This is a genomic window from Allobosea sp. (genome assembly GCF_017308075.1).
GTDB lineage: Bacteria > Pseudomonadota > Alphaproteobacteria > Rhizobiales > Beijerinckiaceae > Allobosea.
On the sequence record NZ_JAFKFX010000033.1, the window covers coordinates 1 to 54,443 of the forward strand.

General features: G+C 65.7%; 59 protein-coding genes, 3 tRNA genes and 2 pseudogenes (1 of these 64 running past the window's edge). 26 read left to right on the plus strand and 38 right to left on the minus strand.

The genetic code is table 11. The features are described 5' to 3' along the window. Both J0J10_RS15620 and J0J10_RS15625 read left to right on the plus strand, forming a co-directional pair. Window positions 1-145, plus strand: a pseudogene (locus J0J10_RS15620) (IS3 family transposase); the annotation flags it as partial. A gap of 60 nt (window positions 146-205) precedes the next feature. After that, window positions 206-799, plus strand: a complete 594-nt coding sequence (locus J0J10_RS15625) for an ATP-dependent metallopeptidase FtsH/Yme1/Tma family protein (RefSeq protein WP_291647506.1) — start codon at window positions 206-208, stop codon at window positions 797-799. A gap of 77 nt (window positions 800-876) precedes the next feature. Here J0J10_RS15625 and J0J10_RS15630 read toward each other — a convergent pair. The 4 genes from J0J10_RS15630 to J0J10_RS15645 form a co-directional block, all read right to left on the minus strand. Then, window positions 877-950, minus strand: a tRNA-Gly gene (locus J0J10_RS15630). A gap of 286 nt (window positions 951-1,236) precedes the next feature. Beyond that, window positions 1,237-1,321: transfer RNA gene (locus J0J10_RS15635), tRNA-Tyr, on the minus strand. A gap of 139 nt (window positions 1,322-1,460) precedes the next feature. Further along, window positions 1,461-2,039: a hypothetical protein gene (locus J0J10_RS15640; protein WP_291647348.1), complete on the minus strand. Its 579-nt coding sequence runs from the start codon at window positions 2,037-2,039 to the stop codon at window positions 1,461-1,463. A gap of 71 nt (window positions 2,040-2,110) precedes the next feature. Beyond that, window positions 2,111-2,665 (minus strand): AAA family ATPase, encoded by a 555-nt coding sequence (locus J0J10_RS15645; RefSeq protein ID WP_291647349.1) that lies wholly within the window; start codon window positions 2,663-2,665, stop codon window positions 2,111-2,113. A gap of 114 nt (window positions 2,666-2,779) precedes the next feature. Between J0J10_RS15645 and rlmB the strand changes: the two genes are divergently transcribed. After that, window positions 2,780-3,580, plus strand: coding sequence for a 23S rRNA (guanosine(2251)-2'-O)-methyltransferase RlmB (gene rlmB / locus J0J10_RS15650; RefSeq protein ID WP_291647350.1), 801 nt, complete (start codon window positions 2,780-2,782; stop codon window positions 3,578-3,580). A gap of 6 nt (window positions 3,581-3,586) precedes the next feature. Here the strand turns inward: rlmB and J0J10_RS15655 are convergent, their stop codons facing one another. Beyond that, window positions 3,587-4,081, minus strand: a complete 495-nt coding sequence (locus J0J10_RS15655; RefSeq protein ID WP_291647351.1) for a hypothetical protein — start codon at window positions 4,079-4,081, stop codon at window positions 3,587-3,589. A gap of 321 nt (window positions 4,082-4,402) precedes the next feature. Here J0J10_RS15655 and J0J10_RS15660 point away from each other — a divergent pair, with 321 nt between their 5' ends. Both J0J10_RS15660 and J0J10_RS15665 read left to right on the plus strand, forming a co-directional pair. Continuing rightward, window positions 4,403-6,070 carry an MFS transporter gene (locus J0J10_RS15660; RefSeq protein WP_291647352.1) on the plus strand — a complete coding sequence of 556 codons (1,668 nt, stop codon included), beginning with the start codon at window positions 4,403-4,405 and terminating at the stop codon, window positions 6,068-6,070. A 585-nt stretch (window positions 6,071-6,655) separates the two neighbouring features. After that, window positions 6,656-6,730, plus strand: a tRNA-Thr gene (locus tag J0J10_RS15665). A 244-nt stretch (window positions 6,731-6,974) separates the two neighbouring features. On the opposite strand, the gene J0J10_RS15670 is transcribed toward J0J10_RS15665, so the two are convergent. Further along, the gene (locus J0J10_RS15670; RefSeq protein ID WP_291647353.1) at window positions 6,975-7,433 is read right to left on the minus strand and encodes a hypothetical protein; all 459 of its coding nucleotides are present in this window, start codon (window positions 7,431-7,433) and stop codon (window positions 6,975-6,977) included. A 332-nt stretch (window positions 7,434-7,765) separates the two neighbouring features. Here J0J10_RS15670 and J0J10_RS15680 point away from each other — a divergent pair, with 332 nt between their 5' ends. The 3 genes from J0J10_RS15680 (at window position 7,766) to J0J10_RS15690 (ending at window position 9,005) form a co-directional block, all read left to right on the plus strand. Next, the gene (locus J0J10_RS15680) at window positions 7,766-8,047 is read left to right on the plus strand and encodes a hypothetical protein (RefSeq protein ID WP_291647355.1); all 282 of its coding nucleotides are present in this window, start codon (window positions 7,766-7,768) and stop codon (window positions 8,045-8,047) included. Between the two features lie 332 nt (window positions 8,048-8,379). Beyond that, a complete protein-coding gene (locus J0J10_RS15685) occupies window positions 8,380-8,670 on the plus strand; it encodes a hypothetical protein (protein ID WP_291647356.1) in 291 nt (96 codons plus the stop codon). 137 nt (window positions 8,671-8,807) lie between these two features. Next, a complete protein-coding gene (locus tag J0J10_RS15690; RefSeq protein ID WP_291647357.1) occupies window positions 8,808-9,005 on the plus strand; it encodes a hypothetical protein in 198 nt (65 codons plus the stop codon). Between the two features lie 216 nt (window positions 9,006-9,221). On the opposite strand, the gene J0J10_RS15695 is transcribed toward J0J10_RS15690, so the two are convergent. The 15 genes from J0J10_RS15695 to J0J10_RS15765 form a co-directional block, all read right to left on the minus strand. Beyond that, window positions 9,222-11,447 carry a phage tail tape measure protein gene (locus J0J10_RS15695; protein ID WP_291647358.1) on the minus strand — a complete coding sequence of 742 codons (2,226 nt, stop codon included), beginning with the start codon at window positions 11,445-11,447 and terminating at the stop codon, window positions 9,222-9,224. Then, complete coding sequence (locus J0J10_RS15700) at window positions 11,444-11,851, minus strand: HK97-gp10 family putative phage morphogenesis protein (protein WP_291647359.1); 408 nt, start codon at window positions 11,849-11,851, stop codon at window positions 11,444-11,446. The genes J0J10_RS15695 and J0J10_RS15700 overlap by 4 nt, the downstream gene beginning before the upstream one ends. Then, window positions 11,848-12,201 (minus strand): GTA-gp10 family protein, encoded by a 354-nt coding sequence (locus J0J10_RS15705; protein ID WP_291647360.1) that lies wholly within the window; start codon window positions 12,199-12,201, stop codon window positions 11,848-11,850. Before J0J10_RS15705 ends, J0J10_RS15700 begins: the two co-directional genes overlap by 4 nt. 43 nt (window positions 12,202-12,244) lie before the next feature. Beyond that, window positions 12,245-13,900 (minus strand): terminase large subunit, encoded by a 1,656-nt coding sequence (locus J0J10_RS15710; RefSeq protein WP_291647361.1) that lies wholly within the window; start codon window positions 13,898-13,900, stop codon window positions 12,245-12,247. Further along, window positions 13,875-14,285, minus strand: a complete 411-nt coding sequence (locus J0J10_RS15715) for a phage terminase small subunit P27 family (protein ID WP_291647362.1) — start codon at window positions 14,283-14,285, stop codon at window positions 13,875-13,877. The genes J0J10_RS15710 and J0J10_RS15715 overlap by 26 nt, the downstream gene beginning before the upstream one ends. Continuing rightward, complete coding sequence (locus J0J10_RS15720; protein WP_291647363.1) at window positions 14,282-14,566, minus strand: head-tail connector protein; 285 nt, start codon at window positions 14,564-14,566, stop codon at window positions 14,282-14,284. Before J0J10_RS15720 ends, J0J10_RS15715 begins: the two co-directional genes overlap by 4 nt. Before the next feature lie 738 nt (window positions 14,567-15,304). Further along, the gene (locus tag J0J10_RS15725) at window positions 15,305-15,688 is read right to left on the minus strand and encodes a hypothetical protein (protein WP_291647364.1); all 384 of its coding nucleotides are present in this window, start codon (window positions 15,686-15,688) and stop codon (window positions 15,305-15,307) included. Between the two features lie 59 nt (window positions 15,689-15,747). Beyond that, a complete protein-coding gene (locus J0J10_RS15730) occupies window positions 15,748-16,869 on the minus strand; it encodes a phage major capsid protein (protein ID WP_291647365.1) in 1,122 nt (373 codons plus the stop codon). Window positions 16,870-16,880: 11 nt separating this feature from the next. Beyond that, window positions 16,881-17,411 carry an HK97 family phage prohead protease gene (locus J0J10_RS15735; RefSeq protein WP_291647366.1) on the minus strand — a complete coding sequence of 177 codons (531 nt, stop codon included), beginning with the start codon at window positions 17,409-17,411 and terminating at the stop codon, window positions 16,881-16,883. Next, window positions 17,395-18,609: a phage portal protein gene (locus J0J10_RS15740; protein WP_291647367.1), complete on the minus strand. Its 1,215-nt coding sequence runs from the start codon at window positions 18,607-18,609 to the stop codon at window positions 17,395-17,397. The genes J0J10_RS15735 and J0J10_RS15740 overlap by 17 nt, the downstream gene beginning before the upstream one ends. Next, window positions 18,609-19,028 carry a hypothetical protein gene (locus J0J10_RS15745; RefSeq protein ID WP_291647368.1) on the minus strand — a complete coding sequence of 140 codons (420 nt, stop codon included), beginning with the start codon at window positions 19,026-19,028 and terminating at the stop codon, window positions 18,609-18,611. The genes J0J10_RS15740 and J0J10_RS15745 overlap by 1 nt, the downstream gene beginning before the upstream one ends. A 471-nt stretch (window positions 19,029-19,499) precedes the next feature. Then, window positions 19,500-20,174: a hypothetical protein gene (locus J0J10_RS15750; protein ID WP_291647369.1), complete on the minus strand. Its 675-nt coding sequence runs from the start codon at window positions 20,172-20,174 to the stop codon at window positions 19,500-19,502. Then, complete coding sequence (locus J0J10_RS15755) at window positions 20,171-21,895, minus strand: AAA family ATPase (RefSeq protein ID WP_291647370.1); 1,725 nt, start codon at window positions 21,893-21,895, stop codon at window positions 20,171-20,173. Before J0J10_RS15755 ends, J0J10_RS15750 begins: the two co-directional genes overlap by 4 nt. After that, window positions 21,879-22,133, minus strand: a complete 255-nt coding sequence (locus tag J0J10_RS15760; RefSeq protein ID WP_291647371.1) for a hypothetical protein — start codon at window positions 22,131-22,133, stop codon at window positions 21,879-21,881. The genes J0J10_RS15755 and J0J10_RS15760 overlap by 17 nt, the downstream gene beginning before the upstream one ends. 532 nt (window positions 22,134-22,665) lie before the next feature. Next, entirely contained in the window at window positions 22,666-22,884 is a 219-nt protein-coding gene (locus J0J10_RS15765; RefSeq protein ID WP_291647372.1) for a MerR family transcriptional regulator, read from the minus strand. Window positions 22,885-23,103: 219 nt separating this feature from the next. Between J0J10_RS15765 and J0J10_RS15770 the strand changes: the two genes are divergently transcribed. The 6 genes from J0J10_RS15770 (at window position 23,104) to J0J10_RS15795 (ending at window position 28,242) form a co-directional block, all read left to right on the plus strand. Continuing rightward, window positions 23,104-24,237, plus strand: coding sequence for a tyrosine-type recombinase/integrase (locus J0J10_RS15770; RefSeq protein ID WP_291647373.1), 1,134 nt, complete (start codon window positions 23,104-23,106; stop codon window positions 24,235-24,237). 603 nt (window positions 24,238-24,840) lie between these two features. Continuing rightward, the gene (locus J0J10_RS15775; RefSeq protein WP_291642148.1) at window positions 24,841-25,125 is read left to right on the plus strand and encodes a peptidoglycan L,D-endopeptidase MepK; all 285 of its coding nucleotides are present in this window, start codon (window positions 24,841-24,843) and stop codon (window positions 25,123-25,125) included. 257 nt (window positions 25,126-25,382) lie between these two features. Next, window positions 25,383-25,595, plus strand: a complete 213-nt coding sequence (locus J0J10_RS15780; RefSeq protein WP_291647374.1) for a hypothetical protein — start codon at window positions 25,383-25,385, stop codon at window positions 25,593-25,595. Between the two features lie 149 nt (window positions 25,596-25,744). After that, entirely contained in the window at window positions 25,745-26,158 is a 414-nt protein-coding gene (locus J0J10_RS15785; protein WP_291642144.1) for a hypothetical protein, read from the plus strand. Window positions 26,159-26,300: 142 nt separating this feature from the next. Beyond that, window positions 26,301-27,287, plus strand: a complete 987-nt coding sequence (locus tag J0J10_RS15790; protein ID WP_291647375.1) for an MBL fold metallo-hydrolase — start codon at window positions 26,301-26,303, stop codon at window positions 27,285-27,287. Between the two features lie 181 nt (window positions 27,288-27,468). Then, window positions 27,469-28,242, plus strand: coding sequence for an NAD kinase (locus J0J10_RS15795; protein WP_291647376.1), 774 nt, complete (start codon window positions 27,469-27,471; stop codon window positions 28,240-28,242). A gap of 124 nt (window positions 28,243-28,366) precedes the next feature. Here the strand turns inward: J0J10_RS15795 and J0J10_RS15800 are convergent, their stop codons facing one another. Together J0J10_RS15800 and J0J10_RS15805 are read right to left on the minus strand one after the other, a co-directional pair. Continuing rightward, complete coding sequence (locus J0J10_RS15800) at window positions 28,367-29,581, minus strand: DUF2336 domain-containing protein (RefSeq protein ID WP_291647377.1); 1,215 nt, start codon at window positions 29,579-29,581, stop codon at window positions 28,367-28,369. Further along, entirely contained in the window at window positions 29,578-30,711 is a 1,134-nt protein-coding gene (locus J0J10_RS15805; RefSeq protein WP_291647378.1) for a lytic transglycosylase domain-containing protein, read from the minus strand. The genes J0J10_RS15800 and J0J10_RS15805 overlap by 4 nt, the downstream gene beginning before the upstream one ends. A 250-nt stretch (window positions 30,712-30,961) precedes the next feature. Between J0J10_RS15805 and J0J10_RS15810 the strand changes: the two genes are divergently transcribed. Both J0J10_RS15810 and J0J10_RS15815 read left to right on the plus strand, forming a co-directional pair. Next, complete coding sequence (locus J0J10_RS15810) at window positions 30,962-31,456, plus strand: MaoC family dehydratase (RefSeq protein ID WP_291642296.1); 495 nt, start codon at window positions 30,962-30,964, stop codon at window positions 31,454-31,456. Next, a complete protein-coding gene (locus J0J10_RS15815) occupies window positions 31,456-32,331 on the plus strand; it encodes an HpcH/HpaI aldolase/citrate lyase family protein (RefSeq protein WP_291647379.1) in 876 nt (291 codons plus the stop codon). Before J0J10_RS15810 ends, J0J10_RS15815 begins: the two co-directional genes overlap by 1 nt. A 57-nt stretch (window positions 32,332-32,388) precedes the next feature. On the opposite strand, the pseudogene J0J10_RS15820 reads toward J0J10_RS15815, so the two are convergent. Beyond that, window positions 32,389-33,912 (minus strand): annotated as a pseudogene (locus J0J10_RS15820) (MFS transporter); the annotation flags it as partial. A gap of 127 nt (window positions 33,913-34,039) precedes the next feature. On the opposite strand from J0J10_RS15820, the gene J0J10_RS15825 reads away from it, so the two are divergent. Then, the gene (locus J0J10_RS15825; protein ID WP_291647380.1) at window positions 34,040-34,948 is read left to right on the plus strand and encodes a LysR family transcriptional regulator; all 909 of its coding nucleotides are present in this window, start codon (window positions 34,040-34,042) and stop codon (window positions 34,946-34,948) included. An 87-nt stretch (window positions 34,949-35,035) separates the two neighbouring features. Here J0J10_RS15825 and J0J10_RS15830 read toward each other — a convergent pair whose 3' ends face one another. Genes J0J10_RS15830 through J0J10_RS15840 form a run of 3 tightly spaced genes read right to left on the minus strand, consistent with a single transcriptional unit; the run spans window position 35,036 to window position 36,408 of the window. After that, a complete protein-coding gene (locus tag J0J10_RS15830; protein ID WP_291642288.1) occupies window positions 35,036-35,221 on the minus strand; it encodes a hypothetical protein in 186 nt (61 codons plus the stop codon). A gap of 6 nt (window positions 35,222-35,227) precedes the next feature. Then, the gene (locus J0J10_RS15835; RefSeq protein WP_291647507.1) at window positions 35,228-35,830 is read right to left on the minus strand and encodes a flavin reductase family protein; all 603 of its coding nucleotides are present in this window, start codon (window positions 35,828-35,830) and stop codon (window positions 35,228-35,230) included. An 8-nt stretch (window positions 35,831-35,838) separates the two neighbouring features. Further along, complete coding sequence (locus tag J0J10_RS15840) at window positions 35,839-36,408, minus strand: nitroreductase family protein (protein ID WP_291647381.1); 570 nt, start codon at window positions 36,406-36,408, stop codon at window positions 35,839-35,841. A gap of 129 nt (window positions 36,409-36,537) precedes the next feature. Here J0J10_RS15840 and J0J10_RS15845 point away from each other — a divergent pair, with 129 nt between their 5' ends. Continuing rightward, complete coding sequence (locus J0J10_RS15845) at window positions 36,538-37,461, plus strand: hypothetical protein (RefSeq protein ID WP_291647382.1); 924 nt, start codon at window positions 36,538-36,540, stop codon at window positions 37,459-37,461. Between the two features lie 18 nt (window positions 37,462-37,479). Here the strand turns inward: J0J10_RS15845 and J0J10_RS15850 are convergent, their stop codons facing one another. The 6 genes from J0J10_RS15850 to yidD form a co-directional block, all read right to left on the minus strand. Further along, window positions 37,480-38,310 (minus strand): SGNH/GDSL hydrolase family protein, encoded by an 831-nt coding sequence (locus tag J0J10_RS15850; RefSeq protein ID WP_291642280.1) that lies wholly within the window; start codon window positions 38,308-38,310, stop codon window positions 37,480-37,482. Then, complete coding sequence (locus tag J0J10_RS15855; RefSeq protein WP_291647383.1) at window positions 38,247-39,434, minus strand: OpgC family protein; 1,188 nt, start codon at window positions 39,432-39,434, stop codon at window positions 38,247-38,249. Before J0J10_RS15855 ends, J0J10_RS15850 begins: the two co-directional genes overlap by 64 nt. Window positions 39,435-39,704: 270 nt before the next feature. Beyond that, the gene (locus tag J0J10_RS15860; protein WP_291642277.1) at window positions 39,705-40,328 is read right to left on the minus strand and encodes a GDYXXLXY domain-containing protein; all 624 of its coding nucleotides are present in this window, start codon (window positions 40,326-40,328) and stop codon (window positions 39,705-39,707) included. Next, window positions 40,325-41,611, minus strand: a complete 1,287-nt coding sequence (locus J0J10_RS15865) for a DUF2157 domain-containing protein (protein ID WP_291647384.1) — start codon at window positions 41,609-41,611, stop codon at window positions 40,325-40,327. Before J0J10_RS15865 ends, J0J10_RS15860 begins: the two co-directional genes overlap by 4 nt. Before the next feature lie 220 nt (window positions 41,612-41,831). Then, window positions 41,832-43,829: a threonine--tRNA ligase gene (gene thrS / locus J0J10_RS15870; RefSeq protein WP_291647385.1), complete on the minus strand. Its 1,998-nt coding sequence runs from the start codon at window positions 43,827-43,829 to the stop codon at window positions 41,832-41,834. 333 nt (window positions 43,830-44,162) lie between these two features. After that, window positions 44,163-44,474 carry a membrane protein insertion efficiency factor YidD gene (yidD, locus tag J0J10_RS15875; protein ID WP_291647386.1) on the minus strand — a complete coding sequence of 104 codons (312 nt, stop codon included), beginning with the start codon at window positions 44,472-44,474 and terminating at the stop codon, window positions 44,163-44,165. Window positions 44,475-44,580: 106 nt separating this feature from the next. Between yidD and J0J10_RS15880 the strand changes: the two genes are divergently transcribed. Beyond that, window positions 44,581-45,309, plus strand: a complete 729-nt coding sequence (locus J0J10_RS15880; protein WP_291647387.1) for a phosphatase PAP2 family protein — start codon at window positions 44,581-44,583, stop codon at window positions 45,307-45,309. Window positions 45,310-45,314: 5 nt separating this feature from the next. On the opposite strand, the gene J0J10_RS15885 is transcribed toward J0J10_RS15880, so the two are convergent. Then, on the minus strand, window positions 45,315-45,764 hold the full coding sequence (locus J0J10_RS15885) for an iron-sulfur cluster assembly scaffold protein (RefSeq protein WP_291633088.1): 450 nt from the start codon (window positions 45,762-45,764) through the stop codon (window positions 45,315-45,317). 162 nt (window positions 45,765-45,926) lie between these two features. Here J0J10_RS15885 and folE point away from each other — a divergent pair, with 162 nt between their 5' ends. From folE to J0J10_RS15900, 3 genes are all read left to right on the plus strand, one after another. After that, window positions 45,927-46,568, plus strand: coding sequence for a GTP cyclohydrolase I FolE (gene folE, locus J0J10_RS15890; protein ID WP_291633086.1), 642 nt, complete (start codon window positions 45,927-45,929; stop codon window positions 46,566-46,568). 191 nt (window positions 46,569-46,759) lie between these two features. Further along, window positions 46,760-47,164, plus strand: a complete 405-nt coding sequence (gene hisI, locus J0J10_RS15895; protein ID WP_291633083.1) for a phosphoribosyl-AMP cyclohydrolase — start codon at window positions 46,760-46,762, stop codon at window positions 47,162-47,164. Between the two features lie 194 nt (window positions 47,165-47,358). Continuing rightward, on the plus strand, window positions 47,359-48,321 hold the full coding sequence (locus J0J10_RS15900; RefSeq protein WP_291647388.1) for a patatin-like phospholipase family protein: 963 nt from the start codon (window positions 47,359-47,361) through the stop codon (window positions 48,319-48,321). 158 nt (window positions 48,322-48,479) lie between these two features. Here J0J10_RS15900 and J0J10_RS15905 read toward each other — a convergent pair whose 3' ends face one another. After that, window positions 48,480-48,911 (minus strand): CBS domain-containing protein, encoded by a 432-nt coding sequence (locus J0J10_RS15905; RefSeq protein ID WP_291638507.1) that lies wholly within the window; start codon window positions 48,909-48,911, stop codon window positions 48,480-48,482. 175 nt (window positions 48,912-49,086) lie between these two features. After that, window positions 49,087-49,908 (minus strand): rhomboid family intramembrane serine protease, encoded by an 822-nt coding sequence (locus tag J0J10_RS15910; protein ID WP_291647389.1) that lies wholly within the window; start codon window positions 49,906-49,908, stop codon window positions 49,087-49,089. Between the two features lie 388 nt (window positions 49,909-50,296). Here J0J10_RS15910 and J0J10_RS15915 point away from each other — a divergent pair, with 388 nt between their 5' ends. From J0J10_RS15915 to J0J10_RS15925, 3 genes are all read left to right on the plus strand, one after another. Then, window positions 50,297-50,869 (plus strand): PAS domain-containing protein, encoded by a 573-nt coding sequence (locus tag J0J10_RS15915; RefSeq protein ID WP_291638509.1) that lies wholly within the window; start codon window positions 50,297-50,299, stop codon window positions 50,867-50,869. A 65-nt stretch (window positions 50,870-50,934) separates the two neighbouring features. Next, window positions 50,935-51,549: a PilZ domain-containing protein gene (locus tag J0J10_RS15920; RefSeq protein ID WP_291647390.1), complete on the plus strand. Its 615-nt coding sequence runs from the start codon at window positions 50,935-50,937 to the stop codon at window positions 51,547-51,549. Window positions 51,550-51,939: 390 nt separating this feature from the next. Then, a complete protein-coding gene (locus J0J10_RS15925) occupies window positions 51,940-52,572 on the plus strand; it encodes a transglutaminase-like cysteine peptidase (RefSeq protein WP_291647391.1) in 633 nt (210 codons plus the stop codon). A gap of 204 nt (window positions 52,573-52,776) precedes the next feature. On the opposite strand, the gene J0J10_RS15930 is transcribed toward J0J10_RS15925, so the two are convergent. Beyond that, window positions 52,777-53,307: a gamma carbonic anhydrase family protein gene (locus tag J0J10_RS15930; RefSeq protein WP_291638512.1), complete on the minus strand. Its 531-nt coding sequence runs from the start codon at window positions 53,305-53,307 to the stop codon at window positions 52,777-52,779. Window positions 53,308-53,362: 55 nt separating this feature from the next. Beyond that, window positions 53,363-53,692 (minus strand): DUF6949 family protein, encoded by a 330-nt coding sequence (locus tag J0J10_RS15935; protein ID WP_291647392.1) that lies wholly within the window; start codon window positions 53,690-53,692, stop codon window positions 53,363-53,365. 203 nt (window positions 53,693-53,895) lie between these two features. Here J0J10_RS15935 and J0J10_RS15940 point away from each other — a divergent pair, with 203 nt between their 5' ends. Then, window positions 53,896-54,443: the 5' portion of a hypothetical protein gene (locus tag J0J10_RS15940; protein ID WP_291647393.1), read on the plus strand. It continues 178 nt past the right edge of the window; the window shows 548 of its 726 coding nt (coding positions 1-548); the start codon lies at window positions 53,896-53,898; its stop codon lies beyond the right edge, outside the window.

Here is a 54,443-nt window from a genome sequence, read left to right on the forward strand (position 1 = left end):
AGAACGAACGGCTACGGAAGGCTGTCTCGGATCTGACGCTTGAGAAGCTCATTCTCAAGGAGGCTGCCTCGGGAAACTTCTGAGCCCCGCCCGCCGTCGCCGCTGCATCGACCACGCCATGATGAAGTTCGGCGTGTCGGAGCGGTTGGTCTCCGTCTCCGATCTCAACGCAACGCTCCCGCCGACTGTCTCGGTCCCCGCCGCGATGTTGCGTCGTGCGGCTGTGCATGAGGCCGGACATGTGATTGCCGCTGTCGTGTTGGACAAGCCCTTCGAGTTTGCGGAGATCCGCGACGAGGTAGATTCCGCTGGCGGGCATCAATCATTGGGCGTTGTCCGGATCGGCAAGACGCCAATCACCGAGATCACCGTCCAGAGCCTCCTCGACGAGATTTGTTTTCTGCTGGCTGGCATAGCTGCGGAAGAAGCTATCCTGGGCAATCGTTCTATTGGCAGCGGTGGAACTCGCGGCAGCGACCTCCATCTCGCGACTCTGGTCGCGCTGCGACTCGAAGCATCCTACGGGCTAGGCGGAGGCCTAGCTTTCCTGGGAGGTGACGGGGAAGCTGAGCTGATTCGATTGCTCCATGCGTCACAAGCCATTCGCGAGCGGGTCGAAATTATTCTTGCCGAGCAAATGGCGAGGGCGCGCTCGCTGATAGAAGACCACCGGGGCGCGGCGGCCCGCGCCGCGGAGGAACTGCTCGAAGGGAAGCGCATTACCGACGCTGATGCAGAGCGGTTGTTCACAGCTACCCGGGCTTGCACACAAGGGTTGCCCGGCTACAGCGCTATGTAAGGCGCGCCGGGCAACCCATGTGCACAAGCCCTAGCCGTCGAGCAAAACAAAACTGAGCAGGAGGTACCAACGCGGAGTGGAGCGGGCGGAGGGAATCGAACCCTCATAGCTAGCTTGGAAGGCTAGTGCTTTACCACTAAGCTACGCCCGCGCGTCTCAGACGCCTTATCAAACCCCCGACAGCGCTGCTAGCCCGAATTTGGCCACCTCTTCAGCTTGAACGCTTTCGGAGGTGGCGCATTAAGGCTGCTGCTCTACCATTGAGCTACACCCGCGCAGGGCGACAAGTTCCGCATCGCGCGGCCCGGTGTCAACCCGTCATCGCCAGCTGCCGGCAAGGGCCGCGGACGTCGCGGTGAAAGCGCTGCGCTGTCACCGCCTGGTCGTTCCGCGCGTCTTTCAGGAAGGCGCGCCTGCTTCGTCCCGCAGGGCGAAGGTGGTGGGGGAAGCAGGACTCGAACCTGCGAAGGCATAGCCAGCGGATTTACAGTCCGCCCCCTTTGCCGCTCGGGACATTCCCCCGCCTTTTCGCTGGCTGGCCCGAAGGCCGGCCGCAACCGCTGTTTCACTTTTGTGAAGGGCGGCAGGCGCGGCCGGACTTATGGTGAGAGGGCGCCCGCCTGTCAACGCCTAAAACGATCGATCCGCGACAAGGCGCATTTCAATCCACCGCTCGTGCCGCCCCGTATCGCCGCAGCCAGGCCTTCGCCGCCGGCACCAGGGCCTGAAATGGCGTGGTTTCCGGCCGCTCGATCGCATCGGCGAGATCAGGCGGCGGATAGATCAGCGTGCGCACGCCATGGCGGTGCTGCCAGACCGGCAGCGTGCCCTGGCGCACGAACATCGCGATGATCTCTCTGACGAGCGGACTGCGCAAGGCCCGCGATTTGCCGACCGGACGCGCCACCACGCAGAAGCGCGCGAACGGATTCGGGTGGCTCGCCTCGCCTTCCAGGCAGAAGATCACGCCGCTTCGGTCCGGCCGGGCCTCGTCCGGCATCGCGTCGATTCGCCGCCACAGGCAGAACCAGCTCCGGCAGATCTGCGGCCGTGTCGCATGGATGCCGCAGCCTTTGCCGGTGTTGTGGCGGCACATCACCCCAGCCGGCTTGCCGACCGCCGGATCGACGATGCGCAGCACCTCGCAGCAGGCGACGCAATCGCCGCATTCGCGCCCCGGCGTCAGATGGTTCAGCGTCCGCCCGGCGCGCATCGCCCCGGCTTCCGGCATCGCGTCCATGAGCCCTCCCCCGGAGAACGGAGTGGACCGCCAGAATAGCGCCGACCGGCCCGCGACGGAATGCGAGCGCTTCAGCCTGCCGCCGCGATTCGCGCGCTGACGAAGGCGACACGCTCGGCGACGCCGGCGAGCGGCAGCTCGACCGGCTCATAGCCGAAATCGCGATAGGCGCCGGTCACCGCCGCAAAGGTGCGTTCCGCTTCCGCGAAATCCTGTTTGCGCTCTGCGTCCCCAGCGAAGATCGCGCGCCAGGGCGGCGCCGCGAAGACGAGGGGACGATAGCGGATCTGGCGCGCCGCTCGCTCCAGATGCGCGGGGATCGCGAGCCCCGACAGCGAGAGGTAGCCGGCGATATCGGGCACGCCGCGGTCGAACAGCACGATGCCGCCCCGCTTGCGCGCCTCGGCATGCGAGCGCATGTCCCAGCCCAGCATCAACTCGGCGAACAGGGCCCGGTCACGCCAGGGCAGTGCCGGCCCGTCGATCGCCATCTGATCGCGGATGATCGCCCGCCCGCCTTCCGGCGCGGTCGCAAAACCCTCCGCCGCGAGTGCGGACAGCAATGTGGTCTTGCCGGCTCCCGGTCCGCCGGTGATCATGAAGAAGGCGTGGTCGTCATTGGTCATGTCAGATCTCTTCCCTTCGGTTGGTTGCTGACAGGGCGCGCTTCCGCTGCGCTCCGCACTGGCCAAGCGCCGCGCATCGTGGCAGGGCAGTCGCTCGACAATTCGGGAGTTCCCATGCCCGCCCCTTTCCGCCCGCGTCCCACCGGCAAGCCTTCCGGCCGCGGCTTCCGCCCACGCCAGGACGGTCCGCCGCCGCATCGCCCGGGCGATATCGACGAAGCGATCCTCTACGGCGCCCATCCGGTGATCGAGGCGCTGCGCAATCCGCGCCGGCGTTTCCGCAAGCTGCTCGCCACCGAGAACGCCCTGAAGCGCCTCGGCGAGGAGATCGGCGACTTGCCGATCGCGCCCGAACTGGTCCGCCCCTCCGAGATCGACCGCCTGCTGACGCCCGACGCCGTGCATCAGGGGCTCTATCTCGTCTGCGATCCCCTGCCCTCGCCCGATCTCGACAGTCTGCCGGACGACGCGGTCGTGCTGGCGCTCGACCAGATCACCGATCCGCACAATGTCGGAGCGATCCTGCGCTCGGCAGCGGCCTTCGCTGTCGCCGCCGTGATCGTCACCATCCGGCACTCGCCGGCGGCGACCGGTGTCCTCGCCAAATCGGCCTCGGGCGCGCTCGAGCATGTGCCGCTGATCGCCGTGAAGAATCTCGGGGATGCGCTCGACAAGCTCGGAAAGCGCGGCTTCCTGCGCCTCGGCTTCGATTCGGAGGGGGATGTCTCGCTCGACGACGTCGCTCTGCGACGTCCGCTCGTCATGGTCATGGGCGCCGAAGGCAAGGGCCTGCGCCAGCGCAGCCGCGAACTTTGCGACCATCTCGCCCGGCTCGACATGCCCGGCGCGATCAAGAGCCTCAACGTCTCCAACGCCACCGCGATCGCGCTCTACGCGGCGACGCGGCAGCGCTGAAGCGGCTCAGCGCTTCCCGGCCGGGCCTCGCCGCTCGCCGGTATCGATCGGCACGATGCCGTCGGCGCCGATCCGGATGACCCGCGCCACCTGTCGCCCACCTCGGTTCTCGATCCGGTAGATCACCGGATCCGCCGCCGGCGGGCGCTGGATGCCGACCGCGACCGGAATCGACGGCGGCTCGACACGCTCGAACTGGTAGTCCGGCGCGGCAGTACCCAGCAGGACATTGAGCGAGGAATCGTAGAAGCTCGGACCATAGCCTCCGAGGCCATAGCCGTAGGCGAAGCCCGGGACATGGCGACCATGAGCGCGCAGACCCGGGCGGACTGGCCGCATCGGCCCGGCCAGCATGCGGCCCGGGGCCGCCGAGGCCAGGGCCGGCGCCCTGACACCGGCCGGTGCGGCAGGGCCGCCGGCAGGCCTGGCGGAGACATTCGAGCCGAGCGCCAGCACAGCGCCCGCAATGCAGGCCAGACGGAAAATCGGGATGCGGACCATGTCGCTCCCCCCTGTCCTTCGGAATCGCCGCTGGTCGGAAAGGCTATCTGTCTTAGGCCCGGAAGGCGAGTCGGGCGCCTGCGGGCGGCGGAAGACGAGCCTCATTTGTTAATGAGTCGTTAGTCTTACACCCTTTGGTGCAAGACCAAGTGCCTGCTTGAAGGTTTCGGGCTGTGGGCTCATTCGTTCCCCATCAAACTTGTCTTTTCTAGGGCTTCGCGGGTCGGCCACGTCCGACTCCAACGCAAAGACCGCTGCAAGGCGGCGTCGAGGCGCGGTGGGTGGTCCGCTGCGTCGGGGGAACGAACGACGGAGTGCATCATGAGCATTGCGCAAGCATCAGGGGCCGCCGGCCCACGCCCGATGACCAGGGAAGAGAAGCGGGTCATCCTCGCCTCCTCCCTGGGCACGGTCTTCGAATGGTACGATTTCTATCTATACGGTTCGCTCGCCGTGATGATCGGCGCACATTTCTTCTCGGCCTTCGACCCGAATACGCGCGCCATCTTCGCGCTGCTTGCCTTCGCCGCCGGCTTCCTCGTTCGTCCCTTCGGCGCGCTGTTCTTCGGTCGCCTGGGTGACCTGATCGGCCGCAAATACACCTTCCTCGTCACCATCGTGATCATGGGCGCCTCGACCTTCCTGGTCGGCCTGCTGCCCGGCTACAACACCATCGGCTGGATCGCGCCGGTCATCCTGATCGCGCTGCGCATGCTGCAGGGCCTCGCCCTCGGCGGAGAGTATGGCGGCGCGGCGGTCTATGTCGCCGAGCATGCCCCGGTTGGCCGTCGTGGCTTCTACACTTCCTGGATCCAGACCACGGCGACGCTCGGCCTGCTGCTTTCGCTGATCGTCATTCTCAGCATCCGCACCACCATGGGCGAGGCCGAGTTCACCGCCTGGGGCTGGCGCATTCCGTTCCTGGTCTCGATCTTCCTGCTGGCGGTCTCGGTCTGGATCCGTCTGCAGATGCAGGAATCCCCCGCCTTCAAGAAGATGAAGGAAGAGGGCACCGGCTCGAAGGCGCCGCTCTCCGAGGCCTTCGGCCAGTGGAAGAACGCCAGGATCGCCCTGCTCGCGCTGTTCGGCCTCACCGCCGGCCAGGCCGTCGTCTGGTATACCGGCCAGTTCTACGCCCTGTTCTTCATCCAGAGCATCCTGAAGGTCGATCTCTACTCGGCCAACGTGCTGATCGCCTGGTCGCTCATCCTCGGCACCGGCGGCTTCATCGTCTTCGGCGCGCTCTCCGACAAGATCGGCCGCAAGCCGATCATCCTGGCGGGCTGCCTGATCGCGGCGCTGACCTATTTCCCGCTGTTCGGCGCCCTCACCAAGGCCGCCAATCCGGGCCTCGCCGCGGCGCATGAGAACGTCAAGGTCCAGGTCGTCGCCGATCCCGCCACCTGCGGCTCGGTCTTCGATCCGGTCGGCGTGCGCACCTTCACCCAGCCTTGCGACATCGCCCGCCGCACCCTCGCGACGCAGGCGATCGTCTACACCCAGGTCGCCGCGCCCGCAGGCACCCCGGCCAAGGTGACGGTCAACGGCAAGGACGTCGCGATCGATGCCAACTTCGCCAAGAACATCGCGACCGAGGCCGTCGCCGCCGGCTATCCGGCCGCCGGCGATGCCCGCATCGTCAAGACCGGCTTCCTGAGCGCGCTGTTCAACGGCCAGTCGCTGACCATCATCGCGATCCTGACCATCCTCGTCATCTATGTGACGATGGTCTACGGCCCGATCGCCGCGGCCCTGGTCGAGCTCTTCCCGACCCGCATCCGCTACACCGGCATGTCGCTGCCCTACCATATCGGCAATGGCTGGTTCGGCGGCCTGCTCCCGGCGACCTCGTTCGCCATGGTGGCCGGCACCGGCGACATCTATTACGGCCTCTGGTACCCGATCGTGATCGCGATGATGACCTTCGTCGTCGGCATGCTCTTCGTGCCCGAGACCAAGGATCGCGACATCATGACCTACGACCACTGATCGACCTTGCGATCGGCCGGCCCCGCCGGCTGCCGAGCCCCGCCCTCGTGGCGGGGCTTTTTTGTTGGCGGGAGAGGCATGCCGGCGAATGCTTGAGATTGATCTGGATTGCTCCACCGATCTGAAGTCTATACGCCCCATGGCGCCCGCACTGCTTAACACCCGCGCCTTATACAGCTTTCGCCGCGAGCAGGTGCTGGCCACGCGCCTGCAGGAGGCCGCCCGTGAAGAGCCTGATTGCTTGACCGTGCTCGCTGCCCGGTCTGAAAGACAAGGCTTTGATCGATCTCATGCCCGCCATCGTGGCAGCCGGCACGCCACTCTGGGCGATCTCGACCGTACTGTCTTTGGTCGTTGGCCTTGTCTTCAGATGGGCTATCTGGAGCTAAGGCCGAGAGCAGGGATCGTCAGAATCACCATCTCAGCAGCGTGTCAGGGGTGCAGCCAGAACGTCGGCGAGCGGCAGAGCCCCTTCAGGCAGGCTACGCTCCGCTGCAGCACCGACCTTGCGTAACGACGACATCTCTTGCGACTTTGCACGGCACGCTTGCCCTGGCGGCGCCGGGCTGATACCGCAGCGCCGGAGCCGGCGTAGCACAGCGGTAGTGCAGCGGTTTTGTAAACCGAAGGTCGGGAGTTCGATCCTCTCCGCCGGCACCATAAATTCAGTAGAAAAATCAACGGATTAGGGCACCTCCCGAAATGGGAGACGCCCTTTCTTGTGTTGCATGGTTACGGCATATTCCGCGCATTTCGCCGTGTTTTCAGGTGTTGCGTCGGAGTCCATGCAACACGGATGCAACACGGGTCGGGGTTATGCCCTTCTAGAATCAGGAAGCCCGCCACCTTGCGATGACGGGCATTCGCGGCGCTGCGGCAATGGGTTGCTGCCGGCAGCGATTCTTTAGGCAGGGACCCCAGCCATTTCCAGCAGCGCCTTGACCCGCGCCACACGCTCGTTGCGCTTGCGCACGTTACGGGCGCGGCGCTCAGGCTTCTTGTGTTCGAACAGGTACTGCCGGACCACGTTCTGCGGCTGGCCGGTCTTTTTGTTCACGCAGGTCCAAATTTGGACGTCGAAGGGCTTCCAGTGCAGGTCCGTGCTGAAATTCGGGCTGAGCACGCCGGTGGCCCGACGAAGCCCAGCGAAAGCGCGCTGACCTGCCTCCATGCGCTCGTCGCTCTGATGCTCAAGGCAGTAGTTCAGCCAATAGGGCCGGCCTTCATACGGGCCGCCGACGACCTGTGCCTTGCACTTCAGCACCATGCCCAGCCCGTCGCAGGTGGGCACATACTCCGACTCGACGATCTCAAGGGTGTAGGTCTCGGAGGGAAGTAGGTTGTTAACTGCGTTGCGGGTCATGGGCTGGCTCCTTGTTGCGTCTCAGCGGCGAAATCGCTACTGTGTCAACAATACGAAGCATAATCGTCACGTCAAGTCGAAATCGCCACGGAGTAGCGAATTTGTTGCCTGCGCAGTGTAGGATGGCGCGAGCCGCGCTTCAGATCGGCGTGCGAGAGCTGGCAGAGTCCGCCATGGTCTCAACCAATACGATCACACGATTTGAGAAAGGCGAGGAACTCAAAGAGCGGACAGTCGTGGCCATCCGCACTGCCCTTGAGCAAGCCGGCGTTCAGTTCCTAGCCGACGGCGAGGTAGCCACCGGCCCGGGTGTGTCGTTGAGGGGGTAAGAAATGACTGACGAAGACGACTGGCTGGCTCATGAAACGCTCACCGCCCCCGAATGGAAGGCGGTCGAGGAACTTGCGTACAAGGCTCCAAACCATTTCGAAGTATCCGCCAACCTCAATATCGGTGAGACGCTGATCGCTCGCCTAATCGGGTACCGGATAGCAGAGACCGGGCCGCCACTGTCGGCCTATCAGGCAAGAGGCTACGACGTCGGCTACGGCCTGTCGAAATTCGGTTGGAGAGTGAAGGAAAGAGGGCGCTACCCTGCACGCAAGAAGTCCTAGTCACCGCCCCTTGACCGCGCCGCCACCTCAATGAAAGCCAGCGCGCTATGGTGGCAGCGCGGTTGGCCACGATGCGGCAGGGTGAAAGGACGGACATTCCATCAATTGAGGGAAGGTCTGTATCGCAAGGTCAGGCAGCAACTATGCTGAACGTTTCGGTTCCTTCTGTAGAGAGAGCCGTAGCCGTGCAGCGCAACGCCACCCCCGAACTCGTCAAAGCCGTCGAGTCCGGCAAGGTCGCCGTGTCTGCGGCTGCGCCCCCTACCTTCGCACCCCTTGACCGCCGCCGCCCTGCCGGGTGACGCTGCGTCGTTTGGGGAGGGGTGGGGATCATGTTGCGCATGACGTTGACCGCGGTTGGCATAGTCATCGCCCAGCCGGCCATCTCGCAATCCGGCTCTCGATGTATCCTTACCCACGAGAAGGTTGAAAACGTTTATCAAGGCTCCGCACCATCGAGCATCGAATATGCTCTGGGCTGCAGCCTTCGGAAAGTCAGCACTTCCGGATTCGGGGAAAGTGCTTCGTCCGTTTATGAAGTCACCGACGCGCGAGGTTCAACCTTCACCGCAATCATGAACAGCGCCGGCCGCTTGCGGACCTATAACTTCTACATGAGGTAGGGCCTTGACTTCCCGCGCCGATCGATCAATCTTTCCAGCGCTGCATCTTCGGATGCGCCGCCCCGGCTTTGAACACCGGCCCGGTCAACGCAACGCAACGTCTCGCTTCGGAAACTCTAACCGAAAGACGTTGTGCTATGACCGAATCCCAAATCCGCCGTGCCCTTGCCGCCAAGGGCCTTCGCCTGAAGAAGGCGCCGTCCCGCCACTGGACCCGTGCCGAGTATGGGCCTGGGTACATGGTCACTGACGAGCGCAACATCGTTGTGCTCGGCTGCGGCCAGCGCGAGTTCGACGCCACGCTCGCCGATGTTGCGGCGCTGCTACGCGCCTGAGAAAAGCACCGGCCCGTCCGTTTACATCCGACGTAACGGGCCGGTTCACCGCCTACGCAGCCTCCCGCAAGCAATCGCCGACCCGATCCGGCCAGCGGTGCACAACGGCCTCGTGAATCGCGATCGGCGTCACGCTCGACATGAGCAGGAATCCGCCGACGCCCGCCATAGTGGCGCCGTGGCCGGCGACGGCCGGGGCATCTGAACCGAGGAAGCTCACGCCCCGCCCCTTTGCTGAAACTTACCAAGGTATCCGGGCATCTCGGCCTTCAAGCGTGCATTGTTCTCAGCCAAAATCGCGCGGAACTGGCCTTCACTCATTTGCGAGCCTCGCGCGTCGATCGAATAGGTCGGAGATACAGTGATGGATCCTCCGCCGCTTCGCGAAAGTCCGGACGGGACGCTTGGCATGCCCACCGGCCCGCCTGTCGCAAAGCCGCGATGAAGGGCGTTAAGATTGCCCAATCCGAGCTTCTGCACCGCCTTCTTGCTGAAGACGTACTCGCCCTTATGGACGACACCGGCGGGCTCGTTCTTGCCGCCTTGGCCGGTGAAGCCGCCGCTCGACATGGAAAGGAAAGGCCCGGCGCCATTGTAACCGCCGGCGCCGAAACTGAAGGCTCCGGAGCCGTTGAAATTGTAGCCCCCACCGAGGCCGAGCATCGAGAAGATGTTGAAGCCGCCGCCACCGCCGCCGAACGCAGCGTTGAGACCAGCGTCGATCAGCTTGTCCAGAACCTTCGTCGAGATGCGGTCCAGGGCGTTGCGAAGTGCGTCCGCTGCCGACTCGCCGGAGCGCAGATCTGCAACGAAGCCCTTCAAAGCATCGCCCATCAGGCCCTTGGCGAAATCCATCGATTCGCGAAGGTCGTCCGCCTGCTGCTTCCACCGGCCCGTCGCTTCCGCCGCCGCATTGATCTTGGCGACCTCGGCGTCCGTCAGGGTTGCGGTATCGCGAAGGCCCGCTGCGACGTCCTGTTGCGCCGCAGCTTGAGCGCGCGCCATCGCGACCGCCTTCTCGCGGGCGACAACACCCAAACCGACCGTCTCGTACTCAGCCTTGGCGACGTCCCTGGCGCGTTCCAGTGATTGGACGTAGCGCTCCAAGCTCGTCGTCCGATCCGTGTCCGCCGATCCACCCGACGAAGGCTTGGCCGTGATGATCGGCTTCGTCTTGTCGGCGAAAAAACCGTCCGTCATCGATCGGGACTGTGCCTGCGCAGCGGCCGTGTTCGTCGGGTTCATCTGGCCGGCAAGCTTAGCCAGGGCGGCCTCTGCCTCGGCGCCGCCCCCGAGCTTCGCGGCCAGCGAGGCCAGCGACGCCTTGTTATTCGCGGCATCGCGGAGCTGCTGCGCGATGGCAGTTTGATTGCCCTCGCCATAGCTGTCCGGGAAGAGCGACTTCAGCTTGTCGTTCAGCGCGACCGAGAACCCCGAGTTGCCAATATTCTTCGCGATGCGGTCTGCCTCGCTACCGGAATCCTTCAGGAATTTGTAGGCTTGGCCCAGCAAGCGCACACCACCGGCCAGCGCTTCCACCCATGAGACGGTCGATCCGTAGAAGTCACGGCCCGCGCTGGCGAAGTCGTCGTAAATCGGCTTGAGATCGTTATTGATGATACGATAGGCCTCGTCCAGCCTGCGCTTCATCTCGGCGGCGTTGCGGATATCCTCGTCTTCGAAAATCTTGACGTCAGTGCTCTTGACGTCTGACAGGCTCTTGCGAAGCTTGTCCATTTCGACGGTGCCGTTGCGGATACCCTCGACGATCTTGGGAGGAAAGAACTGGCTCGCGAGGTCGAGGGCGGCGAGCTGCTTTCCCTGCGCCTGCAACTGCGCGATCAGGTCGAGCATCACCCGCAGCCGGGCCTCATTGCCGCTCGCGCCGAGGAAGCTAGTCAAGTTGGACTGGCTCAGGTTGCCGGCACCGACCTGCTGGCGGAGCCTGGCTTCAAGAGCGGATTCGTTGCGGGCGTTCTCGCCGCCTTCGCCCTGCTTGACGGTGGAGACCGCTTTGAGCTTTTCCAGCGCCTTCTGCAGGTCTTCGGCCTCGACTTTGAGGCTCCGGGCCTGCCCGGTCCACTGCTGAAAGAATGTGCTGCTAACGCCCGCGCTCTTGGCGGACTCGCCGATCTTAACCAGCCGCTCGACCTGCTCGGCAGCGGCCTCGGTGGCTGCGCCAAGCAGCTTCACCAGCCCGACGCCGACCGCGATCGTGCCGGCAGCAACCGCGACGCCGCGAAGGGCCGTCGTCAGGGCGGTACTGTTCTGCGCCGCGTATTTCAAAGACTTGAGCGCCAGGCTCTTGTCCATCGCCGTGCCAACAGAGGCCATCGTCGACACCATTTGCTTGCCTTGGTGAGCAACGATGTCCTGAGCGCGCTGCATCGCCTTGTCGAGGGCTTTGGTGTCGCCTCCAATCCTGAGGGCTAGACCTGTCATTCCATTTCCTCCAGCGCGCCTTCAACAGCGGCCTCGCCCATTTCGGCGATGATCTTCTTTCGGTATTCGTTAGCCGTATTGTTGAAGAACGGCTGGGCAGGCGCATGTGCGACTCCAAATTCCGTCATCAACGCGACGTCGAACTCGTGCCCGCTGGGAGACGTGCGGGTCGTCTCCGGCGTCCCCCCGGCACGAACAATGACGCCGTTGCCTTCCTCGTCGTCCTCAACCCGAATGCTGTCCCGGAGCCCGCCCGTGGCAACCGGAGCACGGCTCTTCATCTCGGCAGCGATCTCGTCGCCAAGGGCACGGGCACGTTTCCGCACCCGCTCCTCGGCCCGCTTACCGGCCTGCGCGATCTTTTTCGCCAGCGCAGCCTCGCCTATGAATTCGCCGGAGATCACGCCGCAGCGTCCGTGAAGGTCGCCTCTTCCTCCGGCAAGCCGAACAGATGCGCTTCCAGAACCTTCGCCACCAGCGGCGCGTAGACGCCGGGCGGCTGGCCCTCGAGCGTCCTACGGACCAGTACGGACTCGGAGCCCATTAGCCGGTGCGGCGCGCCAACATGTGCCGCCGACAGCACCGGCAGAAACGCCCGCGTCGACCAGGTTCCGTCCGCGATATCGCGGAAGAGCGCGAACAGCGACTTGCCGACTTTGTGCTCGATCTGCTGGATCAGGAACGGCTGGTTACGCTCAAGGCGAAAGCGGGCCTGCTCCCCGCCGATGACGGCGTCGATGATGTCAGTCTTCATTGTCTTTCCTCGGAAAATGCCGCCCGCTGGCGGCTGGTTATGACTACGCGAACGCGCTCAAGGCGCTCTCCCAGTCATCGTTGTCGTAAAAGCTGCCGCTGCCTGCGGACTGCCCCAAGCTCGCCCGGTATGTGCTCATCGCCGCCGCGACCGTGCCGTCGATGGACAGCCACTTCTTCGATTTATGCAGGCGGGTTTTGTGGCCGTGGCTGTTCGTCTCGACCTCGGTATTGGCGAAGCACATTCGCAGGATGGGGTGCCCACCATGCTTGAAGCGTCCGGCTATGACGCTGCGCTCCAGCTCGGCGATTGCCGGCATCATCGAGAGCGCGCCCTGGCGGAACTCGATCGCTCGATATCCGTCATCGAGCAGATTGTTCAGGATCGACCTAGCGAGCGCGGGGTCGAAGGCGATTTCCTTGACGTCGTATTCGTCGCATAGCTCGCGAATGCGCTGCTCCACGGCCCTGAAATCCACGACGTTGCCAGGCGTGGCTGTGATCAGCCCGTCTTTCGCCCATTTCACGTAAGGCGCCTGGGTCGCGGCCTCGCGCTCCCGGAGATTGTTCTGAGGGCAGAAGAAGAACGGCAAGATGATAGTGTTATCGCCATCGCGGAAGCTGGCCGTGACGACGGTCAAGTCACCGGACGACGACAAATCTGCAGCGAGCCAGCACTCACGGCCGCGCAATGCCTCGACGTCGATCAGCTCGGCGCCCTTGTCGTAAGTCGCCATGTCCACGAATGCGGACTGGGCGTGGTCGGCCCACATGTTGAGGTTGAACTGCTTGAAGTTATCAAGCTCTGAGGGCGAATGCTTCGCCTTCGTCACCTTGTCCATGAACCCGGGCAAATCCGGGTAGCCGTGGCGCATTCCCGGGTTTACGAGCTTCCACAGGTCCGGGTCGTCCCACTGGTCACCTTCCTCCGCCGCGAAAATGACAGGCAGCGTCGCAGGGTCGTCGATCTCGCCCTTCTGAATTTTGATGGCGGTCGAGACTGTGTTCCAGGCCAGATTCTCCTGGCCGCGGCCTGCCGTGGTCGCCACGATCATCAGCGTGTCGGGGGTCTTCACCAAGGCGGAGTCGAGAGCGCCCCACAGGTTGGCGCCGGACTGGCCTTTCCAGACATGAAGCTCGTCCGCGATGACGACGCGCGGCGTCTTTCCGTGCTGCACCCCGCCGTCAGCCGCGAGCGCCTTGTAAGATGATTTCTTAGGCTTGCACCGGATGGTGCTCTTGTAGCCAACCACGCTCATATTGTCGCGCAACCGCTTGTCGTGACCGACGAGCAGGTTCACCTCGTCGAAAAGCTCCATGGCCTGCTCGTGAGCGGACGCTGCCGACACGACCAAGTCCCCCGGCAAGGTTTCCGGGCCGATGGTGTGCAGCAAGGTGATCGCCGCACACAGGCTGGTCTTGCGGGATCCTCTGGGGAGTAGGAGCACGACACGGCGGACGATGCGGTCGCCCTTGCGAGCGATGCGCAGGCCGTCCTTGTCGAAGACGTCCTCGGTATGCCGCGGGCCATATATGCGCTTCACAACCCGAGCCTGCCAATCATCAAGCTGGAACGGGTTGCCTGGGGCGGGATTCTTCGGATGCTTCAGGCGACGAAGCCACTGAACGGCACGCTCGCCGTAGCCAAACGGATCAGGAATCTCTGAGCCATCGTCAATCCATGAGGGTGTCAGCGGCATCGGTATCCTCATGCGCGCCGGCTCGGCTTCGGGAGGCAGGGGTAAGGCCAAGCTCAGCGGCCCATCGACGCGCTTCGGCGGCGGACTCACGAACGGTCACGAAGGCGGGGTGGCGCTTTAGTTCGCCCCGGGAGTTTTCCATGTAGTCGCCGTCGAGCCGGATGCGGGCTCGGGCGATGGCAATGTCACCAGTAGCCTCGCAGTACCTTTCGCATGCTGCGATATCGGCCTTGGAAAGCACGCGACGCTCAACCAGAACCGGCATCACGCGGCGCCATTCTGCTTTGGCTTCTGTCGACATGTCCTTGGGTGGAGCCGGGACCTTGCGGATCGGATCAGCAACTGGCTTGGGTTCGGCTTTTGCGCCTCGGGTGTGATGGCTCATCCAAACGCCCACTTGCGATGATTGATCAGGATCGCGCCGGCATTGAAGGGGATGTCGGAGAGAATGTCCGCCATCGCCGTTTCGCGATGTTCGAACCAGTGCGCCGCGATCATCAACGTAGCCTGCTTCACCTCGGGAGGCGGGGCGTAGTCCTCGTCGGGGTCAACCAGGCCGTAGACATAAGAATTCGCAGCATCGACCATCGCCTGCGCAGGAACGTCCTCGTCGTCGTGTCCGATACGAACAAACGCCTTGAATTCGTCAAGCGTAATCATGTCCATTGTGAATGGATTTTCCTTTTTCTATCAATTTTGAGAATGCTCCAAATCGGCTGTGTCTCGAAGGAACCTACCCACATGGTCTTGAGGGCGATCTGTTTCCTTCGAACCCAGCCCCCCGGTCTATGAGCGTGGGTTGCCGAAACCGCCTTCGGAGCGCGCGGCCTTGCGGGAGTTGCAGGCGACGTTGAACGGCCGCCAGTTGCTGCGGTCCCAGAACAGACGCTGATCCCCTTTATGGGCGATGTGGTGGTCCACCATGTTGGCGACGCGACCGCATCCGCAGGCGCAGCGGTCATTGCCTGGCAGGGCAAGGAATGCCTTCGAGGCCTTGCGCCAAGAGGATGAATATCCGCGTGCTGATGCCGATGGCCTAGCAGCCTGTGTGGCCTCGGCTCTGGCCTTAGAGCATGGGCATGTCTGACGGGCGGGCACGACGTGTCTACCGCACGTACAATACCTCGGCGCTGCTGTTGGCATGATGGTCCTTGAATGAAGAGGCCGACCGCAGCGTCCTGCATGCGGTCGGCCCTGCGCCTATCGCGGCGCTATCTGCGTGACGCTGCAGTGCGGATCTGGCTGTTGACGTCAATCTCGGGCTATGCCCGACGCGCCCCGTCGAAGCCTCACGGGTGATCAATCCGTTCACATGGGCGCACCACCCTGCTAGCGCGTGTGAACGAGGGGGCGGCACACGCTAGCTCAACGGCCGGGCCAGCCGTAGGAAACCGCCCCTATCCCTTATGAGATCGGGCGCTCAGCGGCGTGCCCAAGGATGGCAACGGCACCGGCCGCGATGCTGGTGCCGCCGGCCTTCGTCAGCACCAGCCGCACATACCGCTTGTGGCCGATGTAACTGACCTTGTCGGTGGCATCGGCGACCGCAGTGGCCTCGAAGCTGCCCGTGAGGTCGCCGGGCGCCACGTCCGTATATCCGGAACCCGATACATCAGACTCCTGAAGTTTGGCGCCGAAGTCACCCGCGCCGGCAATGGCGCCGGTGTTGAGCACGAAGGCGGCCGAGCCGAAGCCCTTGGTGTCTACGGCCACGCCGTTGACGGTGGCAGCCTGGACGGCGGGCGAGAGGGCCGTGATGAATTTCAGATTGGACGCGAGATCGCGCATTGATATCTCCGATAAAGGGGGGTGGGCGGCTCAGCAGCCGCCCATGGAATTCGGACGCGTCAGGCGCTCGTCGCCATTTTCAGCTTGCGCAGCGCAAAGGGCCGGATCACAGCGCCACCGGTACGACGCGTCGCGTGAAAGCGCGTGACGCTGTTGGTCGCCAGAAGGTACGGATTCACGAACACAGACATGTCGAGCCTGTCGACGATGCGATACCCGGCCTCAAAATCACCGACTGCAATCGGGAACTCGCCGCTGGTTGCCTCGGGCATGTCCGCCGCGTCCGCGACAGGCCTGCCGAGAATAGTCTCCGGCAAGCCAGCCTGGAGTCCCGGCTGCCACAGATAGTTGCCCTGCGAGTCCTTTAGCTTGCGGATTGTGGCGATCGTCGCGCCGTTCATCACCCACGTCGCATTCCGACGATACGCGGCTGGCAGGGCATACAGGATCGAGATCAGTGCATCTGCGCTGAGGTTGGTAGCGTGGCCGTTCGGGATTTGCGGAACGCGGGCGTCCTGCATGAAGCCGTCCGGCTGGGGTCCACCAGTCCCGTTTACGAAGGCGGTGCCTTCCTTAAGGGCGAAGTCTTCGGCAAGGGATTCGCGCACCTCGCGTTCGGCAGCGCCGCCGCTGTCCGCCAGGAGCTGATTGGAGATGTCGACGAAGGTGTTCAGTTCCTTCGTCGCGATCTCGACCTCACCGAAAGACGGCTCGCTGCCCTCCTGCGGCTGGTTCTCGCCCTTCCACTTCGCGTTCGCCCGGCCGATGCGGGCCGGGTAGATAACACTTGGGTTGCCGGTCTGGCGCACGCTGGAAATGGCACGGATCGGGGAATACTCGACAAGCTCCTTCAGGAATTCGGAAGAGAATTCCGCCGGAGCCATGTAGCCACCGCGCGTATCGTCCGACACACGGAGCGTCTTGTGATCGATGTCGGGGTGGTTCTTGCCGTGGCGCAGATAGAGCCCGAAGGCCTTCTGTTCCGCAGTCGGCTCGGCCTTAGTTTCGGCACCGAGGTTCGGGCGGTTGGCCTTTGCCTCAAGCTCGTCGATGCGGGCCTTCAGCGGGTCAGTCGCGGCCTTCACGTCGGCAGCGACTGCGGCAACTGCAGCCTTAACCTCGTCAACGCCAATGTCGTCACTCTTGGTTTCGAGGCCGGCGGGAATGGTATCAATAAACAATGAGTCAGTCCTTAGAAATGAGCACGGCCAGCATTGATTGCCTCAACCAGTGCGCGAAAAGAATTGTCGGGAGTAGACTTGACGCCGGTAACGGTGGCGTCCTCGTTCATCGGAAACGTCACGATGGACACTTCGCGAAGTTCGATTCCGTGGAGCAGGCGAGCACCGCTTTTGCGGTCCATCTCGTCGCGAATAGTTCGGAAGCCGATCGACAGGCCGTCAACAGCGCCTGCCTTGACGAGCGCATGAGCCTCGCGCCCCTTCGCCGTCGCTAGGATGAAGCGGCCCTCGGCCTTCAGACCCTTGGCGTCTTCCGTGAAGGACGTCCATGTTCCGACCGGCTCCGACGTGTCGTGTTGCCAGAGCATTTTGACGCGCGCCGCGGGGTACTTCGCCAGGCTAGTAGTAAATGCCCCGGGCTTTACGATGTCGCCCCCACGATCCCTCACGTTAAATGTGCTCGCGTATCCGTGAAACGAGCCATCGTCAGCAACCGCCTTGACGTCGAGTTCGATAGGCGCGCCGTTATGCAGCTTCGTCATCCTGTTCCTTTGGTTCGTTGGAGTTCGCCGGGCCGGGGGTTGTGTACGGGCTCGCCAGAGTGTCCCCGTCCGGCAGGGGCGGCAGGTTCTCGCGGCGTCGGCAGTCGTTCGATGTCATGACGCCAGCCGATCGGAACTGCGCATAGGCGCCGGCCCGGGCTGCGGTGTCTGCCCGAAGCAGATCGTCGACCACAAACGAGATCGAGTGCGTCGAGCGCTCATCCTTCGTGAGAAGGCAACGGCGATAAGCGTCAGTCCACGCCTTAAGCCAATAGAGAAGACAGAGCTGCAGGAACTGCAGATTTTGCTGCTCAGTATTCGCGAACGTGCCCTTGGAAAGCTCCTGCAGCAGCGTGATTGGCACACGGGTAAGCCGCGAAATCTCGCCGATGCTGAAATTACGCTGTTCGTGATGCTGGCTCTCGATGCTGGTGAACGCGATCGGTTTATAGTCGCCGTCCTGATCGACTACGGCGACGCCGCCGATATTGTCGCCACCCTGCATCGCCTTCCACATGAGACCGACGCGCTCGACGGTCTTCGCCGAGGCCTGGCCCTTCATGGTTAGAATGCCGCCGGGACGGGAGTTGTTCTTGAACAACCGGGCCGAAGTGCGTTCCAGCAGGATCGCCAAGCCGATCGCCTCGCGACCGGAGCGGAGCAAACCAAGGCCGGTCCTGCCGTCCAGCGAAGGCGCTTGAATGTGCAGGATTTGGTCGGGGCGGTAACGCACCTCGCCGACCTTGAACCGGGGCTCGCCCGTGTCCAGACGCTCGACCGTGACGCTGCTACGCGGAAGGTGCAGCAACTCGACGGGTTTGCCCGCAACCTTGTTCGCGAAGGCGAAGCCGTCGCCGTGCAAGACTGCATCGATCGTAACCAGTTCGCGCACCTTGCCGGCGGATTGCCACGCGTTGGCCTCGTCGTGGATCAGCGCATAACCGGGATGGTCCGGCGCGGGCTCCTTGCCTTCGCCCTGCTGGCGATAGATCTTCGCAGGCAGCATGCCGACCGCACCGGCGATCAGGTTCACGGCGCAGTTGACGGCAGGCACTGCCATCGCTGAATCGGCGTTGACGGCGACGCCCGACGTGGTGAGCGTGAAGGCGCCGACCAGAGCCTCCCAGCTTTCCGACGTCGGGTCGGTGAGGGACTTGGATTCCGACACGCTGTCGGCTTTGCGGCTGAACGGCCACATCAGGCAGATCCAATTCGACTGAGAATATCGGCAACAATCGCGCCGATGGGGACGATCAGGGTTGATCGCTCGATGGTCGCAGGCACTTCGCTGGCGACATGAGGCCCGCCAGAGTCGCGGACTGGCGTCGGCGTCAGGATCAGCAAGGCGTCGAGGGCGGGCGGCGCTTCGAGATGATCGAAAGCGATAGCCAGAGCGTCGAGCCAGGATCGGCCGCCGCGTTTGACCTCGCGACCAACGGCTAAGACGGCTAGATCACGCGGGCTGAAGACACGGGCGCCGCCATCGCGCGCCGAAAACAAGGTGTCGTAATGCTCGGCTCGGTGAACAAGGGCGTCGAGATTGTCGAGGTGAATGCCGCTGAGCCGTGCGGCATCGTCGCGCCGATAGACGCGTTCGCCCCAGGTTCGGGCGTGCATGGGAAAGTGTTTCCTCGCAAGGTTTCTGGGTGTGAAAAAACCCGCCGAGGCGGGTGATCGGGGAAGGCGAGCGCGTCGGAAAAATGCCAAAAACCGACGCGCTCGAGCCCCATCGCCACCGCCGAAATCCAAGTCAGCGGCAGCGCGTCTTCGAATAAAAGAGGCCCGCCGGCTTAGGAATCGACGGGCCAGTATAGACAGCGGGACCGTGCAGGGGCGCTGCCTATACAAGTACTATAGGGGATTCGGGCTACCCCCTCCGCTTAGCGGAAGTGCGGGCGCTGTAATGCCCTGCTACCTTACTCCGGATGAGAATGCGGCAAAACGGCCACTATCTCGCCTTAATCCTAAGCAAGCGCTTGAAATATAAGACTAAGATTGTGTCATGGGCAAATTGTCGCAGGGAAACTATTTCTAGGCCTTCTTGCGACCTCTTCCTATACCTCCGGACAACTCGGCGGAAAGTGCCAACTAGCCAGCGTGTTTTTTCAGGGCAGACGCCAGGTTATCGTTTGCAGCACGCAGTTTCCGCTTAGCCGCCAGCGCCCAGCACGAGTCCGCCGCTGCCGTAACGATGTCCATGCAGTGCCGGATCGAATACCCGCCGTCCGCGTAGTGCCCGACGATCCCCAGCGCAGCACCGAGCCGGATGCGGCCAGCCGCTGCCTGCTTCTCTTTCGGGAACGTCATCTGAGGCGGGGCGAGATCGCGCATTTCGGCGCCGTCCAGCGCGTCGTTCAGCACGAGGATCAAGTCAGCAGCCGTGACTTGACCAAACAGCCGGTACAGCCTGCCCAGCACCATGGCGCGCTCTGCCGCGACCTCCTGCGCGAACAGTGCATCCCGCGGCCTGCTGATGAAGGGTCGCCTACCACCGCCCGCCGCCGCCATACTGCCGGCGCCAAAGCTGACCTCAACCGGCCTGTGCTGCTTGATCCACCATTCAACCGCCGCGCCCTGTTCCGGAGTGAACCGTCCGGCGGCAAACTCCTCGGACAGTGGGTGCCGTCCGTGGGACGCGGCCAGGTCGTCGTCTGAGGGCTCGGCGGGCCGTGGTGCTGGCCGGATCGGCGCGCCGGTAGTGTGGGCGATCGTCACGCCGTTGCTGGCATAGGCGACGAGGTGGTTGTCGTTGGCGGGGATCAATGGCGGGGCTCCCGCTTTAGGAAGGCAGGGATCTGTTCGTCGGTCAGTTCTTCATCATCGGAAGATCTAGACCTATGAGGGCCGGAAGGTCTGGGGTCAGCTTCTCGGACACGGCGAGAAGCTCCTCCATCACCTTCCAGTCGATAAGGGGATGGATGGTCGGTATCGACCACGACCATCTCGGCCTCGGCTACGCCAATATCGGGGGACTCGTCTTGGATTGAGACGGGGGGCATTTCTACCTCGCCGTCATGACCCTCATCAGGAATAAGGTCGCGCTCTTGAACTTCTTCTTTCCCAGGCTCACGAGACGGTACACGGTACACACCTATAGGTGTGTGTACCGGATGTACCGCCTCACGACTGATGCCATCTTCACTGTCGGTACGCGGTACATCAGGGGTACATGTACCCGGTGTACCGCCCGGCGTTAGACGCCATGCACCATCTTCCTCGAGTATTGCCCCACGTGCCTGCAGCGTCTCGCGAGCCCGCCTGAACCTCGCTTTCAGCGTGCCGGGCTTCTCGCTGGGATAGACCGCGTAGAAGTCTTTACGCCATGCCTCTAGGTCGACAACTCCACCCCAACGCCGAAGGTCGCGCAGGACGTCCAGAGCCTTGCCCGCGTGGCCAGACGCGACGAACGCCTCGGCAGCTTCCTTGGCGTCATCCGGCACGATGACTGGGGCCGTCGTCGGGTTGCCGTCCTCGTCCTCGCCGACCGTCACCGACTCCATGCGGAAGGTCGTGACCACGCCGTCCTCGGCGTCGTTCGCGCCGTCGCATTCCAAAGTGTAGGAGCCGCCGCCCTTCTTCTTGACCATGAAGCTGGCGTCGACTGCGCCGTCTAGGTCGATGGCGCCCTTACCACGCTCGCCGGACCACGCGGTGTGATGGATGACCGTGACATGTGCGCCGGTCTCTTTGAGCATCAGGTCGCAGTTCGCGACGAAGCGCCCCATGTCCTTACTGGCGTTCTGGTCCCCTGGCCCGAAGACGCGCGTTAGAGTGTCGATGATGACCCAAACGCAGGCTTGCCCGCACTGGCCCTCGGCCTGGCGGATGGCGGCAATCAAGGCTCGCGTGTCGACGTTGGTAGACGTCATGTCGATGAACCCGCCGAGCACCAGCAGCGGTATCTTTCCGATACCGTGACGCTTGCGGAAGGCCGCCATCCGGCGCTCCGTGAGCTTCTTCCGCTCGGCCGCTATGTAGACGACGAAGCCCTGCCGGACCTTGCGACCGTGCCAGTCCATGCCCGCGGCGACATGGCAGGCGACGTCCGTCATGATGGCGGACTTGCCAGTACCGGGTAAGCCGCTGGCCATCGTGAACTCGCCGTCGCCGAGCACGCCCTTCACGAACGTCTTTTTGACCTGAGTCGTGTCGATGTCGCCGAACCAGGTCAGGTCGAAGCGGCCGGTGCTGGCGGGACGGTTATCGTTGGCAGGGCGCTTAATCCACGCATCGCGCATGGCTCGGAACTCAGCCTGACGCCGGTGACGTTCCGCCTCGCGGTCGGCGCGCCACAGCTCGCCCGCGGCCCAGTCGCGCCTGCGGATGAACTCGAGATGGTGTGCATGTTCGGCCGGCGACGGCACGGGGGCGTCGGGCTCTAAATCGGGCAACTCAACCAGCGGACCTATGAAATGGTACAGGCCGGTGTCTTCGTAATCATCGTCGGCGATCTCGACGGCAGCCGTCTCAGTTGCGATGTTCAAAGCGCGGCTCCGGCCGGTTCATGCGATCGACGGCGGCAGCGGTGATGCGCGACGCGACTTCAGGGTGGAAGGTGACAGACCGGCGGCTCCCCATCGTCGGGGCGATGGTCCGGAATTGGCCCTGGTCGTTCTGAATCAGTTTGAGGCCGCATAGGCGCAGCCCGTCCATTACTTCGATATCGAAATGCGCGAGCGAGCGCCCGTGACCGTCCTGCGGCCACCATGAAATGATTTGCACTAGATCCCCTCCAAGGGATGTTGCTGTGGTTGTGGAATGTTGCCGCGCCCATTCGGGCGGGGGAAGTCGATAAAGTGTTGAAATTTTCAACACTATTCAGACGGCTGGCTTGCCTACGGCGCTGCTTTGAATGCGGGCCGGGGGTTGTTTCCGTCTGACGAGCAGTTCGGGCGTTGGGTTGAGGCAAACTCTCTGCACCAACTTGGTACAGACGAGGTGCGGCGAGACGAACGCGCTGCCGCCATGTGGGCAGCCGCCAATCCTGACGAGTTCGCGGAGGCGGTAACTATTGGGTCAGTCCGCACCACTCATCGTTGGTATCAATTGATACCAACGAGGGCTGAGCGCAGTCCCCAATCAGAGGCCGACCGCATCTGCTAATCGCAAAGTTTGCGACAAGCAGGAAGTTGCACTCAGTCCCCAATCAGAGCCAGTCCGCACCGCATGTCGCGCAAGCTCCTGCACCGGCTCGCGAATACCGTCCATTTTTTGGACGGTATTCTCTTGCTTCCTTTTCCAGGCTTCGCCGAAATCACGCCGCCGCCCTCCGGCTCGCGGTCTGTTCCTGTCCGGCGATCCATGCCAGCAGCGTGGTCTTCCTGGCCAAGATGGTCTCGCCCATCCGGAAGACTGGCAAAGCGTTCTGAGCTGCCGCGTGATAGATGGCCCGCCGTGTCAGCCCCATGAACCGCGCGATTTCATCCGCGCCCTTCAAGACGTCAGAAGCCAGATTGTCGTTGTCCGCCAGCACTTTATCCCCTCCGAAAATTCCCCGAACTTTTTCCTTGACAGGATTGTTAGGGGTGGTTACTGTTTGACATAGAGTCGAATCTGCGATACATGTGTTTCGCAACCAAAATGTAGACCACAGAATTTTCCAAAAGTCAAGAGTGTTCCGCGTGTTCCCCCGTTAATGCGGCAACGTGCCGCACCGTGTTGCGCGGAAACCGAAGGTCGGCAATCGTGCCATATGGCTACGATTCGAAAGCGCACCCTCCCCTCTGGCAAAGCCGTTTGGCAAGCGGACTACAAGGACGGCGGCGGGAAGCGCCGCCACCGCCAGTTCGCCAAGAAGTCCGACGCTGACGCGTTCCTAACTACAGCCCGTGGTGAAGTCGCCAAAGGGGTCCACGTCGCCGCCAGCGCCTCCGTAACCGTCGATGCGGCAGCGGAGGCATGGCTAGGGCACGCCGAGAAGATCGGACGCGAGCGGGCAACTGTGCGTCGCTATCGGGACTCGTACGAGAAGTACGTCAAACCCCGGCTGGGCGGCACGAAGCTATCGGCTGTGACCGCGCCGATGGTGCAGCGCCTAATCGACGATCTTACCGGCACGATGGCCCTGTCCTCGCTTAAGAAGGTTAAGGGCGCGGTCGTCTCATTGTTCAAGCACGCCGTTACACGCGGGCAGGCGGCTATCAATCCGGCACGCGATGTCATCCTGCCCGATAACAAGCGCACCGTGTCCCGCCCCGAGTACCCGACCAAGGCCGAGCTTCGCGCGATACTGGAGCACGCCATCCCCCGATGGCGCCCACTCTTCAGGCTGGCCACCGTGACAGGAATGCGAGCGTCGGAATTGCGGGGTCTGCTGTGGACAGATGTCGATCTTGAAGCTGGCGTTATCCACGTACGCAGGCGGGTCGATATGTTCAATCAGTTCGGGCCACCGAAGTCCAAGACCGGCACACGCGACATTCCGATCTCGCCGGCGACCGCCGAAATGCTGACCGCTTGGCAGGCCGAATGCCCGAAGTCCGATCTCGGGCTCGTCTTCCCCACGCTGGAAGGCGCCGTAACAAGCCACGCCAACATCCAGCACAGGGCATTCTGGCCGGCTCAGATCCGGGCCGGGGTGTCGGTTGACACCGGGGAGAAGGACAAACGCGGCAAGCCGATCATGGACGCCAAGTACAGCCTACATGCGCTGCGACACGCGGCTGCGGCACTGTTCATCGAGCAGGGTTTCGCGCCCAAGCGAGTGCAGGCGTTAATGGGGCACGCCAGTCTCCAGATGACCTACGACACGTACGGATATTTGTTTCCGAACGACGATGACGACCGGGCCAAGCTCGCGACTATGGAGTCCGCGCTGCTCGGCTAATTCCGCGCAATGCAACAAGCTCCACGCAACACGAATGCAACGTACATCCAAATTCATGAATTAAATCATATACTTAATGCGGTTTTGTAAACCGAAGGTCGGGAGTTCGATCCTCTCCGCCGGCACCATTCTTCCCGCATCCCTGCCGAGCGATACTGCGGGCCTGGCCTGGGCTTTCCCGGCTTGGGCCGGCTTTCGGCAGCATTTCGCCCCGGGAATGTCGACAGAACCGCAGGCCTCCGCGCCGCCGCGGAATCCCTGCGTGAGCATCCCGATCCCACGCCGCCGCGAGCGGCTGGCGAGGCGCTTCCGCACCTTCGTTTCAAGCCCTCGGCGCGCGCCCTCCGTATAGGATTTGCGGCGAAGCCATCTTTTCGCCTTGCGCCAAATCTAGATGCAGCGCCGAGACGGTTCGGCCAGACCAGGATTTGGTGGCCTGAGCTTCCATTCCCCCTTGTAGAGTAGAGCATGCGTCGCGTTGTTTTGGCTGCACTCGTTGCGGCATCCGTACCCGTTTACGCCCAGGCGAATACCCCCACCGACAAGATCTCGTTTCAGCCCCAGGTCAAAGGCTTATCCTGTCTCAAGCCTGAGACACTGGCCATGATCAAGGAGCTGGTCGACAAGATCGGTCCGATCCAGATCACCTCCACCTGCGGCGGCCGCCATGCAAGGCGCTCTCAGCACTATCGCGGCAATGCCATCGACTTCCGGCCGCTGGCGACCTCGACCCGCAAGGCGGTCGCTGCGACCAAGGCCCTCGCCAGCACCGGCGGCGTCGGCTCCTATCCGAACGGGCTGATCCACGCCGATGTCGGGGATCGCGAAATCTCCTGGTATGGCCACAAGCGCGCCAAGCGCCAGGTCGCCTACGTCGCCCGCCGCTAGATCATCCCGAGCGAAACGGGCACCGGTTCGCGCGAGGAAAATCCGATAGCATGAAAGATCAAGGCGTTTCCGCGCTTCGGCGAAACGCGGAAATGCCTTGGCCTGCCCTGATCGTTCGCGCTGGTCGCGGCGTTCCATCACGGTTGCGCGCCCGCCTTTCCGGAATGGCGTGCGCACCCCGCCCCTGCCCGCAGAAATTCGCAGGAAACGTACTCTGTCGTATAGCTCTCCGCCCGAATCGCGCCGGAGAGCGTTCCATGCCGAAGCTTTGCAAGTTCACCTCGCCGATCGACGGCAAGCCGGTCTATGTCAATCCCGCTCAGGTCAGCGTCGTCTACACCCACAGGGGCGCACCGCCCGACACCATCATCGGTTTCGGCAAGGACTTCATGCTCGGCGTCAAGGAAAGCCTCGACGAGGCCGTGACCATGCTCGACACGGCGATGAGCGAGGACGGACGGAAAGGCTAGCCTCCCCCCGATCCGACGGTCGCCATGGTCCGAAAGCGGCGTGAGGCCGAGCCATCGCTTGGCGGACCGGACAGACGGCCATAGATTCCTGCGGAGCCGGCCTGGAATTTGCGTGGCCGGCGGCGTGCTGAACGGAGCGCCCCGAAACGATGACCTCTGTCGAGCGGCGCGAGAAGCTCCTGGCTCTCGCAGAGCAATGCGAAACCACCGGTCGCCCCGACCGCAATCTCGACGCCGAGATCTACGAGGCGCTGGGCTACACCGTGCGTCGCAAGCCGACGCTGCTGGCTGGGCCACGCACGCCACCGGGCGGCATCTACCAGCAGGGCGCACTCTGGAAGGCGATCGGCAAGATCAGCGCCGAGATCGACGTCGCCGTCGGCGTGCTCCGGCAGAAGGCGCCCGACTGGAACTGGAGCCTGCATTCCATCGTCGCCGAGGAACAGTCCTTCGAGGCGCTGGTCGCCGGCTCGAGCGGCCATGGCGCGCTCGCCTCGCTCGCCCTCTGCGCCGCCCTGCTCAAAGCCTTCGCGGCGCGCGGCGGCAAGATCACGGAAAGTTGACCCTGCGCCAACCGGCGGCGGTTGAAGCCGTCGCTCCGCCCGCTAGTTTGCTGCTCAGGCTGAGCCCAGCCCAGGACACGTTTCCGGATGGCGGGCAGCGTCACCGGGGAGGCGTGCCCTCACTCACCGGTGGAGCCCGATCATGACCTGTTTGGACCTTTCGCGCCGCACCCTGATGGCGGGTGCCGGCGCGCTCGCGGCAGCTTCTACCCTCGACCTGCCTTTCGGTATCGCCCCGGCCCATGCGCAAGGAGCCCCCGTGAACCAGAATCCTGGCTTCTATCGCTACAAGGTCGGCGACATCACCGTCACCGCCATCAATGACGGCTTCGCCAGGCGCCCGCTCGAAGGCTTCGTCCGCAATGCCGAGCTCGCCGACGTCAGGAAGGCGATGGAGCAGGCCTATCTGCCGAACGACGCGCTCTCGATCTCCTTCACCACCCTCGCCATCCAGGCCGGCGGCAAGCTTGCCCTGATCGACACCGGCAATGGCGATTCCGGTGCACCGACATCCGGCGCCTGGATGAAGAATTTCCGCGCCGCCGGCTTCGATCCGAAGGACGTCTCCTCGGTGGTGTTCAGCCATTTCCATGGCGACCACATCAACGGCTTCCGGCTCAAGGACGGCACGGCCGTCTTCCCCAATGCCGAAGTGATGGTGCCAGCCGCCGAATGGGCCTTCTGGATGGACGACGCCAAGGCGAGCGCCGCTCCGGACGCGATGAAAGGCGCCTTCGCCGGCGTACGCCGCGTCTTCGGCCCGGTCGCCAAGGATGTGAAGCAGTTCGAGGCCGGCAAGGAGATCCTGCCCGGCATCACCGCGGTCGCCGCCCCCGGCCACACGCCCGGCCACACGGTCTTCGCCGTCGCCTCCGGCACCGGCAAGCTGATGATCATGTCGGACACCACCAACCATCCGGCCCTGTTCGTCCGCAATCCCGACTGGTCGGCGGTTTTCGACATGGACGGCCCGCAGGCGGCCGCCACCCGCCGCAAGCTGCTCGACATGGTCTCGGCCGAGAAGATGCAGGTCGCCTTCTATCACGCCCCGTTCCCGGCCACCGGCCACATCGCCAAGGATGGCAACGGCTTCGAGCTGGTGCCGGTACAGTGGAGCAGCGCGATCTGAAATCGGCGCAATGACGATCCTCCGGCCGGGGCCAACGCCCCGGCCTTTTCTTTTGGCGCCATGGCTCGCGATCCGCCGCCGGACCATGCTATGGCGGGGTTCGACTGGCGGCTGGGAGGATGGCGCTAGGTATGGCACGGATTTTCGCGCAGCGCATGCGCTCTCCTGAAGTGTTTCCGCGATGACCGAACGCCGCGGCACCATCGCCTTCGTCGCCAGCGAGACGCCCGAGGCCCAGGCTGCGCGCTCTAAGCTGGTCGAGCGCTATGGCGACGCCGATCCCGATGTGGCGGATATCGTCGTCGCCCTCGGCGGCGATGGGCTGATGCTGCAGACGCTGCATCGTTTCATGGGGACCGCCAAGCCGATCTACGGCATGAATCGCGGCTCGGTCGGCTTCCTGATGAACGAATTCAAGGAACGCGGCCTGCGCAAGCGGCTCGAAGCGGCGCAGCGCAGCGTCGTACACCCGCTGGTGATGACCGCGATCGACCGCGACGGCCACAAGGTCGAGGCCCGCGCCATCAACGAGGTCTCGCTGCTGCGCCGCTCCTATCAGGCGGCGAAACTGCGCCTCTCCGTCGATGGTCAGGTCCGGCTGGAGGAACTCGTCGCCGACGGCGTGCTCCTGGCGACGCCGGCTGGCTCGACCGCCTATAATCTCTCGGCCAATGGCCCGATCCTGCCGCTCGATGCGCCGCTCCTGGCCCTGACGCCGCTCTCGCCCTTCCGGCCGCGACGCTGGCGCGGCGCGCTCCTGCCCGACCAGGCGCAGGTGACGATCGAGGTGCTGGAGGCGCAGAAGCGGCCGGTCAGCGCCGTCGCCGATCATATCCAGATCGAGAACGTCATCTCGGTCGCGATCGCGATCGACCGCAGCGTCGACCTCGTCATGCTGCACGATCCCGGCCATAGCCTGGACGAGCGCATCTTGCGGGAACAGTTCGGGTATTGAGGTTTCCCGTCATTCCCGGGCGAAGCGCAGCGCAGACCCGGGAATCTCCGTAAAGACAGGCGCCGACTGGAGCTTCCTCCGGCCTGAGATGCTCGGGCCAAGCCCGGGCATGACGCGCTCCAGGCTACGCGACCTCGCGCAGATCGCCGAGTTCGAGCTCGACCAGGAATTGCGGATCGGCCTCGACCAGCAGCGCCAGAGCCGCATCGTCGGCGAGCGAATCGGCGAGCCCCCTCGCCTCCTCGCGAGCGGCCTCCGCGTCGAGACGGCGCAGCAGCGCCATCAGCGCATGCGTCTCGGCACCTTCCAGGCCGTCGCAGGCGATCAGCACCTCGGCGAGCAGCGTCCGGTTGATGCCGCTCGCGCCGGAGGCGGCAGCGTAGCCGCCGCGCTTCAGCGCCGCCACGACCGCAGCGAAAGCCGGCAGTAGCACGGCCGGCATCGCGGCCCGGCGATAGAGCGCCTTCAGCCCCGAGCCGTTCCTGTCCCAGAGCAGCGCCCGCACGCGCCCCAGCGGCAGCTCGGAAAGCGTCGCGAACGCGGCTTCCGCCAGTGCGGGCTCGCCGCTCAGCAGCGAGCGCAGGATCACGCCCGGCGTCAGCCGTCCGGTCTCGCGCAGGCATTCGACGATCGCCGGCGCGTCGCTCTCCTCGCCGCCGGCGGCGAGCGCCACGGCGACGCGCTCGGTCGCCTCGCGCGCAAGCCGCGCGCTGCGTTCCTCGGTCAGCCAGCCGCAACCGGCCACGAAGGCGGCCAGTGCATCCGACACCTTGGCGGCGATGGCCTGGCGCAGGCCCGTCGGCAGATCGAGCCGTGCCAGCAGGGCCTCGCGCACCGCTCCGGATTCGCCCTCGCGCTCGAAAATGCGCTCGAGCGAAAATTCCGGAATCTCGGCCGTCGGATTGGCGAGCAGCGCGAGCAGCGCCTCCTCGACACCGACCTCGGCCAGAGCAGCCGCGACCCCCAGCGGCAGATGCGGCCGCTGGGCGATGGCGCGCTGAGCCAGCCCGTCGCCGATCGCCGCGGCATCGACGAGATCGGCCTCGCCGAGCACCGGCGACTGGGCCAGCAGCAAGGCGGCGATGTCGCTCTGCTCGGCGATCAATGCGAGCACGAGGGTGCGCGGCGCACCGCTCGCCCCGGCGAGTTCCTCGGCGAGCGCCCGCCGCACCAGCGGCGAAGGATCGTCGACCAGCGAGATCAGCGCCGTCTCGGCCTCGCGCCGGTCCTCGGGCGACATCGCCGAGCGCAGATAGGCACCGGCCAGCGCCGCAGCGCCGGCGGCGCGCGCCTCGGCCGGAGCGGTGCGGGCCCAGAGAAGGAAACGGCGTACGATCATCCGCGCCTGCCATGCGTCATGAAGGTGCTCAGATCGAGCGGGCCGCGGCGAGCCGGAGATGACCGCACTGCCTTGTCCGCCACCGTCGCGACGGCCGGCTGGCTGTCGGCGGCGAGTTCGCGGGGCCGCGCCGGCGGCAATGGCGCGCGCATCGCGACAGGCGCCTGGGTGGCGGCCTGGGTTTCGCCCGCAGCCGCCGCGTTCGCGACAGCCTCGCCCTCCGCCGCGGCGCCGCGGCGCGGGAAATAGCGCGTGGCGGGGTCGGCATCGGCTGCACGCGAGGCACCGCCGCTGCGCGGCGTCGTCCAGAGATCGGCGACGGCGCGCGAAACCGGCGTGCGCGGCCCCTCGGTCGAGAACAATCCGATCAACCCCTTGGCGCGCCCCGGCGCCAGCGCGGCGGCGATCGGCACCACCGCCGGCTCGGACGCATAGGCCGTCGCGCTCGTCCCATTGGGGCGGGCCTGCGCCAGCATCGCGCCGCTCGACGCCGCGACCTGGGTGTTGGCATGGCTGGCCGCGAGCACGCCATAGACCTCCTGGACGCTGCGCGCCCGGCCGCTCTTGTCGAAGAAGATCGCCCTGTTGGCCGCGGCGGCTTCCGGAAACTGGCTGGCAGCCGAGCGGCCGGGATCGCTGCTCGCGGTCCGGATCAGGTCGCTGGCGCCGCGCGCACCCAGCACATGGGCGATGTAGAGCTCGCCGGCATGCGGCTGGCGACCGAGTGCCGCGCCGAGCTGCTCGCCATTCTTCTGGGTCAGGGCGCCGGCCATCACGGCCGCGACCTGCGGATCGTTGCGCAATTGCAGGATTTTTTCGCGCATGGCCGGATCGGAGACAGTCAGGCGGCCATTCTCGCTTTCGCTGATCGCGCCGGCATAATTGGCCATGCCCTGCTTCGGGCCTTCCTGGCGCATGATCGAGAGCCAGGTCTGCTCGATGAACTGGAACAGCCCGGTCGCGCTCGAAGCGCGCGCCTTGGCATCGGGCTCGAGCGAGGATTCACGTTGCGCCGTCTTCAGCAGATAGTCGAAACCGGCACCGGTCCGGTCGGCGCCCTGCTTGATGGCGCTGACGACCGGATTGACGGGCGTTGTCTCGCGGGTGCTCGGCGTGCTGAAAAGGAACATGAAAACCACTCGGGCTGCAGCCGCTCCGATCGGGCGGAAGCACCTGAGAAGACTGGACCGATTATGGTAAGCGAACCGTTAAAGCGCCTGCCGTGAGCCGGCTTGCGGACGCAGAAAAAGGCCTGGAGCATGCTGCGAAAGAGGGGCGACGGCTTTTCACGCCAAGCATGCTCTAAATCATGAGAATCGATCACGTTATCTGCAGTTTGACGTTTCCGTCCGAATGCAGCGCGATCTTGGGAGCAGGATGATGACGGAACCGAAACGACATAAGCGCGGCGGGCTCTATTTCGAGGACTTCACGGTCGGCGCCTCGATCGAGCACGGCCTGACCCGCACGGTCACGCAGATGGACAACATGTTGTTCTCCAACATGACCCTGAACCCGCAACCCCTTCATATCGATGCGCATTTCTGCGCGACCGAGACCGAATGGGGCAAGCCGCTGATGAACTCGCTGTTCACGCTCGGCCTGATGATCGGCATCTCCGTCAACGACACCACCGTCGGCACCACGATCGGCAATCTCGGCATGACCGACGTGACCTTCCCCGCCCCGCTCTTCGAGGGCGACACCATCAACTGCGTCACCGAGATCGTCGCCAAGCGCGAGTCGAAATCGCGGCCCGACGCCGGCATCGTCGAGTTCCACCATCGCGCCTTCAAGCAGGACGGCACGCTGGTGGCCCAGTGCCGTCGCCAGGCCTTCATGAAGAAGCGGCCGGCAGAAGGGGGACAGGCCTGATGCGCTCGCTCCTGTTCGTTCCCGGCGACAGCCCGAAGAAGCTGCAGAAGGGCCTGGAGAGCGGCGCCGACGCGCTGATCCTCGATCTCGAGGATTCGGTCGCGCTCGACGCCAAGCCGCAGGCGCGCGAACTCACCCGCGACTTTCTCAAGGAAACCGGCGCGCTGGCGCGCCGCCCGCGCCTGATCGTGCGCGTCAACGCGCTCTCGACCGGGCTGACCGAGGCCGATCTCGACGCGATCATGCCCGGCGCGCCGGACGCGATCATGCTGCCCAAGGCCGAAGGCGGCCCGGACCTCACCCATCTCGCCGCCCAGATCGCGGTGCGCGAGGCCGAATGCGACCTCGCCGACGGGGCGACCCGGATCATCGCCATCGCCACCGAGACCGGCAAGGGCATCTTCGCGCTCGGCAGCTATGCCGGCGCCAGCCACCGGCTCGAAGCCCTGACCTGGGGCGCCGAGGACCTCTCGGCGGATCTCGGCGCCGAGACCAACCGGCTGGAGGATGGCAGCTATGCCGACCCCTACCGGATGGCGCGCTCGCTCACCCTGTTCGCCGCCGCCGCCGCCCAGGTCGACGCCATCGACAGCGTCTTCACCGCCTTCCGCGACAGCGAGGGCCTGCGGTCCGAATGCCTCGCCGGCCGGCGCGACGGCTTCACCGGCAAGATGGCGATCCATCCGGCCCAGGTCGCCGTCATCAACGAGGTCTTCTCGCCCTCGCCCGAGGCGCTGGCGCGGGCCGAGGTGATCATCGCCCTGTTCGACGCCAATCCCGGCCTCGGCGTCATCGGCCTCGACGGCGAGATGCTCGACCGCCCCCATCTGATGCGCGCCCGCCGCCTCAAGGCGCGCGCCGACAAGCTGGGCTGACCCGAAGCGGGGGCAACCCTCCGGCTCGGCGGAGGCGGCGCAGGTCGCGACCGCGCCGCCTTCCGCCCGGAGCCGGAATCCGCCGAAGATCACGAAGCTGATCGCGGCCAGCAGGCCGGCGCTAATGCCGCCATAGAGCATCACCCAGCCGAAGCCGCGGACCAGCGCCGCATGCACCCCGGTGCCGGACGAATCATGCAGCGCCAGGACCGGATAGCTCTGCGGCAGCGCGCCGAGATTTCCGGCGGCGACCGAGGTCGCCAGCGCCTGCAGCTGCGAAGCATCGAGCACGCCGGAGAGCCCGGCAGGCAGCGACCGGCGGATGCCCTCGACCAGGATCAGCCCCATCACCGGAATGTTGATCGCGAGCGCAATCAGCCGGGCGCTGATGTCGATGCCGGACGCCATCCCCGCGCGATTGCTCGGCACGGCGCCGGTCGTGGTGTTGGTCACCGCCGTATTGGTCAGGCCGAGCCCGATCCCGGCGAGCAGCGCGCCTGGCAGCACCGTTGACCAGCCGGGCTCGGCGACGGCGCTGCCCAGCCACATGGCGATGAACCCGGCGCCCATGGCGAGCATGCCGAGCGGAACCACCAGCTGCGGGCCATGGCGGCGCAGCAGATGGTCCGAGATCGCCGGCATCATCATGAAGGGCACGGTGTAGGCCAGCAGCAGCAGGCCGGTCGCCTCGGCGCTAAGACCGAGCCCGCTCTGGAAGTAGATCGGCAGGTAGATGATGAAGGGCCAGTAGCTGAAATTCATCGCGGCGCAACCAATGATCGCGCCGCTGAAACGACGGATCCGGAACACCGAGAAATCGAACATCGGCTGCGGCGCACGCTTCTCCACGAACAGGAAGGCGGTGACGCTGGTCAGGGCCAGACCGGCGATTCCGAGCGACAAAGGCAGGCCGAGTTCGGCGCCCTGCGTGATGACGAAGGCAAGTCCGAAAACCGCGAGGGTCAGCGTGACGATGCCGGCAAGGTCGAGCTGCTTCGCCTGCGGATCGCGCGATTCGCGGATGCCGATCGCTGCCGGCACCAGCGCCAGCACGGTTAGCGGCACATGGACCAGGAACACCCATTGCCAGCCGGCCAGCGTCGCGATCATGCCACCGACCACCGGACCGAAGCCCAAGCCGACGCCGCTGACGACGCCCCAGAGGGTGAAGGCCCTGCCGCGCTCGCGCCCGTCCGGGAACTGATGCGAGATGATCGCGATGGCGCAGGTCAGCATCGCGCCGCCCGCCATGCCCTGCAGGAACCGGCCGGCGATCAGCACCGGCGCGCTCTGCGCCAGCCCGCAGATCAGCGAGGTCACCCCGAAGGCGGCGGTGGTCGCCATGAAGACGCGCTTGCGGCCATAGCGGTCAGCGAACGTACCGGTCGCCATCAGCACCGCCGTACAGGCGATGGTGTAGGCGTTCATGATCCATTGCAGCGCCCGGAAATCGGCAGGCAGCGTCGATTCCAGGATCGGCAGGATCACCGGAATGCTGGAGATCTCGAGGCCGAACATCAGGGATGCCAGGCAGATTCCGGCCAGTGCCGCCCTGTCACGCGCGTTCGAAGAGCTGGTCATCGCAAGCACCTTTCGCGATCCGCCACAGCGGCGGGATCGATGGAGGCACTCGTCTAGGGACAGCTACAACATGACGGAAATGATTTAATTTCTCGCACTTCAGTGCGTACGCTAATAAATCTCGATCATGGATTTCGCCCCCGAGCTTTTGCGCGCCCTCGTCGCGGTCGAGGAGGCCGGCGGCTTCACCCGCGCCGCCGAGCGCCTGCACCTGACGCAATCGGCGGTCAGCCATCAGATTCGCCGGCTGGAGGAGCAGGTCGGCCGCCCGCTCTTCACCCGCACCACGCGCAAGCTGGCTCTGACCGAGGATGGCGAGGATTTCCTGCGCCATGCCAGGCAGATCCTGCAGGCCCATGCGGCCTTGGCGCAGCGCTTCCGGATCTCGGCGCTTGCGGGCTCGATCCGCTTCGGCGTGCCGGAGAACTTCCTCGGCGACGAGCTGCCGCAATTGCTGTGCCGCTTCGCCCGCGCCTTCCCGGCCGTGCGTCTCGAAGCGTCGGTCAGCGTCTGCCAGGATTTCAGCTCCAGGATCGAGAATGGCGAGCTCGACCTTGCGGTGGCGATGCGCCGGGCCGGCGAGAGCGGCGGAACGGTGCTGCGGCGGCAGCGCTTCGTTTGGGCCGCCTCCGATGACTTCGCCGTCCCGCCGGGCGCCTCGCTGCCGCTCGCGCTCTCGAATCCGCCCTGCCTGTGCCGCACGATCGCGATCGAGTCCCTCGCCGATACCGGCGTCGAATGGCACACTGGCTTCACCTCGGCCAATCTGCACGGCTTGCGGGCGGCGATGCTGGCCGGGCTCGGCGCCTCGATCATCGCGCATGACGAGCTCGAGCCCGGCATGAGGGTGCTCGGGCCCGCCTATGGCCTGCCGCCCTTGCCGGACCTGGAATTCGCGCTGATCTGGTCGCCCGGCGGCAAGACGCCCTGCGCGCGCGAGCTCGGGCGGCTGATCATCGAAGCCACGCAAGACCCCGGTGGCGCGGTACCGCGCCGGTTGCGTCAGCCCGCCGCACGGGCTGGCACGAGAGATTAAGCGAAGCCGCCAACCGATTCTGACGATTCAGGCTTTGGCGATTGCAGCCCGGCCTTGCGGGCGGCGCCTCGCCCACAAGGCCGGCCGTCACAGCGTCCTGATCTGGCGGCAGCTGCGTTGTCCCGAGGACAGGCAATCCTGCGCCTTGCGGCTCTCGTTGAGCTCGCGCAGCAGCCAGAAGCCGAGGCCGAGCAGGGCCAGTACCGCGACGATGGCGAGCAGGTTGACGGTCATCTGCCAGTCCGGGTCCTGCTCGTCATCGGGCGGCGGCATCCGCGTCTAGCCGCCGGGCGGACGCGCGATCGAGAACAGCTCGGTCACCTCGGCATAGTCGGCATAGCCGCAGCGCGCGATCGGGTTGGCGCCGGCGGTGTCGAAGCGGCCATCGCGAATATAGGCCTCGTCGATGAAGACGCCGACGACCTGGCCGAGCACCATCCAGCGCGGCACCTCCTGCCCGTCGAGATCGCGCAATTGCTGCACCGAGAGCAGCTTGCATTCGAGCGCGGCGGGGCTCGCCGCCACGCGCGGCGGCTTGACGAAGCGCGACGGCGCCATTGCGAGCCCGGCATGGGCATATTCGCTCTCCCCGCGCGGCAGCGGCGCCGAGGTCAGGTTCATCTGCTCGGCGAGCGCCCGGGTGACGAGGCTGCAGGTGAACTCGCCGGTCTCCTCGATGAAGGCGACCGCGTCCTTCCGGTTCTCTGAGGCGAACATCACGATGTTGGGCCGCGAGGAGATCGCATTGAAGAAGCTGTAGGGCGAGAGATTGACCTCGCCCTTGGCGCTCACCGCGCTGATCCAGCCGATCGGCCGCGGCGCCACGATCGCCTTGAACGGATCATGCTTGAGGTCGTGCGGCGCGCCGCTGCTCGAATAGATCACCGCGCTCACTGCCCGTAATGGCTGACGATGGCGGCGAGGTCCGGCCGCTCGCGATCGGCCGGCTTGGTGTCGGCGGTGCCGAGATGCACGAAGCCGGCGATGCGCTCGTCGGCGGCGAGGCCGAAGGCATCCAGAACGTCGCGGTCAAAGGCGAACCAGTTGGTCAGCCAGGAGCCGGAAAAGCCCATCGCCTCGGCGGCGACGAGCAGATTGAAGCAGACGGCGCCGGCCGAGAGCTCCTGCTCCCAGAGCGGGATCTTCTCATGCTGGCGGGCGCGCGACACCACGGCGATGACGACCGGCGCATGGGCGAGACGCTTGGCCTCGAACGCGACCTTGTCCTCCGGCGCATCGGGATTGCGCTTGCGGAACACCTCGCCGACCAGCGCCGCGGCCTTGGCCTTGGCCGCGCCCGAGAAGACGATGAAGCGCCAGGGCACGAGCTTGCCATGGTCGGGCACCCGCGCCGCGATGGTCAGGAGTTCGGAAAGCTGGCGCTCATCCGGGCCGGGCGCGGCCAGAAATTGCGGCGGAACCGAGCGGCGGAGCTTGAGCAGGGCGAGCGTGTCGGTCATGAACGATCCAGGCAGGAGAGGATGGCAGGGCGAACGCCGCTGGCGGCCGCTCCTGAGTTAAGGTTTTGCCATGATGAGGACAAGCGAGCCTGCTCCTACTCCGGCGCAAGGATGATGACGGCACGGCGCATGTTTCAAACCGAAGAGTTCAAGCTTGGCGGCGAGCGGGCTGCCCGCCGTTGCGCAGCCATCCTCCTGGCGGCTCTCGTCGCCATGCCCGCCCTGGCGCAGGCGCAATCCCCTGCGCCGCCGGCCGCCGGCCCCGCCCCGGCCACGAACAGCTTCCTCGGCACGCGCACCGGCCAGGCGACGCTGGCGCTCGGCGCGCAATTCTCCGCCGATCGCAAGCCGATCCGCTCCGGCCTGGTCTGGCGCGTTCTCGTCGAGACCGCGGACGGAACGCCGCCGCGCATCGTCGCCCGCTCGAACGATGCCGAGCCGGTGTTCCAGCTCGAGCCCGGCGTCTATCTGCTGCACGCCGCCTATGGCTTCGCCAGCGGCACGCGGCGCGTCACGCTCGGCCCGCAGGGGCTGAGCGACAAGATCAGCATCAGCGCCGGAGCCCTCTCGCTGGCCGGCTCGATCGGCGAGACGCCGATCCCTCCGGCGCAGCTCACCTTCTCGGTTTTCGTGCCGCTGCAAGGCAATTCGGAAGGCCGCCTCGTCGTCGCCAACGCCAAGGCCGGCGAATTGATCCGGCTGCCCGAGGGCACCTACCACATCGTCTCGACCTATGGTGACTCGAACGCCATCCAGCGCGCCGATGTCCGCGTCGAAGCCGGCAAGGTGACGCAGGCGACCCTTCACCACCGGGCGGCGATGGTGACGCTCAAGCTCGTCGCCGGCCCCGGCGGCGAAGCCTTCGCCGGAACCGCCTTCAGCGTGCTCACCCCCGGCGGCGACATCATCCGCGAGGCGATCGGTGCCTTCCCCCAGGTCATCCTCGCCGAAGGCGACTATGTCCTGATCGCCCGGCAGGAGGGGCAGGTCTTCTCGCGCGACTTCAAGGTCGAGGCCGGCCGCGACCGCGACATCGAGGTGATCGCCCGCTGATCCGGGCGCTTCACGGCCTCAATTGGTCGGCTTGCCGTCGGATCGCGTCCCGGTCAGCGCCGCCGCGATCCCGTCGGCGAGGCGCACGGCGAGACAGCGATAGCCGGCATCGACGAGATGCAGGTCGCCATCCATGCCGACCAGCTCCTCCGCGGTGAACTGCTTGCTGCGCGACCAGCTCCGCATCATGCCGTAGCGCGGAAACACCGAGACATTGTTCTCGGCGGCCGTCTTGGCGAGCACGGCCCGGTAATCGTCATATTTCGGATAGCGACCCTCGCGCGGCAGCCATTGCAGGTCCATCAGCACGAGATCGATGCCGGCGCCCTGTACCTGGCGGATGCCCTTCTTCAGGATCTTCGCCAGCTTCTCCTCGCCGATATCGCGGATCGCGTCGTTCACCGCCGTCTGCCAGATCAGCAGCGAGGGCTTTTCGGCGATGACGTCGCTCTCCATGCGCAGCAGCATGTCATAGGCGGACTGGCCGCCGACGCCCTTGTTGATCACCCTGATCTCGCGCCCCGGCAGGCGCCGGCGCAACTCGGCCTCGAGCACGGCCGGGTAACTGCTATTAGCCTCGCTCGCGCCGGAACCCGCTGTGGTCGAGGATCCCAAGGCGACGATGACGAGCTGATTGGTCTCGGTCAGGGCGCGCTTCGCGGCAGGCAGAACCGGCACGAAGGGGTGCTGGCTGGCGCCGGCCCGGCAGCGCACGTCATTGGCGGGGGCAAACGGCTTCGGCGCCGCGAGCACCGGCGCGCACGCCAATGCGAAGGCGACGGCGATCAGGCCGCGACAGGCTGCTCGCGAGGGGCGCCGGCGGCGCGAGCCGTAAGCGTCTTGTACCACGACAGAAACATTCCTAGCCCGGCCAGGATCGTAATCCCTGCGAAGTTGACAAGCAATTGCACCCACAGGGCAAAAGAGGTCTCGGCCAGGATGATCTGTCCGGCGATGGCGAGCACGATGCCAGCGCAGAAGACCTCCAGGGAATGGCGCCCGATCACGGCCAGCCCGCCGCCGATCCGGCTGCGCAGGATCGGCGAGCCCGGGCGCAGATAGCGCAGCACGAGCCAGACCAGGGCCAAGAGATGGACGAGCCGAACCGGCGCCAGATTGGTCTTGTCGATGCCGATCTGCAATCCGTCGACCCATTCGCCGAGCATCGGCACGCCGGCGAGGAAGTTGCCGGAGGCAAGCTTCACCGAAGCGGCGAAAACCAGCACGCTAAGCGCCAACAGATCGATCAGGGCGAGCCGCGGCAGCCTCGCGCCGACCAGCGCCAGCCGGCCGAGAACGACACCGAGGACGAAGGTCACCTGCCAGGCGAAGGGATTGAAGAACCAGCCGGCCTCACCGGGATGGTTCGGCAGGTTCCAGCCGAGATGTATGGCGACCTGCCAGAGCGCGAGCGAAGCCAGCAGCGTCGGCAAGGGGCTGGTGCGCGCCGCGACATAGATCAGCGGAAACAGCGCCAGCAGCACGATATAGAGCGGCAGGATGTCGAGATAATAGGGCTGGTAAGTCAGTCCGAGCGCGTTGATCACCGCAGCCGGCGTGTCGCTGAAGAAGGGCTGGATGTTGATCGCTTCCATGTAGAGCGAGTTCTGCGTGCGCACGATCGCAGTGGCGATGATGCCGCAGACCAGCACGAACAGCGCGAGATGGGCGATGTAGAGCGTCCAGATCCGGGCGCCGACCTTGAGCGCGCCGACGAGCATGCCGCGCTGGTCGATCAGCCGGCCATAGGCGAAGGCGGCCGAGACGCCGGCTAGCAGCACGAAGATGTCGGCGGCGTCGGAGAAACCGTAATTATGCGGCATCCAGGCCGAGACGACATTGCCCGGCATGTGGTTGACGAAAATGATCAGCAGGATCAGGCCGCGAATGGCGTCGATGCGCAGATCGCGCCCGGGCAAGGCCGCTTCACGCGGCCCCTTCCCGAACAGCATCAGGCGCCAGAAACCGCTCACGTCACACCGCTCCGTCAAAAGGCTGAATCGGAAGGCCGCCAGCCTCTCGTTCATCTGACGTTCATCTTAACATTGTGTCACCGACAAGGCTCCGCCGGCGGCGTTCACGACACTGTGCTCATAGGGATGAACGCGGCAGGCGCCGGTGCGTTCCAGCCCCGCCTCGGAGGCTGTTTGGGGCCTTCTGCTGCCCTCATCCTGAGGACTGCGACTGCCCGCTCTTCCGGAGCCCGTTCAGATCAGCTTGGTCCGACCTGATCGGACAAGGCCCTAGTATGGCGGCTCCGCATGGACGAGCTTGCCGTCGATCAGCAGGCGCTTGATCGCGGCCTGGCCGGAGGCCGCGACGGCCGCGACGATCTCGATCCGCTTGCGCTCGGTCCGCTCGATCGCCTTGCCCGTGCCCTGCGGCACGAAATAGCTCTCCAGCCCATAGGCGACCCGGATGGCACGAGTGCCGAGTTTGCAGTCCGGTTCGCCATCGGCGCCGGTCAGGCAGCTACTGGTCGAGGTGACGCGGCCTTCGATCACGCTCTCGCCGGGAGCCGCCGCCGGCTTGCTGAGATAGATGCCCTTGGCCTCGGCGAAACCGTCGGCACCCGGCGCGAGGCGGACATAGACCGTCTGATTGCGCTTCAGCGCCTTCTCGCCGTCGAGCGCTGCCGGATCGAGCGTGCTGATCTTGTAGCTCAGGATGACATAGTCGCCGCGGAACAGGTCGCGCGGATCGACCGGAGCCGTCGCCAGCCGGACCTCGGTGCCCGAACGCAGGATGCGGGCGCGGGATTCGACCAGCAGCAGGATCAGCCCGCCGAGGATCAGGATCGCGGCGAGCGCCCGCCAGAGCACCGGCAGGCGGCCGACGAGTTGGTCTGCGGCCGGAAGGCGGATCACGGCGAGGCCTCCATCGGCTTGGCGAATTTCGCCAGCAACCGCCTGGCGCCGCTGGCGAGCCCGATCAGGATCGCGCCGGCCGCAAGGAAGAACAGCGACTGGTCGAGCAATGTGCCGATCGTCTGCCAGAGCAGGATCAGGACGGCGATGGCGAACAGGGCGGAGCCGGCGATGGTCAGGCGGCGCACGCCCCCGCCCGCGCCGGCGAGGACGAGTGCGATCGCGATCACCAGGACGAGCGTCGCGATCGCGATCTTGCCGACCAATGCGACGACACCGCCGCTCCAGAATACCACCGGCACCATCAGCGAAAGCAGCAGCGCCAACGCCAGCGGCCAGACGAAGCGGCGCTCGCGCCCGAGCAAGGCCAGCCCGGTCAGCGCCGGGACGGCCAGCGCATAGGCGAAATAGTTGAGCGACATCGCGGTGCCGGGCCGCGCCTGATGCATGTCGAGGATGCGGCCGAGCTCCAGATTGAGGATCAGCACCAGGCTGATCAGCCCCCAGGGCAGGCAGGCGGTCAAAAGCTCCGGCCCAGCCCGGTCGAGCGCGAAGGCGCCGAGCACGACGAACAGCACGGAGAGCGCCAGACCATAGGCGAGAAGCCCGTAGTCGAAATGCATGAAGATGGTCTGGCCGGGCAGCGTGACGAACCAGAGCAGCGCCGCGAGCACGGCGATATGGTGGACGAGCCGGTTCCGCCTGCTCCAGGCCAGCCACAAGGCCGGCAGGAAGGCGAGCCAGAAGCCGTAGCCGATCTGGCCGTTGCTTTCGTCCCAGCGCCCGCCAGCCCAGGCGCAGATCGCGACCAGGGCGATGACCAGCGCGCCGTTGGAGCGCAGCAGGAAGGCGGCGACGAGCGCGCCGACGGCGATCAGCAGGGCACCGCCCGGCCAGTCGGTCGGCAGATGATACATCTGCCCGACCAGCGCGACGCCGGCGGCGAAGATCAGCGTGCCGCAGGTCGCGGCGGCATCGGCGCCGCCGGTCGAGCCGCGGCTCTCCAGCCGGGCTGCGACGGCAAACGAGCCGGCGAGGCCGAGAAGGATCAGGCCGAGCTTCAGCAGCCGTGGCATCTCCTCCCAGTTCGCCGCGACGAAGGCGGAGACGCTGGCGGCGATCAGCAGGCCGCCGAACAGGCCGAGCAGGGCCGGAAGCCGGAAACCGCCCTCCTGTGCCAGCGAGCGGCGGATGGTGGTCGCGCTCTCGAGGCTGACAAGCCCCTCGCCCACCCAGCGGTTGAGATCGGCGTCGAGCCGCTTGCGATAGGAACCTGTCAACATCGCCGGCCATTTGGCATGGTCAGAGGTGGTTTGGCGAGGGCTGAGCAATTGCTCTCGCGCACGGCCGATCTGCGTCGCACCCGGAGCCCGAACAGGAACGCCGGAGCGGCATGATTCCGGAGCGAAATTCGCTCTGGCGGAAACGTCATTCCGGAGCAGCGCCGCTTCGCTCCAGCCGGAATGACGCTTAAAGGCGATCGCCTGACGGAAGGCGGCCTCGTCAGCCCGCCCGCGCCTTCTTCACCCTTGCGAGGTCCGGCGGCATCGCCTCCTCGCTCAGCGCTGCGATCACGGCCTCGAGGCTCATCACCGTCTGGGCCTGGCTGCCGAGACGACGCACGGTCACCGTCTTCTCCTCGGCCTCGCGCTTCCCGACGGCGAGGATGACCGGGACCTTGGCCAACGAGTGCTCGCGCACCTTGTAGCTGATCTTCTCGTTGCGCAGATCGGCGCGGGCGCGCAGGCCGGCCGAGAGCAGCGCCATGGTGACTTCCTCACCATAGGCGTCCGCCTCCGAGGTGATCGGCGCGACGACGATCTGCTCGGGCGCCAGCCAGAGCGGGAAATGCCCGGCATGATGCTCGATCAGGATGCCGGCGAAGCGCTCGAGCGAGCCGCAGATGGCGCGGTGCACCATCACCGGCTGCTTCTTCTCGCCGTCCGAGCCGATATAGAAGGCGCCGAAGCGTTCCGGCAGGTTGAAGTCGACCTGCGTCGTGCCGCACTGCCAGTCGCGGCCGATGGCGTCGCGCAGCACATATTCGAACTTCGGTCCGTAGAAGGCGCCCTCGCCCGGATTGATCTCGGTCTTGATCCGGTTGCCGGACTGCGCCGCGATCGTCTCCAGCACCTTGTTCATGACGTCCTCGGCGTGATCCCAGGATTCGTCCGAACCGACGCGCTTCTCCGGCCGCGTCGAGAGCTTGATGACGAGGTCGTCGGTGAAGCCGAAATCCTCGTAGACCGAGAGGATCAGCTCGTTGATCTTCAGGCACTCGGCCGCGAGCTGCTCCTCGGTGCAGAAGATATGCGCATCGTCCTGGGTGAAGCCGCGCACGCGCATCAGCCCATGCAGTGCGCCGGACGGCTCGTAGCGGTGGACATTGCCGAACTCGGCCAGCCGGATCGGCAGGTCGCGATAGCTCTTCAGCCCGTGCTTGAAGATTTGGACATGGCCCGGGCAGTTCATCGGCTTCAGGGCGAAGACCTTGTGGTCGCGCTCCTGGTCGGCCGGGTTCTCGAAGGCCGAGGCCGACTTCACCGCGAACATGTTGTCCTGGTACCAGCCCCAGTGGCCTGAGGTTTCCCAGAGCGACTTGTCGAGCACCTGCGGGGCGTTGACCTCCTCGTAGTCGGCGGCGAGGCGCCGGCGCATATAGGTCAGGATCTCCTGGAACAGGCGCCAGCCCTTGGAGTGCCAGAAGACGACGCCCGGCCCCTCCTCCTGGAAGTGGAACAGGTCCATCTCGCGGCCGATGCGGCGATGGTCGCGCTTCTCCGCCTCCTCGATCTGCTTGAGATGGGCGTCGAGCTCCTCCTGCTTGGCGAAGGCCGTGCCGTAGAGCCGGGTCAGCATCGGGTTCTTGGAATCGCCGCGCCAATAGGCGCCGGCCACCTTCATCAGCTTGAAGGCGTTGCCGACCTTGCCGACCGAGGTCATGTGCGGGCCGCGGCAGAGGTCGATCCAGTCGCCCTGCGCATACATCTTCAGCGTCTGGTCTTCCGGGATGGCGTCGACCAACTCGACCTTGAAGGCCTCGCCCTTGTCACGGAAGAACTGCTTCGCCCGGTCGCGGCTCCATTCCTCCTTGGTGAAGGGTTTGTCGCGCGCGATGATCTCGCGCATCTTCTTCTCGATCGGCGCGAAATCCTCCGGCGTGAACGGCTCGTTGCGGAAGAAATCGTAGAAGAAGCCGTTCTCGATCACCGGGCCGATGGTGACCTGCGTGCCGGGATAGAGCTCCTGCACCGCCTCGGCGAGGACGTGGGCGCAATCATGCCGGATCAGCTCCAGCGCGCGCGGATCCTCGCGATTCAGGAACTCGATCCTGGCATCGGCGGCGATCGGGTCGGCGAGATCGACGATCGTGCCGTCGAGAACCATGGCGACGGTGCGCTTCAGCAGCGAGGGGGAAATGCCGCCCGCGATCTCCTTGCCGGTGATGCCGGAGGGGAATTCGCGCTTGGCGCCGTCGGGAAAAGTCAGGGAGATCGTCATCGATCGCGCTCCTGCTCACTCGGGGATACGAGCCCCGTAAGTCAAGGCCGGCTGCCTTTGAAGGGCGCGGCCGGCAGCCGGATCGGCGCGCGCCGGCGAGGCCTATACGAGCGGGAGGGCGCAGGCAATCGCGGAATGGAGTGGCGGAGCGCCTGCTCAAGGACAGTTGCCCCCGCAGCCCCCATCCTGAGGAGTGCTCGCAGAGCGGGTCTCGAAGGATGGCTCAGAAGGCGCCCGAGCTCTCTGGAACATCCTTGGAGACGCAGCCTATCGGCTGCTCCTCAGGATGAGGGCCTCAGGGCCATGTCAGGGCGCTCGCTGCGCCGCACACCCTCACTCCGGCTCGACCGGCGGCGCGTTGACCCCGCGCCAGCGGCCATAGGACCAGGGCTTGTACCAGGCGCTCCGGGGCGGCAGTTCCTCGCAGACGAGGTCGATGCCGGATGTACCGAGCGGCGTGCAGCGGCAGATCCGCGCGAAACCGACCCAGCCGCCGCGCCAGAGCCCATGGCGCTGGATCGCCTCGTCGGTATAGCTCGAGCAGCTCGGCCAGTGCCGGCAGCCCCGCCCGACCAGCATGGAAAAGCTGAGCTGATAGGCGCGGATCATGAGATGCGCACCCCGCCTCGGGGCCAGCGCGATCATGCGACGCCATGAAAGGCTTTTTTCAGCATGTTCAGGCAAGTATGACATGGCTTGATACCACCGGCTTCATCGTCGGCCGATTCTGCCCTCCGTAATAGTGGACATGATGCGCGCTCGCTCCTTCGCAAACACCCTCGCCCTCTCCGGGCTGATGCTTGCCCTGGCCGCGGCCGTACCGGCGCAAGCCCAGCAGCGACCCTATCTGATCTGGCTCGACGCCGCCAAAATCGACGTCGCCAAGGTGATCGGCCTGCCGCCCGGCCAGAACACCCCCGAAGCCAAGGCCGAGTTCGAGGAGGTCCAGGCGATCTCCGGCGCCCGCACGCCGGAGCGCGAGAAGGCCGCCATCGCCGACCAGTACCAGACACTCAACGCGTTTCTGAACGGCATCGACCACGCCTATGTCGAGAACACCCATCGCGAGGTGCGCCTCCTGATGCGCGAGGCGCAGATCGAGCTCAGCATCCTCCTGAAGAGCATCAACCGCCTGACCAACCGCACGCGGCCCTTCCTGATGTGGAGCAAGGTCCGCATCAAGCCCTGCCCGGGCGGGCGCCCGAGCGGCACCTCCTTCCCCTCGGCCCATGCCGCGACCGCGGCGCTTTATGCGACCCTGCTCTCGGAAGCGGTGCCGGAGCTCGCGGACAAGTTCGAGGAGCGGGTGAAATCCTATAATGAGAGCCGGCTCGTCTGCGGGTTCCATTTCCGCAGCGACCTCGAGGCCGGCGACAAGATCGGCCGCGTCGTCGGCAAGGCCCTTCTCGCCGACCCGACCTTCCGCGTCCGCTACAACGAGACGCTGCCGGAGATCCGCCTCGCCTTCGGGCTCAAATAAGCGGCTCAACCCGTCGCCGTCTCGCCCCGCTTCGCCTCGATCTGGCCGATCGCATCGACCACCGCGTCGAAGGTCAGCATGGTCGAGGCATGGCGGGCCTTGAACTCGCGCACCGGCACCAGCACGGCAAGGTCGCCCCATTTGCCGTCCGGCGGCTCGGCGTTCTCCTTCAGGATCGCCCTCGCCCGCTCGCGGATCTCGCGCAGCTCAGCCGCCGTCGAGCCGACGACATGCCGCGCCATGATCGAGGAGGAAGCCTGGCCGAGCGCGCAGGCGCGCACATCATGCCCGAAGCCGGTGACGATATCGCCGGCCATGGTGAGATCGACCGTCACGGTCGAGCCGCACAGGCGCGAATGCGCCGTCGCGGTCGCGTCCGGTTCCGGCAGCCGCTCGAGCAGCGGAATGTTTCCTGCCAGTTCCAGGATACGCTTGTTATAGACTTCGTTCAGCATCGGCCGCCCCGGCCGGGTCTGGAGTTGCCGGCTCTCGCACCCAATATAGAGTGCCGGCGCTCTCTCCGGGAGGGCGCCCGGCATTTTGGACGAGCAGGGCGAACTTGTCTGTCACGCTGGCCCGCACGAGCAGGCCGGCTAAACCGTAACGGGAGGCTCCACATGGACAATGTGGTTAAGTCCTTGTCCGTAGAGCGGGCGATCAGCCCCTCCGCAGACAAGTTCATCATCACCCAGCCGACGCAGGCTCAGGTCGAGGAAGCGGTCCGCACCCTGATTCTCTGGGCGGGCGACGATCCGTCGCGGGAGGGGCTTCTCGAGACTCCGGCCCGCGTCGCCAAGGCCTATCGCGAACTGTACAGGGGCTATGATCAGGACGCCGGCGAGATTCTCGACCGGGTCTTCGAGGAGGTCGACGGCTATCAGGACATGGTCCTGGTCCGCGACATCCCGTTCCATTCGCATTGCGAGCACCACATGGTGCCCTTCGTCGGCAAGGTCCATATCGGCTACTACCCGAATGGCGGCGTCGTCGGCCTGTCGAAGCTCGCCCGCGTCGTCGATGTCTTCGCAAGACGCCTGCAGACGCAGGAGACGATGACCGCCCAGATCGCCCATGCGATCGAGACGTCGCTGAAGCCCCATGGCGTCGCCGTCCTGGTCGAGGCCGAACATATGTGCATGTCGATGCGCGGCGTGCAGAAGCAGGGCTCCTCGACCCTGACGACGCAGTATACCGGCCGCTTCCGCGACGCCGCCGAACAGGTCCGCTTCTTCACAATGGTGAAATCGCCGGGGCTTTGACCACTCCGCCATTCCGGGCAAGCGCAGCGCAGTCCCGGAATCCATCGTAGAGTGCCGCGGCCCTGCGATGGCTTCCGGGTCGTCGCCGCGGAGCCTGTCCTTGGGCCGGCCAAAGGCAGGACCCGAAGGCGGCTTGTCCGGGATGACAACAAGAGCAGACGAACGGCACCGGCCCACCCAGGAAACTCAGCATGACCGCCTTCCCCACCCTTTCCGACAAGCGGGCGATCGAAGAGGGCGCCGTGCTCGCGCCGAAATTCGACCGCGACGGCCTCGTCACCTGCATCGCGACCGATGCGAAGACCGGCGAGTTGCTGATGGTCGCGCATATGAACGCGGAATCGCTGAAGCGCAGCATCGAGACCGGCGAGGCCTGGTACTGGTCGCGCTCGCGCGGCGAGCTCTGGCACAAGGGCGACACGTCGGGCCAGGTCCAGACCATCGTCGAGATGCGCGTCGACTGCGACCAGGACGCGCTCTGGATCAAGGTCGAGGTCGGCGGCGATGGCGGTTGCTGCCATACCCACCGGCGCAGCTGCTTCTACCGCTCGGTGCCGCTGCGCCATGAGGCCGGAGCGCCCCTGACCCTCGCCTGAGGCAGGGCATTGGCAATCCTTAAACCAAGCTTTCATATTTATTTCAAAAGCGACCGGTAACCGCCTCGCGCTCCAGGCGCATTCACCTGGCGCTCACCGGCCGGCGCGATTCTCTGGGTTCGCGGAGGACCGTGCCAATGAGACTGGATCAGATTGCCAGGCGCGCTTTCGGCTTGGGCGGCGGCGGAGCTGTGATGAACGATCTCACCATCCAAACCGGGGCCCGCTACGGCCGGCCGCGGGTCGGGTTGGCGCTCGGCGGCGGCGCCGCCCGCGGCTGGGCCCATATCGGCGTCCTCGAGGCCCTGGATGAGGCGGGCTACGCCCCCGACGTGATCGCCGGCACCTCGATCGGCGCGGTCGTCGGCGGCTGCTTCGCGGCCGGCAAGCTCGCGGAACTCACCGAATTCGCCCGCAGCCTGACCAAGCGGCGCGTCGTCGGGCTGATGGACTTCCATATCGGCGGCGCCGGGCTGATCGGCGGCGGCCGGCTGAAGCGGCTGCTGGAGCGCGATCTCGCCGGGCTACAGATCGCCGATCTCCCGCCGAAATTCGCCGCCATCGCGACCGAGCTCGGCACCGGCCACGAGATCTGGCTGACGCGCGGCTCGCTGGTCGATGCCCTGCGCGCCTCCTACGCGCTGCCCGGCGTGTTCGACCCGGTCAAGCTCGGCGGCCGCTGGCTGATGGACGGCGCCCTGGTCAATCCGGTCCCGGTCTCCGCAGCCCGGGCGCTCGGCGCCGATGTCGTGCTCTGCGTCAATCTGAACACCGACATGGCCGGGCGCGGCACCGTCATCCAGTCGCACGGTGCCGATCCCGACCCCGAGACCTTTGCCAGCGAGCCGGCGCCGGCGGTTTCCGGCTGGTTCGGCGGCGTGCGCGAGCGCGTGCGCGGCTTCACCGGCCGCAACAACGACCAGCCCGGTCTGGTCGGCGTGATGATCGACGCCTTCAACATCACCCAGGACCGGATCTCGCGCTCGCGTCTCGCCGGCGATCCGCCCGATGTGATGATCGGCCCGAAGCTCGGCCGTGTCGGCCTGTTCGATTTCCATCGTGCCGAAGAGGCGATCGCGCTCGGACGCCAGGCGACCGAGCGCGCGCTCGACGAGATCGCCGCCGTCATCGCCGCCAACCGGGTGCCGCTTTCCTGAGGCGGGCGCGGAGCCACGCCGTCATCCCGGACAAGCCACGAAGCGGAGCCGATCCCGGATCCATCGGAAGGCTCCGACGCTCTGCGATGGATCCCGGGACAAGCCCGGGATGACAGTGCAACGCGCGGAGAATTGAGCGCGCTATCGGGGCTCCAGGCTCAGGCCATGGCGATATAGTCGCGCATCGCCTTGCTCTCGGCCTCGATCTCGGCGACGCGGTGCTTGACGACGTCGCCGATCGAGACGATCCCGGCGATGCGCCCATCCTCCACCACCGGCACATGCCGGAAGCGGCCGGAGGTCATGATCTCCATCAATTCGTCGATGCTGGTCTCCAGCCGGCAGGTCACCACCTTGGCCGTCATCGCCCGCGACACCGGGCTCGACAGAGCATCGACGCCGCTCGCGCCGAGCGCCTTGATGATGTCGCGCTCCGAGAGGATGCCGAGCAGGCTGCCATCGGCCCCGGTCACGACCACGGCGCCGATGCGCTTTTCGGCGAGCGTGCCGGCAGCTTCGCCCAGCGTACGATGCGGCTGCAGCGCGACGACTTCGTGACCCTTGTTTCCGAGGATATGAGCGACGTTCATCGAGTATTCCTCCGACGATAGGCGCCGCAAAGGGCGCGCAGGCCACTGGAACCACTGCAACGCCGCCAGCCGACAGGTCGCCCCCATCTGCGATCCGGCGTTACGCTGGACTGGTTCGAATGTGGGCGAACTCTGCGGCGCCGGCAAGGCGGTCCTTGCGATCCCGCTGCCGGCCTCAGCGCCGGCGGATCGGCCCGCGATCGAGCAAGGGGAAGAGCAGCAATCCGGCGACGAAGCCGCCGATATGCGCCTCCCAGGCGATGCTGGTCTCCTCGCCGAGGATCGGCACCAGCCCGGCGCCGAACAGGATATTGGTGACAAACCAGATCACGATGAACAGGAGCGCCCGCGAATTGCGCCACAGGCTGCCGAGCGGCTCGGCCGGGATCGCCCGCACCGCCTCGTCATGGCCGAGTCCGCCGAAATGCACGCCCGGCGAGAAGACGAAGCGGATCGCCGCCGCCGTCGCCCCCGAGACGCCGGCCGAGATGCCGACCAGCGGCAGCACGTCGAGCTCGCGCGACCACCAGTGCAGCAAGGCTCCGGCGATCGTCGAAAGCGCCATCAAATTGAGGAAGCGCGCAGTCCCGAGGCGCCTTGCCACCGGGCTGCCGAAGGCGGCGAGCCAGACCACGTTCGAGACCAGGTGCAGCCAGGAACCGTGCAGCAGACCATAGCTCACCAGCGTCCACAGACGCGGGCCACCATCGGCCAGGAGCAACCTGATCAATTGCAGACGCTGGCCGAATTCGGTGCTGCCGGAGGTACCGAGCGACTGTACCAGCTCGTTCAGCCGCTCCGGCTCGAGCCATAAGCTCAGCCGCGCCGGGACGAAGGCGAGCCAGGACATCACGACGAAATCGTCATAGGCGTCGAGGAATTCGCGCGCGCCCTGCACCAGAACCAGCGCCGCGATCAGCCAGACCACGGCGGCGGGCAGGTTGAGGATGGGCTCGCGCGGAGGGAGCCGGAGGCGATCGTCTGGGTTCGCGGACATGGGTCCTTCACTGGCTCAAGCTGGCGCGCCAGACAATCGCAAAGGCGGGAAAAGGAAAAGGGGAGCGCGCGAGCCCTCCCCTTCCCGCCCCCTTGGCCGGTCGCGTCCCCACGCCACCCTTCGAGCCGGATGCCGGCACGCAGCGCGCGACGGCAAATTCCGCACGCCGAATAGATCGCATTTTAAGCGGTTATCCACAATCCTAACGATTTGTTAACCCTAACAACCCCCTGCCGGCCGATCTCGGCACGCCGCCATGGCATCCCGGCACGCAGTCTGCGTCCCTCGCTCAGCCAAGGACTCAAACGTCCCCGATTCGCACGGATGCGCCCCGGTTTGGAACGCATCCGCCACAGATCGAAGGGCGAGGCCCCGATTGGACCATGCTATGAAGAACCCCAGCACCCGTCTGGTTTTTAACTATTGGGACGAGCTGCGCGGCGAGCGCAACGCCCCGGAACGCGGCGAGATCGAGCCCGGTGCGCTACGCCACGCGCTGGCCGACACTTTCGTTCTCGAGAACGAGCCGATCGGCCCGGTCTTCCGGCTCGCCGGTACGAGGCTCTGCGCCCTGTTCGGCCGCGAGCAGCGCGGCCGCGCCTTCGCCGCGCTCTGGCCCGGTGTCGAGGCCCAGGGTGAGATGCGCCGGCTGGTCCAGACCGTGATGGATGAAACCGCCGGCGCGGTCGCCGGGCTGTCCGCCGAAACCATCTCCGGCGCGAGCGTGCATCTCGAGCTGCTCCTGCTGCCGCTGCGCTATCGTGGCCGCACCCATGCCCGCGTTCTCGGCGCCCTCTCCCCGGCGGTGACGCCGGAATGGCTCGGGCTCGACACCCTCGACTCGATGCGGATGATCTCGCTCAGGATGATCTGGCCCGGAACCCCTTCTCCTCGCCAGATCGAGACGCCGGCTTCCGACAAGCGGCCGAAATTGCTGCTCCTGCCCGGCGGCCGCGCCTGAAAAGGCTAACCAACTCTTAACCAGCGTCACCCTAGGGTAACTCCGGTTAAGAACCGGAACCTGCCATGCTGACCGCGCCGAACAATCAGAGGAGAGCGGCGGCGCCTGTCGAGCGCAGGCGCCATCAGCGCATGAAGGTCGTGCTTCTCGGCCGCTATATGCTGCCGAACCGCCTGGAATACCCCTGCCAGACCACCGACATCTCGCCCGGCGGCCTGCGCGTCATCGCCCCGGCGAAGCCTTCGGCCGGCGACCGCGTCATCATCTATCTGGAACATCTCGGCCGCGTCGAGGGCTTCGCCGTCCGCAATACGCCGGACGGTTTCGCGATGACCATCACCGCGACGAGCCGCAAGCGCGAGAAGTTCACGGCGCAGCTGACCTGGCTCGCCAACCGCGACGAGCTGGGCCTGCCCGAGGATCGTCGCCATGAGCGCGTCGTGCCGCGCAATCCGCGCTGCGTCGTGACGCTGGAGGACGGCACCGAGCATTCCGTGCGGCTGATCGACTTCTCGCTCTCCGGCGCCGCTTTCGCCACCGACCACCAGCTACCGATGGGCACCCCCGTGCGCCTCGGCAACACTCCCGCCAGGATCGTGCGGCGCTTCGACGGCGGCTATGCCGCCGAGTTCCGGATGCCCCTCTCCGCCGATCTGCTCGACGAGAATCTCGAGCTCTGAGCCGGCCGCGGCCCCGAAAGGGCCGCAGCGCTCCGAACATCCCCACCCACAGGGCGTCGGATCGCCCGGCGGCGCCCGCCAGGACGCTCGGCGCTCCGCCGATGCGATCTTCCCGCGCTGCGCCCGAGCGGCCGAATCCCGCCCCCCGAGCCTCCCCCCGCTGCGTTCCCGATCATGTCCGCCGTGACGGCCCTGCACCGGCACGGCGCGCGGCTGGTTAACAAATCCTTGCGCGAGCGCTCAAAATTATTACAATGAGATTTATACTTGGTTTGTACTGAATTGGATGCTCGGCACAAAAGCCGATTTAGATAAAATTGCTCGCTTTCACTTCAAGCGATCTGGATAGCCGCAAGTCAAAGTCATCCCCGGGACAGGAAAGGGGACGACATGTTTTCGAAGGTTCGGGGATTTAACAGCTGCCTGCTCGCCGCCGCGATCGGTCTGGCCGCCACCACGGCACAGGCTCAGTCGCAGAGCGCGGGCTTGCCGGTCGCCAGCGCGCCGATCATCGCCAATGGCGATGCCCGTGCGCCCTATGCCTGGACGGATTTCTGCAAGCGCACCCCGTCGGAATGCGCCGTGAACACGCAGGAAGACGACACGGTCGAGATGACTCCGAAGCTCTGGAAGATCGTCGTCGCCACCAACCTCAAGGCCAATCGCGAGATCGAGGCGATCACCGACCAGGATCACTGGGGCGTGGTCGACCGCTGGGACATTCCGACCGACGGCAAGGGCGACTGCGAGGATTATGTGCTCTTGAAGCGCAAGCGCCTCGCCGAGGCCGGCATCCCGCGCCGGGCCATGCGCGTCACCGTGGTGATCGACGAGGACAATGCCGGGCATGCGGTGCTGATGATCCGCACCGATCGCGGCGACCTCATCCTCGACAACAAGCGCAACGCGATCCTGCCCTGGAGCCAGACCGGCTACACCTATGTGAAGCGCGAGTCGCAAGCCCGCGTCGGCTGGACCTCGCTCGGCGGCCTGTCGACACCGACGGTGGCGTCGCTGCGCTGAACTGGACCGGATCTGCGCCGGACGGGGACACCGGCGCAGATCGAGAACAATGGCAGCGACGGACGCGCATAACGCTGACGCCCTGCCGGATCGATGGCGCGACCCGGTCACGTCCCCACCCACCCGTCCCCGACCGGGCGACGTCTAGGGCCGGCCCCCTTCCCCGGGGGGCCGGCCCGCTTCGTTTTCGGATGGGCGGCGGTCTCAGTCGATCTGCTTCAGCCCGGCGGCGAAGCGCTTCCAGTTCGCGACATAGCCGGCGGCCGAATCGCCCAGATCAGCGGCGGCGGCCTCGTCGAGCGAGCGCAGCGCGCGGGCCGGCGAGCCGACGATCAGCGAATTGTCGGGAAACTCCTTGCCCTCGGTCACCAGCGCATTGGCGCCGACCAGGCAGTTGCGGCCGATCTTTGCGCCGTTGAGGATGGTCGCGCCCATGCCGACCAGGCTGTTCTCGCCGATCGTGCAGCCATGCAGGATGGCGCGGTGGCCGATGGTGCACCCGGCGCCGATGCTGAGCGGCGAGCCCATATCGGTGTGCAGCACGCAGCCTTCCTGGATGTTGGTGCGCTCGCCGATCTCGATCCACTCATTATCGCCGCGCAGCACCGCACCGAACCAGATCCCGACCTCGCGGCCGATCCGGACGCGGCCGATCACATGGGCGTCGGGAGCCAGCCACCATTCGCCTTCCGGCGGTGTCTCCGGCTGGGTCCCATCGAGCGAATAAAGCGGCATCGGCATGATCCTCGTTTGGCGGAAGCCGAGGATTGCAGGGCGTGCGCCCCCGCCGTCAAGCCGCGCCGAGCAGCAGCAGGAGGTCGAGCACGACGCGGCCGCTGATCAGGCTCCACAGCGAGGCGATCATGCTCGCCGCCATCACGAAGAAGAAGGGGCGTCCTTCGAGGCGCCGGCCGATCACCGTATTGCGAATGATCAGGAAGGGCGCGCTGAAGACGACGACCGGGACGCTCGCCACCGCCCTCACCCCGCCGGTCTCGAGCAATTCGAAGCCGGCACGACGCTGCGTGAACAGCTCGAAGGCGCTGGCCAGCAGCCCGGCGAAGGCGAAGCCGACGAACAGCGATTTCAGCGCCTCCACGGCGGCAGGTTCGAGCGACACGGGAACACGGGCCTCACGCGACTGGCGATGCCGGAGCATGACGCAAGCCGACCGGGGCGGAAAGCAGCTTCGTAACCTTTGGTTAACCATGCCGCCTCCCGCCGGCGAGGTCCGGCCCGGCCAACATGGTTTACGCCGCGTTAAGCCCGCTCTGATTCAGTCTTGGCAAAGGCCGCGCCGCCGGCTGCCCGGATGCATCGACCATGAGCCTTCACGCCACACCGGAACGCCACTATCCAGGCCACGCCGCCGCCGATGTCGCGACGCTGATCCGCCACCGGCTGCAGCGCCGGCCGGCCCCCGTTCTGCCAAGCGGCGACCGGGCTCTGCTGCGCCTCGCAGGCGCCGTGCTCGCCCTCGGCATCGCCGGCACCGGGCTGGCCCTGCTGGCGAGCCGCGCGCCGCCCGACACCGGCGACGAGCTTCAGGCGACACGGGTCGGCGCGACTGTGCTGGCGATCCCCGAGAACCTGACCGGTGCCGATTCCGAGGAAGGCCGCCTCGTCGGCATGGCTAGGCTGCGGCTGGCCTGGCCGGATCTCGGTCCGGTCACGCCGCAGACGCGTCGCCGGCTGCTGGTGACCCTGAGCCCGCAGGACAAGGTCAACGAGCCGGCGACCCAGCTCTCGGTCTATGCCCGCTTCCTGACGCACACGGTCTGGTCCAATCCCGGCGGGCTGGTGGTGCGCGGCTTCCGCAAGGGCTCGCCTTTCGAAGGCGACGAACTCTTCGTCTCGGTGCCGGACGGGCG

Bases quoted from the DNA above. Each gene is read 5' to 3' on its own strand.
- folE (WP_291633086.1), top strand. From the start codon at position 45,927: ATGGACAATGTGGTTAAGTCCTTGTCCGTAGAGCGGGCGATCAGCCCC.
- J0J10_RS15780 (WP_291647374.1), top strand. From the start codon at position 25,383: ATGCCGAAGCTTTGCAAGTTCACCTCGCCGATCGACGGCAAGCCGGTC.
- J0J10_RS15800 (WP_291647377.1), bottom strand. From the start codon at position 29,581: ATGATCGTACGCCGTTTCCTTCTCTGGGCCCGCACCGCTCCGGCCGAG.
- yidD (WP_291647386.1), bottom strand. From the start codon at position 44,474: ATGATCGCGCTGGCCCCGAGGCGGGGTGCGCATCTCATGATCCGCGCC.
- J0J10_RS15805 (WP_291647378.1), bottom strand. From the start codon at position 30,711: ATGTTCCTTTTCAGCACGCCGAGCACCCGCGAGACAACGCCCGTCAAT.
- J0J10_RS15830 (WP_291642288.1), bottom strand. From the start codon at position 35,221: ATGCCGCCGCCCGATGACGAGCAGGACCCGGACTGGCAGATGACCGTC.
- J0J10_RS15900 (WP_291647388.1), top strand. From the start codon at position 47,359: ATGAACGATCTCACCATCCAAACCGGGGCCCGCTACGGCCGGCCGCGG.
- J0J10_RS15680 (WP_291647355.1), top strand. From the start codon at position 7,766: ATGACTGACGAAGACGACTGGCTGGCTCATGAAACGCTCACCGCCCCC.
- J0J10_RS15865 (WP_291647384.1), bottom strand. From the start codon at position 41,611: ATGTTGACAGGTTCCTATCGCAAGCGGCTCGACGCCGATCTCAACCGC.
- J0J10_RS15690 (WP_291647357.1), top strand. From the start codon at position 8,808: ATGACCGAATCCCAAATCCGCCGTGCCCTTGCCGCCAAGGGCCTTCGC.
- J0J10_RS15795 (WP_291647376.1), top strand. From the start codon at position 27,469: ATGACCGAACGCCGCGGCACCATCGCCTTCGTCGCCAGCGAGACGCCC.
- J0J10_RS15910 (WP_291647389.1), bottom strand. From the start codon at position 49,908: ATGTCCGCGAACCCAGACGATCGCCTCCGGCTCCCTCCGCGCGAGCCC.
- J0J10_RS15845 (WP_291647382.1), top strand. From the start codon at position 36,538: ATGTTTCAAACCGAAGAGTTCAAGCTTGGCGGCGAGCGGGCTGCCCGC.
- J0J10_RS15790 (WP_291647375.1), top strand. From the start codon at position 26,301: ATGACCTGTTTGGACCTTTCGCGCCGCACCCTGATGGCGGGTGCCGGC.
- J0J10_RS15695 (WP_291647358.1), bottom strand. From the start codon at position 11,447: ATGACAGGTCTAGCCCTCAGGATTGGAGGCGACACCAAAGCCCTCGAC.
- J0J10_RS15705 (WP_291647360.1), bottom strand. From the start codon at position 12,201: ATGAAGACTGACATCATCGACGCCGTCATCGGCGGGGAGCAGGCCCGC.
- J0J10_RS15670 (WP_291647353.1), bottom strand. From the start codon at position 7,433: ATGACCCGCAACGCAGTTAACAACCTACTTCCCTCCGAGACCTACACC.
- J0J10_RS15770 (WP_291647373.1), top strand. From the start codon at position 23,104: ATGGCTACGATTCGAAAGCGCACCCTCCCCTCTGGCAAAGCCGTTTGG.
- J0J10_RS15840 (WP_291647381.1), bottom strand. From the start codon at position 36,408: ATGACCGACACGCTCGCCCTGCTCAAGCTCCGCCGCTCGGTTCCGCCG.
- J0J10_RS15775 (WP_291642148.1), top strand. From the start codon at position 24,841: ATGATCAAGGAGCTGGTCGACAAGATCGGTCCGATCCAGATCACCTCC.
- J0J10_RS15740 (WP_291647367.1), bottom strand. From the start codon at position 18,609: ATGTGGCCGTTCAGCCGCAAAGCCGACAGCGTGTCGGAATCCAAGTCC.
- J0J10_RS15815 (WP_291647379.1), top strand. From the start codon at position 31,456: ATGCGCTCGCTCCTGTTCGTTCCCGGCGACAGCCCGAAGAAGCTGCAG.
- J0J10_RS15640 (WP_291647348.1), bottom strand. From the start codon at position 2,039: ATGGACGCGATGCCGGAAGCCGGGGCGATGCGCGCCGGGCGGACGCTG.
- J0J10_RS15905 (WP_291638507.1), bottom strand. From the start codon at position 48,911: ATGAACGTCGCTCATATCCTCGGAAACAAGGGTCACGAAGTCGTCGCG.
- J0J10_RS15655 (WP_291647351.1), bottom strand. From the start codon at position 4,081: ATGGTCCGCATCCCGATTTTCCGTCTGGCCTGCATTGCGGGCGCTGTG.
- J0J10_RS15930 (WP_291638512.1), bottom strand. From the start codon at position 53,307: ATGCCGCTTTATTCGCTCGATGGGACCCAGCCGGAGACACCGCCGGAA.
- J0J10_RS15920 (WP_291647390.1), top strand. From the start codon at position 50,935: ATGCTGACCGCGCCGAACAATCAGAGGAGAGCGGCGGCGCCTGTCGAG.
- J0J10_RS15660 (WP_291647352.1), top strand. From the start codon at position 4,403: ATGAGCATTGCGCAAGCATCAGGGGCCGCCGGCCCACGCCCGATGACC.
- J0J10_RS15810 (WP_291642296.1), top strand. From the start codon at position 30,962: ATGACGGAACCGAAACGACATAAGCGCGGCGGGCTCTATTTCGAGGAC.
- J0J10_RS15885 (WP_291633088.1), bottom strand. From the start codon at position 45,764: ATGCTGAACGAAGTCTATAACAAGCGTATCCTGGAACTGGCAGGAAAC.
- J0J10_RS15720 (WP_291647363.1), bottom strand. From the start codon at position 14,566: ATGGACATGATTACGCTTGACGAATTCAAGGCGTTTGTTCGTATCGGA.
- J0J10_RS15645 (WP_291647349.1), bottom strand. From the start codon at position 2,665: ATGACCAATGACGACCACGCCTTCTTCATGATCACCGGCGGACCGGGA.
- J0J10_RS15735 (WP_291647366.1), bottom strand. From the start codon at position 17,411: ATGACGAAGCTGCATAACGGCGCGCCTATCGAACTCGACGTCAAGGCG.
- J0J10_RS15745 (WP_291647368.1), bottom strand. From the start codon at position 19,028: ATGCACGCCCGAACCTGGGGCGAACGCGTCTATCGGCGCGACGATGCC.
- J0J10_RS15715 (WP_291647362.1), bottom strand. From the start codon at position 14,285: ATGAGCCATCACACCCGAGGCGCAAAAGCCGAACCCAAGCCAGTTGCT.
- J0J10_RS15925 (WP_291647391.1), top strand. From the start codon at position 51,940: ATGTTTTCGAAGGTTCGGGGATTTAACAGCTGCCTGCTCGCCGCCGCG.
- J0J10_RS15880 (WP_291647387.1), top strand. From the start codon at position 44,581: ATGCGCGCTCGCTCCTTCGCAAACACCCTCGCCCTCTCCGGGCTGATG.
- J0J10_RS15825 (WP_291647380.1), top strand. From the start codon at position 34,040: ATGGATTTCGCCCCCGAGCTTTTGCGCGCCCTCGTCGCGGTCGAGGAG.
- J0J10_RS15915 (WP_291638509.1), top strand. From the start codon at position 50,297: ATGAAGAACCCCAGCACCCGTCTGGTTTTTAACTATTGGGACGAGCTG.
- rlmB (WP_291647350.1), top strand. From the start codon at position 2,780: ATGCCCGCCCCTTTCCGCCCGCGTCCCACCGGCAAGCCTTCCGGCCGC.
- J0J10_RS15625 (WP_291647506.1), top strand. From the start codon at position 206: ATGTTGCGTCGTGCGGCTGTGCATGAGGCCGGACATGTGATTGCCGCT.
- thrS (WP_291647385.1), bottom strand. From the start codon at position 43,829: ATGACGATCTCCCTGACTTTTCCCGACGGCGCCAAGCGCGAATTCCCC.
- J0J10_RS15785 (WP_291642144.1), top strand. From the start codon at position 25,745: ATGACCTCTGTCGAGCGGCGCGAGAAGCTCCTGGCTCTCGCAGAGCAA.
- J0J10_RS15710 (WP_291647361.1), bottom strand. From the start codon at position 13,900: ATGCCGCTGACACCCTCATGGATTGACGATGGCTCAGAGATTCCTGAT.
- hisI (WP_291633083.1), top strand. From the start codon at position 46,760: ATGACCGCCTTCCCCACCCTTTCCGACAAGCGGGCGATCGAAGAGGGC.
- J0J10_RS15685 (WP_291647356.1), top strand. From the start codon at position 8,380: ATGTTGCGCATGACGTTGACCGCGGTTGGCATAGTCATCGCCCAGCCG.
- J0J10_RS15725 (WP_291647364.1), bottom strand. From the start codon at position 15,688: ATGCGCGATCTCGCGTCCAATCTGAAATTCATCACGGCCCTCTCGCCC.